This window comes from Microbacterium alcoholitolerans, assembly GCF_050408615.1.
Lineage (GTDB): Bacteria > Actinomycetota > Actinomycetes > Actinomycetales > Microbacteriaceae > Microbacterium.
Genome location: NZ_JBNTKD010000001.1, coordinates 2705355 through 2758593, shown reverse-complemented (window position 1 = coordinate 2758593; position 53239 = coordinate 2705355). Strand labels below are relative to the sequence as shown.

General features: G+C 67.4%; 68 protein-coding genes (2 of these 68 only partly in view). 6 read left to right on the top strand and 62 right to left on the bottom strand.

All coding sequences use genetic code 11. From position 1 onward, the window contains the following. Positions 1–1757, bottom strand: partial view of a polysaccharide lyase 8 family protein gene (locus ACQUSX_RS13350; protein ID WP_428907394.1) — the 5' portion only. Its footprint begins 652 nt before the window's first position; only the first 1757 of its 2409 coding nucleotides appear in the window; its start codon is at positions 1755–1757; its stop codon lies off the left edge, out of view. A gap of 103 nt (positions 1758–1860) precedes the next feature. On the opposite strand from ACQUSX_RS13350, the gene ACQUSX_RS13345 reads away from it, so the two are divergent. After that, on the top strand, positions 1861–3081 hold the full coding sequence (locus ACQUSX_RS13345; RefSeq protein ID WP_428907393.1) for a pyridoxal phosphate-dependent aminotransferase: 1221 nt from the start codon (positions 1861–1863) through the stop codon (positions 3079–3081). Positions 3082–3117: 36 nt separating this feature from the next. Here ACQUSX_RS13345 and ACQUSX_RS13340 read toward each other — a convergent pair whose 3' ends face one another. The 8 genes from ACQUSX_RS13340 to ACQUSX_RS13305 form a co-directional block, all read right to left on the bottom strand. Continuing rightward, on the bottom strand, positions 3118–3516 hold the full coding sequence (locus ACQUSX_RS13340; protein ID WP_428907392.1) for a VOC family protein: 399 nt from the start codon (positions 3514–3516) through the stop codon (positions 3118–3120). 34 nt (positions 3517–3550) lie between these two features. After that, entirely contained in the window at positions 3551–4687 is a 1137-nt protein-coding gene (locus ACQUSX_RS13335; RefSeq protein ID WP_428907391.1) for a UDP-N-acetylmuramate dehydrogenase, read from the bottom strand. A 16-nt stretch (positions 4688–4703) separates the two neighbouring features. Beyond that, positions 4704–5102 (bottom strand): MaoC/PaaZ C-terminal domain-containing protein, encoded by a 399-nt coding sequence (locus ACQUSX_RS13330; RefSeq protein ID WP_428907390.1) that lies wholly within the window; start codon positions 5100–5102, stop codon positions 4704–4706. Then, positions 5099–5557, bottom strand: a complete 459-nt coding sequence (locus ACQUSX_RS13325; RefSeq protein WP_428907389.1) for an FAS1-like dehydratase domain-containing protein — start codon at positions 5555–5557, stop codon at positions 5099–5101. The genes ACQUSX_RS13330 and ACQUSX_RS13325 overlap by 4 nt, the downstream gene beginning before the upstream one ends. 65 nt (positions 5558–5622) lie before the next feature. After that, entirely contained in the window at positions 5623–6420 is a 798-nt protein-coding gene (locus ACQUSX_RS13320) for a sulfite exporter TauE/SafE family protein (RefSeq protein ID WP_428907388.1), read from the bottom strand. A 64-nt stretch (positions 6421–6484) separates the two neighbouring features. After that, complete coding sequence (locus ACQUSX_RS13315) at positions 6485–8032, bottom strand: tripartite tricarboxylate transporter permease (protein WP_428907387.1); 1548 nt, start codon at positions 8030–8032, stop codon at positions 6485–6487. Beyond that, positions 8032–8499: a tripartite tricarboxylate transporter TctB family protein gene (locus ACQUSX_RS13310; protein WP_428907386.1), complete on the bottom strand. Its 468-nt coding sequence runs from the start codon at positions 8497–8499 to the stop codon at positions 8032–8034. Before ACQUSX_RS13310 ends, ACQUSX_RS13315 begins: the two co-directional genes overlap by 1 nt. Positions 8500–8578: 79 nt before the next feature. Beyond that, entirely contained in the window at positions 8579–9592 is a 1014-nt protein-coding gene (locus ACQUSX_RS13305) for a Bug family tripartite tricarboxylate transporter substrate binding protein (protein ID WP_428907385.1), read from the bottom strand. Positions 9593–9750: 158 nt separating this feature from the next. On the opposite strand from ACQUSX_RS13305, the gene ACQUSX_RS13300 reads away from it, so the two are divergent. Then, on the top strand, positions 9751–11040 hold the full coding sequence (locus ACQUSX_RS13300) for a PAS domain-containing protein (RefSeq protein ID WP_428907384.1): 1290 nt from the start codon (positions 9751–9753) through the stop codon (positions 11038–11040). A 72-nt stretch (positions 11041–11112) separates the two neighbouring features. Here the strand turns inward: ACQUSX_RS13300 and rplQ are convergent, their stop codons facing one another. From rplQ to ACQUSX_RS13075, 45 genes are all read right to left on the bottom strand, one after another. Then, the gene (gene rplQ, locus ACQUSX_RS13295) at positions 11113–11649 is read right to left on the bottom strand and encodes a 50S ribosomal protein L17 (protein ID WP_428907383.1); all 537 of its coding nucleotides are present in this window, start codon (positions 11647–11649) and stop codon (positions 11113–11115) included. Between the two features lie 35 nt (positions 11650–11684). Continuing rightward, complete coding sequence (locus ACQUSX_RS13290; RefSeq protein ID WP_428907382.1) at positions 11685–12674, bottom strand: DNA-directed RNA polymerase subunit alpha; 990 nt, start codon at positions 12672–12674, stop codon at positions 11685–11687. A gap of 113 nt (positions 12675–12787) precedes the next feature. Beyond that, the gene (gene rpsK / locus ACQUSX_RS13285; protein WP_071644012.1) at positions 12788–13186 is read right to left on the bottom strand and encodes a 30S ribosomal protein S11; all 399 of its coding nucleotides are present in this window, start codon (positions 13184–13186) and stop codon (positions 12788–12790) included. A gap of 30 nt (positions 13187–13216) precedes the next feature. Beyond that, positions 13217–13591, bottom strand: coding sequence for a 30S ribosomal protein S13 (rpsM, locus tag ACQUSX_RS13280; protein WP_428907381.1), 375 nt, complete (start codon positions 13589–13591; stop codon positions 13217–13219). A 183-nt stretch (positions 13592–13774) separates the two neighbouring features. Continuing rightward, positions 13775–13891 carry a 50S ribosomal protein L36 gene (gene rpmJ / locus ACQUSX_RS13275; RefSeq protein ID WP_071644008.1) on the bottom strand — a complete coding sequence of 39 codons (117 nt, stop codon included), beginning with the start codon at positions 13889–13891 and terminating at the stop codon, positions 13775–13777. A 94-nt stretch (positions 13892–13985) separates the two neighbouring features. Continuing rightward, positions 13986–14207, bottom strand: coding sequence for a translation initiation factor IF-1 (infA, locus tag ACQUSX_RS13270; RefSeq protein ID WP_017201569.1), 222 nt, complete (start codon positions 14205–14207; stop codon positions 13986–13988). A gap of 156 nt (positions 14208–14363) precedes the next feature. Then, positions 14364–15023: a DsbA family protein gene (locus ACQUSX_RS13265; RefSeq protein WP_428907380.1), complete on the bottom strand. Its 660-nt coding sequence runs from the start codon at positions 15021–15023 to the stop codon at positions 14364–14366. A gap of 112 nt (positions 15024–15135) precedes the next feature. Next, entirely contained in the window at positions 15136–15966 is an 831-nt protein-coding gene (gene map / locus ACQUSX_RS13260) for a type I methionyl aminopeptidase (protein WP_428907379.1), read from the bottom strand. Positions 15967–15977: 11 nt separating this feature from the next. Further along, complete coding sequence (locus ACQUSX_RS13255) at positions 15978–16577, bottom strand: adenylate kinase (protein WP_428907378.1); 600 nt, start codon at positions 16575–16577, stop codon at positions 15978–15980. Then, a complete protein-coding gene (secY, locus tag ACQUSX_RS13250) occupies positions 16574–17896 on the bottom strand; it encodes a preprotein translocase subunit SecY (RefSeq protein ID WP_428907377.1) in 1323 nt (440 codons plus the stop codon). The genes ACQUSX_RS13255 and secY overlap by 4 nt, the downstream gene beginning before the upstream one ends. A 113-nt stretch (positions 17897–18009) precedes the next feature. After that, positions 18010–18624: a 50S ribosomal protein L15 gene (rplO, locus tag ACQUSX_RS13245; protein WP_428907376.1), complete on the bottom strand. Its 615-nt coding sequence runs from the start codon at positions 18622–18624 to the stop codon at positions 18010–18012. Further along, positions 18624–18809 carry a 50S ribosomal protein L30 gene (gene rpmD, locus ACQUSX_RS13240; RefSeq protein WP_018171461.1) on the bottom strand — a complete coding sequence of 62 codons (186 nt, stop codon included), beginning with the start codon at positions 18807–18809 and terminating at the stop codon, positions 18624–18626. Before rpmD ends, rplO begins: the two co-directional genes overlap by 1 nt. Beyond that, a complete protein-coding gene (gene rpsE, locus ACQUSX_RS13235; protein WP_428907375.1) occupies positions 18809–19498 on the bottom strand; it encodes a 30S ribosomal protein S5 in 690 nt (229 codons plus the stop codon). Before rpsE ends, rpmD begins: the two co-directional genes overlap by 1 nt. Then, positions 19495–19854, bottom strand: a complete 360-nt coding sequence (gene rplR / locus ACQUSX_RS13230) for a 50S ribosomal protein L18 (protein WP_241927888.1) — start codon at positions 19852–19854, stop codon at positions 19495–19497. Before rplR ends, rpsE begins: the two co-directional genes overlap by 4 nt. Before the next feature lie 2 nt (positions 19855–19856). Continuing rightward, positions 19857–20393: a 50S ribosomal protein L6 gene (gene rplF, locus ACQUSX_RS13225; protein ID WP_428907374.1), complete on the bottom strand. Its 537-nt coding sequence runs from the start codon at positions 20391–20393 to the stop codon at positions 19857–19859. 6 nt (positions 20394–20399) lie between these two features. Then, a complete protein-coding gene (gene rpsH / locus ACQUSX_RS13220) occupies positions 20400–20798 on the bottom strand; it encodes a 30S ribosomal protein S8 (RefSeq protein WP_428907373.1) in 399 nt (132 codons plus the stop codon). 145 nt (positions 20799–20943) lie between these two features. Next, complete coding sequence (gene rplE, locus ACQUSX_RS13215) at positions 20944–21534, bottom strand: 50S ribosomal protein L5 (RefSeq protein ID WP_428907372.1); 591 nt, start codon at positions 21532–21534, stop codon at positions 20944–20946. Next, on the bottom strand, positions 21534–21893 hold the full coding sequence (gene rplX, locus ACQUSX_RS13210; RefSeq protein WP_428907371.1) for a 50S ribosomal protein L24: 360 nt from the start codon (positions 21891–21893) through the stop codon (positions 21534–21536). The genes rplE and rplX overlap by 1 nt, the downstream gene beginning before the upstream one ends. A 2-nt stretch (positions 21894–21895) precedes the next feature. Further along, positions 21896–22264: a 50S ribosomal protein L14 gene (gene rplN / locus ACQUSX_RS13205; RefSeq protein WP_147037970.1), complete on the bottom strand. Its 369-nt coding sequence runs from the start codon at positions 22262–22264 to the stop codon at positions 21896–21898. Further along, positions 22261–22566 (bottom strand): 30S ribosomal protein S17, encoded by a 306-nt coding sequence (gene rpsQ, locus ACQUSX_RS13200; RefSeq protein ID WP_428907370.1) that lies wholly within the window; start codon positions 22564–22566, stop codon positions 22261–22263. The genes rplN and rpsQ overlap by 4 nt, the downstream gene beginning before the upstream one ends. Next, complete coding sequence (gene rpmC / locus ACQUSX_RS13195) at positions 22566–22880, bottom strand: 50S ribosomal protein L29 (RefSeq protein ID WP_428907369.1); 315 nt, start codon at positions 22878–22880, stop codon at positions 22566–22568. Before rpmC ends, rpsQ begins: the two co-directional genes overlap by 1 nt. Next, complete coding sequence (rplP, locus tag ACQUSX_RS13190) at positions 22880–23299, bottom strand: 50S ribosomal protein L16 (protein ID WP_428907368.1); 420 nt, start codon at positions 23297–23299, stop codon at positions 22880–22882. Before rplP ends, rpmC begins: the two co-directional genes overlap by 1 nt. Then, on the bottom strand, positions 23299–24045 hold the full coding sequence (gene rpsC / locus ACQUSX_RS13185) for a 30S ribosomal protein S3 (protein WP_428907367.1): 747 nt from the start codon (positions 24043–24045) through the stop codon (positions 23299–23301). The genes rplP and rpsC overlap by 1 nt, the downstream gene beginning before the upstream one ends. After that, positions 24045–24446, bottom strand: a complete 402-nt coding sequence (rplV, locus tag ACQUSX_RS13180; protein ID WP_428907366.1) for a 50S ribosomal protein L22 — start codon at positions 24444–24446, stop codon at positions 24045–24047. Before rplV ends, rpsC begins: the two co-directional genes overlap by 1 nt. A gap of 25 nt (positions 24447–24471) precedes the next feature. Beyond that, positions 24472–24753: a 30S ribosomal protein S19 gene (gene rpsS, locus ACQUSX_RS13175; RefSeq protein WP_197220002.1), complete on the bottom strand. Its 282-nt coding sequence runs from the start codon at positions 24751–24753 to the stop codon at positions 24472–24474. 12 nt (positions 24754–24765) lie between these two features. Further along, positions 24766–25605 (bottom strand): 50S ribosomal protein L2, encoded by an 840-nt coding sequence (gene rplB / locus ACQUSX_RS13170; protein ID WP_428907365.1) that lies wholly within the window; start codon positions 25603–25605, stop codon positions 24766–24768. 20 nt (positions 25606–25625) lie between these two features. Next, a complete protein-coding gene (rplW, locus tag ACQUSX_RS13165) occupies positions 25626–25946 on the bottom strand; it encodes a 50S ribosomal protein L23 (RefSeq protein WP_241927876.1) in 321 nt (106 codons plus the stop codon). Next, positions 25943–26605, bottom strand: coding sequence for a 50S ribosomal protein L4 (gene rplD, locus ACQUSX_RS13160; protein ID WP_428907364.1), 663 nt, complete (start codon positions 26603–26605; stop codon positions 25943–25945). The genes rplW and rplD overlap by 4 nt, the downstream gene beginning before the upstream one ends. A 4-nt stretch (positions 26606–26609) precedes the next feature. Continuing rightward, a complete protein-coding gene (gene rplC, locus ACQUSX_RS13155) occupies positions 26610–27269 on the bottom strand; it encodes a 50S ribosomal protein L3 (RefSeq protein ID WP_428907363.1) in 660 nt (219 codons plus the stop codon). A gap of 11 nt (positions 27270–27280) precedes the next feature. Next, entirely contained in the window at positions 27281–27589 is a 309-nt protein-coding gene (gene rpsJ, locus ACQUSX_RS13150; protein ID WP_017201594.1) for a 30S ribosomal protein S10, read from the bottom strand. Between the two features lie 408 nt (positions 27590–27997). Further along, a complete protein-coding gene (locus ACQUSX_RS13145) occupies positions 27998–28210 on the bottom strand; it encodes a hypothetical protein (RefSeq protein ID WP_428907362.1) in 213 nt (70 codons plus the stop codon). A gap of 105 nt (positions 28211–28315) precedes the next feature. Beyond that, positions 28316–29509 carry an elongation factor Tu gene (gene tuf, locus ACQUSX_RS13140; RefSeq protein WP_428907361.1) on the bottom strand — a complete coding sequence of 398 codons (1194 nt, stop codon included), beginning with the start codon at positions 29507–29509 and terminating at the stop codon, positions 28316–28318. Positions 29510–29671: 162 nt separating this feature from the next. Next, on the bottom strand, positions 29672–31786 hold the full coding sequence (gene fusA / locus ACQUSX_RS13135; RefSeq protein ID WP_428907360.1) for an elongation factor G: 2115 nt from the start codon (positions 31784–31786) through the stop codon (positions 29672–29674). Positions 31787–31863: 77 nt separating this feature from the next. Further along, positions 31864–32334, bottom strand: a complete 471-nt coding sequence (rpsG, locus tag ACQUSX_RS13130) for a 30S ribosomal protein S7 (protein WP_050722490.1) — start codon at positions 32332–32334, stop codon at positions 31864–31866. 5 nt (positions 32335–32339) lie between these two features. Further along, positions 32340–32708 carry a 30S ribosomal protein S12 gene (gene rpsL, locus ACQUSX_RS13125; RefSeq protein ID WP_241927871.1) on the bottom strand — a complete coding sequence of 123 codons (369 nt, stop codon included), beginning with the start codon at positions 32706–32708 and terminating at the stop codon, positions 32340–32342. Between the two features lie 208 nt (positions 32709–32916). Beyond that, a complete protein-coding gene (locus ACQUSX_RS13120; RefSeq protein ID WP_428907359.1) occupies positions 32917–33564 on the bottom strand; it encodes a spermidine/putrescine ABC transporter substrate-binding protein in 648 nt (215 codons plus the stop codon). 61 nt (positions 33565–33625) lie between these two features. Then, on the bottom strand, positions 33626–34117 hold the full coding sequence (locus tag ACQUSX_RS13115; RefSeq protein ID WP_428907358.1) for a DUF6121 family protein: 492 nt from the start codon (positions 34115–34117) through the stop codon (positions 33626–33628). A gap of 4 nt (positions 34118–34121) precedes the next feature. Beyond that, positions 34122–35165: an ABC transporter gene (locus ACQUSX_RS13110; protein WP_428907357.1), complete on the bottom strand. Its 1044-nt coding sequence runs from the start codon at positions 35163–35165 to the stop codon at positions 34122–34124. A gap of 77 nt (positions 35166–35242) precedes the next feature. Continuing rightward, a complete protein-coding gene (locus ACQUSX_RS13105; RefSeq protein ID WP_428907356.1) occupies positions 35243–35398 on the bottom strand; it encodes a hypothetical protein in 156 nt (51 codons plus the stop codon). Positions 35399–35559: 161 nt separating this feature from the next. Beyond that, entirely contained in the window at positions 35560–36345 is a 786-nt protein-coding gene (locus ACQUSX_RS13100) for a hypothetical protein (protein ID WP_428907355.1), read from the bottom strand. Positions 36346–36349: 4 nt separating this feature from the next. Further along, complete coding sequence (locus tag ACQUSX_RS13095) at positions 36350–38242, bottom strand: glycoside hydrolase family 13 protein (protein ID WP_428907354.1); 1893 nt, start codon at positions 38240–38242, stop codon at positions 36350–36352. A 137-nt stretch (positions 38243–38379) separates the two neighbouring features. After that, positions 38380–39879, bottom strand: a complete 1500-nt coding sequence (locus ACQUSX_RS13090) for an alpha-amylase (RefSeq protein WP_428907353.1) — start codon at positions 39877–39879, stop codon at positions 38380–38382. A 36-nt stretch (positions 39880–39915) separates the two neighbouring features. Then, entirely contained in the window at positions 39916–40857 is a 942-nt protein-coding gene (locus ACQUSX_RS13085; protein ID WP_428907352.1) for a sugar ABC transporter permease, read from the bottom strand. Between the two features lies 1 nt (position 40858). Beyond that, positions 40859–42472: an ABC transporter permease subunit gene (locus tag ACQUSX_RS13080; RefSeq protein WP_428907351.1), complete on the bottom strand. Its 1614-nt coding sequence runs from the start codon at positions 42470–42472 to the stop codon at positions 40859–40861. A gap of 86 nt (positions 42473–42558) precedes the next feature. Continuing rightward, positions 42559–43812, bottom strand: coding sequence for a sugar ABC transporter substrate-binding protein (locus ACQUSX_RS13075; protein WP_428929975.1), 1254 nt, complete (start codon positions 43810–43812; stop codon positions 42559–42561). Positions 43813–43986: 174 nt separating this feature from the next. Between ACQUSX_RS13075 and ACQUSX_RS13070 the strand changes: the two genes are divergently transcribed. Further along, complete coding sequence (locus ACQUSX_RS13070; protein ID WP_428907350.1) at positions 43987–44475, top strand: YajQ family cyclic di-GMP-binding protein; 489 nt, start codon at positions 43987–43989, stop codon at positions 44473–44475. Between the two features lie 12 nt (positions 44476–44487). Here ACQUSX_RS13070 and ACQUSX_RS13065 read toward each other — a convergent pair whose 3' ends face one another. Continuing rightward, positions 44488–45306 (bottom strand): tryptophan-rich sensory protein, encoded by an 819-nt coding sequence (locus ACQUSX_RS13065; RefSeq protein WP_428907349.1) that lies wholly within the window; start codon positions 45304–45306, stop codon positions 44488–44490. Positions 45307–45437: 131 nt separating this feature from the next. Between ACQUSX_RS13065 and ACQUSX_RS13060 the strand changes: the two genes are divergently transcribed. Continuing rightward, positions 45438–45866: a pyrimidine dimer DNA glycosylase/endonuclease V gene (locus ACQUSX_RS13060; RefSeq protein ID WP_428907348.1), complete on the top strand. Its 429-nt coding sequence runs from the start codon at positions 45438–45440 to the stop codon at positions 45864–45866. Positions 45867–45872: 6 nt separating this feature from the next. Here the strand turns inward: ACQUSX_RS13060 and ACQUSX_RS13055 are convergent, their stop codons facing one another. From ACQUSX_RS13055 to idi, 6 genes are read right to left on the bottom strand one after another with little or no spacing between them, the layout of a single operon-like run. Next, positions 45873–47084 carry a prenyltransferase gene (locus ACQUSX_RS13055; protein WP_428907347.1) on the bottom strand — a complete coding sequence of 404 codons (1212 nt, stop codon included), beginning with the start codon at positions 47082–47084 and terminating at the stop codon, positions 45873–45875. After that, positions 47081–47449: a lycopene cyclase domain-containing protein gene (locus ACQUSX_RS13050; RefSeq protein ID WP_428907346.1), complete on the bottom strand. Its 369-nt coding sequence runs from the start codon at positions 47447–47449 to the stop codon at positions 47081–47083. The genes ACQUSX_RS13055 and ACQUSX_RS13050 overlap by 4 nt, the downstream gene beginning before the upstream one ends. Further along, positions 47446–49056 carry a phytoene desaturase family protein gene (crtI, locus tag ACQUSX_RS13045; RefSeq protein ID WP_428907345.1) on the bottom strand — a complete coding sequence of 537 codons (1611 nt, stop codon included), beginning with the start codon at positions 49054–49056 and terminating at the stop codon, positions 47446–47448. Before crtI ends, ACQUSX_RS13050 begins: the two co-directional genes overlap by 4 nt. Then, positions 49053–49952 carry a phytoene/squalene synthase family protein gene (locus ACQUSX_RS13040; protein WP_428907344.1) on the bottom strand — a complete coding sequence of 300 codons (900 nt, stop codon included), beginning with the start codon at positions 49950–49952 and terminating at the stop codon, positions 49053–49055. The genes crtI and ACQUSX_RS13040 overlap by 4 nt, the downstream gene beginning before the upstream one ends. Beyond that, complete coding sequence (locus ACQUSX_RS13035) at positions 49949–51085, bottom strand: polyprenyl synthetase family protein (protein WP_428907343.1); 1137 nt, start codon at positions 51083–51085, stop codon at positions 49949–49951. Before ACQUSX_RS13035 ends, ACQUSX_RS13040 begins: the two co-directional genes overlap by 4 nt. Further along, complete coding sequence (gene idi / locus ACQUSX_RS13030) at positions 51085–51612, bottom strand: isopentenyl-diphosphate Delta-isomerase (protein ID WP_428907342.1); 528 nt, start codon at positions 51610–51612, stop codon at positions 51085–51087. Before idi ends, ACQUSX_RS13035 begins: the two co-directional genes overlap by 1 nt. A 76-nt stretch (positions 51613–51688) precedes the next feature. Between idi and ACQUSX_RS13025 the strand changes: the two genes are divergently transcribed. Both ACQUSX_RS13025 and ACQUSX_RS13020 read left to right on the top strand, forming a co-directional pair. Next, entirely contained in the window at positions 51689–52279 is a 591-nt protein-coding gene (locus ACQUSX_RS13025) for a MarR family winged helix-turn-helix transcriptional regulator (protein WP_428907341.1), read from the top strand. A 105-nt stretch (positions 52280–52384) separates the two neighbouring features. Further along, positions 52385–53095, top strand: coding sequence for a GntR family transcriptional regulator (locus tag ACQUSX_RS13020; protein WP_428907340.1), 711 nt, complete (start codon positions 52385–52387; stop codon positions 53093–53095). On the opposite strand, the gene ACQUSX_RS13015 is transcribed toward ACQUSX_RS13020, so the two are convergent. Continuing rightward, positions 53080–53239, bottom strand: the end of a protein-coding gene (locus ACQUSX_RS13015) for an alpha/beta hydrolase (protein WP_428907339.1). It continues 857 nt past the right edge of the window; only the last 160 of its 1017 coding nucleotides appear in the window; its start codon lies beyond the right edge, outside the window; the stop codon is at positions 53080–53082. The two genes, ACQUSX_RS13020 and ACQUSX_RS13015, sit on opposite strands and share 16 nt — an antisense overlap.

Genomic DNA, 53239 nt, shown 5'->3' with positions numbered 1-53239 from the left:
ACCGTGAGCACGCGCTCAGACTCGCCGAGGTTGCGGTGCTCTATGACTGTGCGCACCTCGCCTCCGCTGTGCGAGGCGATGTCGCTGCCCAGTGCGACGACGAGGTCATCCTGGAAGAACCACGCCTTGCGGCCGACGAGACCTGTCGCTCCAGGAGCGATCAGGTGCATCGCGGTCACGGCGAACTCACCCAGCGTGGCGCCGCCCGTCCACTCGTTCGCCGGGGTGGTCTCGCCCCACTGCCCTTCGGGATTGTCCGGCAGCGGTGTGAGGTCGACGGTGGTCCCCGCCGGCGCTTCGAGATCGGAGGTCGCCCAGAAGTGGTCGTCGAAATGGCGGTCGTCGTCGGCGAGATAGAGGTATGTCATGCCCTGGCTCGTCTTCACTCCGCGCATGTTCTCGGCGCCGGTGCCCTCGTGCCAGGCGATCCGGTTCGAGCACATCGCCACGCACATCGCCCAGGAGGCATCCGATGATCGGTAGACGAGCCGGTCCATGGCCGGGAAGAACCGCGGCCCGACGACATCCGGCTGCGGCGCGATGTCCGAGGCGAGCAGGTCCGCCACCAGCGCACGGCGACCGATGTTCGCCGATTCGGCGATGTCCGCGAACTCGTTCGAGTCGATCCACTGCCGGCACAGTCCGCGCCAGCGTGCGGCCGTCTCCGGCGGCGCTGCCTGCGCCAGGCGCAGCGTGTACTCGATGAGCTCGTCCCCGTTGTCCTTGCTGCGCAGCTCATAGCGCGCCACGGCGCGACCGCGCACGGCGTCCATCATCTGGCCGTTGAACATGAACGGGGCGAACGATCCCTCGACGACGCCGGTGAAGTTGCTCCGTGTCGGGTCGACGACGTCGAAGTCCGACTCCGCCAGCAGGGCGAACAGCTTCGACAGGCCGCCGAGCAGCACGAGGCCGTAGGTGCCGGTGTACCCGATCGTGGAGTGCTGCACGAAGGATCCGTCGGCGAAGAAGCCGTTGCCCTCGGTGATGTACTGCCACGTCGGGCTGAGAGCGTCGACCGCCGCCCGCAGCAGCTCCGCATCCGGCTGCACGATGGCGCGCACGATGACGCCCTGGCAGATGTCCACGCGATTCGCTCCGTTAGACTCCTGCACGCCTTCCGGATGCAGTTGCAGTCGTGGGTCGCGCTCAGGGAGGAAGTGATCGATCGCCGCGCAGTAGCGGTCGATCGCCTGCTGGTCGAGTTCGTCATGGACCAGGGCCATGACGTTGGCCAACGGCCGCGGAGCGCCGATGTTCCATGACCACCAGTTGCCCCACCACGTCGTGTCCGGGTTGTAGATCCGCTCGTACAGGTGTGCGAGCCCCTCCCGCACTGCATCGAGCACGACCGGCGACCTCTGGTGCGCGGATCCGGGCGTCGCCCAGGCCGTCGCCAGCTTCTCGAGATGGACGTAGTTCATCCGCATCTGGTTGGAGCGCAGCAGGTCGGTGGCGCCGACCGCCCAGTCGGCGCTCGTGAAGTAGCGGGTGTCGGTCGGGGCGATCTGTCCCAGCAGAGCGGTCACGCCCTTGTCGAGGGTGGCGATGGCGTCAGCGAACCGCTCCGGCGACGCGCTGATCGTGGACGCACTGGTCAACGCGTCCACCCATCGGGCGCGCAGCGCATCGGTGCCGACTCCGTCCGGCACGCGAAGCGGTGCCGCCACGGCTCCGTGAGGCACCATCATCGGGATCAGGGATGCGGCGAGCGCCGCCCCTCCGAGGTGCAGAAATCCGCGTCTGGTCGTGTGCATTCGAACTCCTTCGGTCGCGCCGGCCGTGGCCGGTCATCGGCGACCTTACGAGTCGTGCGGAAAAGGATTCAATGAGGAGATGGCCACGGGTACGATCGGAGGCGTGACCGAACGCGCGCCTCTCTCCCGCAAACCCGCTCTCTCGAACAAGCTGAGCGCCATCGCCGAGTCCGCCACGCTGAAGGTGGATGCCAAGGCCAAGGCGCTCAAGGCCGAGGGCAAGCCCGTGATCTCTTACGCCGCCGGCGAGCCGGACTTCGCGACGCCGCAGTTCGTCGTGGATGCCGCAGTCGAGGCCATGTCGGATCCGGCGAACTTCCGCTACACGCCGGCGGCCGGCCTGCCCGCGCTGCGCGAGGCGATCGCCGCGAAGACGCTGCGCGACTCGGGTCTCGAGGTCTCCCCCAGCCAGGTGATCGTCACAAACGGCGGCAAGCAGTCCGTGTACCAGGCGTTCCAGGCCGTGGTGAATCCCGGCGATGAGGTGCTGCTGCCCGCCCCGTACTGGACCACCTACCCGGAGGCGATCCGGCTCGCCGACGGCGTGCCGGTGGAGGTCTTCGCCGGAGCCGACCAGGAGTACAAGGTCACTGTCGAGCAGCTCGAGGCCGCTCGCACCGACCGCACCACCGTCCTGGTGTTCGTCTCGCCGTCGAACCCGACCGGTTCGGTGTACAGCCCGGAAGAGACGAAGGCGATCGCGGAGTGGGCCGTCGAGCACGGCATCTGGATCATCAGCGACGAGATCTACCAGAACCTGACGTATGACGGCGTGAAGGCGACCTCGATCGTGCAGGCGGTTCCCGAGGCCGCGGCGCAGACGATCCTCGTCAACGGCGTCGCCAAGACGTACGCGATGACCGGGTGGCGCGTGGGCTGGATGGTGGGGCCTGCGGATGCCATCAAGGTCGCCGCCAACCTGCAGTCGCACCTCTCCAGCAACGTGAACAATGTCGCGCAGCGCGGTGCGATCGCAGCGCTGAACGGTCCGCAGACCGAGGCCGAGAAGATGCGCGAGGCGTTCGATCGCCGGCGCCGCCTGATCGTGGCGGAGCTGTCGAAGATCGATGGGATGGTCGTGCCCAACCCGCACGGCGCGTTCTACGTCTACCCCGACGTGCAGGGCCTGCTGGGCCGCACGTGGGGCGGCGCTACGCCGACGACCTCGCTGGAGCTGGCAGACCTCATCCTCGAGCAGGCCGAGGTCGCAGTCGTGCCCGGCGAGGCGTTCGGCCCGTCCGGCTACCTGCGCCTGTCGTACGCCCTGGGAGATGACCAGCTGCTCGAGGGCGTCCAGCGCCTGCAGCGCCTGTTCGCGTCCTGACGCGCGCCGCGGGCCGTCCCCGGCGGCCCGCGCGCCTCAGCCCTGGTGGCCGATCAGCCAGCGGACGCCGTAGCGATCGGTGAGCGTGCCGTCGTGATCGCCCCAGGGTCGCTGCTGCAGCGGGTCGATCACATGGCCGCCTTCTGCGAGCGCGTCGAACCACACGGCGAGCGTCTCGGGTTCGGCGGTGCCGAGCAGTGAGAAGAACATGCCCTCCATCTCGACGGTGGCGTCGCCGAATCCGGCATCCGCTCCCGCGAGCTCGACAGGACCTTCCACCAGCATCCCGTGCGCGATCGCCTCGCCGGGACCGTCGGTGCGCCCGGCTGCGGCGTAGTCGAACAGCTGCAGGGTGCCGCCGAAGATCGATCGGTAGTGCTCCAGCGCTTCGGCCGCGTTGCCCGGGAACAGCAGGTAGGGAATCAGTCCGCTCATGCGCCGAGTGTACGCCCGCGGGCGTCGTCGGATGCTACAGGTCGACGCCCACCAGCACAGGCTCGGGCTGCAGCAGCAGACCGTACTCGGCGTGCACGCGGCTCTGGATGAACCGGGCCAGCTCGCCCAGCTCGGCCGCGGTCGCCCCTCCCCTGTTGGTGATCGCGAGGGCGTGCTTCGTCGAGACGCCGGCACGCGAGCGCGGCAGGCGGAATCCCTTGCGGATGCCCGAGTTCTCGATCAGCCACGCGGCGCTGACCTTGATCATGCTCTCCGGACGCTCGGGGCGCGGCGTCAGGCCGTAGTACGAGTCCAGCGGGATCACGGTGACCGAGTCCAGGTCGGGCTCGACCGGCCATCGGGGGCACTCCGGCGGCAGCGCGCGGGCGATGTGCTCGGGCACGATCGCGTTCTGGAAGAACGATCCGGCGCTGCGCGTGTCGGGGTCGTCCGCGTTCAGCAGCATGCCCTTCACCGCCCTCGTCTCGAGGATCCGTGCGCGCACCCATTCCAGCGACACCGGCTCGTAGTCCGCGAGCCCGAGCGCACGACGCAGCTGCTCGCCGCGGACAACGCGACCGGCGGATCCGGTGACGGCGAGGTCGAGAGTCACCGACAGGATCACGGCGCGGCGACCGTGCGCCTCGCCGTAGTGATGCTTCAGCACCGACGTCCGAAAACCGAGTCCGAGCTCGGCGGCGGGAACCACGACCGCAGCATCCTCATGCTCGTCGATGAGTTCGACCTCGACGAGCGTCTCCTGGATCTCTTGACCGTACGCGCCCACGTTCTGCACGGGAGCGGCGCCGACTGTGCCGGGGATGCCGCTCATCGCCTCGATGCCCGCATAGCCGCGCTCGACGGCGTAGGCGACCAGGTCATCCCACGAATGTCCTGCCTGCACGCGCAAGCGGACGCGTCCCTCGTGCGGAGAGGGAAGCTCCTCTATACCGGTGCTGAGGATCCGGACCACGGCGCCGTCGAACGACTCGTCCCCGATGAACAGGTTGGAGCCGCCGCCGAGCACGAACCACTCCTCGCCGCTGGCCCAGACTTCTCGCAGAGCCTCGATCAGCTCCGCTGTGGTCGAGGCATCCAGCATCCGTCGCGGGGCGGCGCCGGTGCGCAGGGTGGTCAGCTCACGCAGAGCGATGGGTTCGACCTCGGTCATCGGCTCGGATGCCATCTCAGAGCGCGACCCGAAGCTGCGCCTTCACCAGCACAGTCGTCTCGGCGGCCTTCACCGTCAGGTCGATGCGCGCGGAGGTCTCATCGACCGCGCCGACCTTGGCGAGCACGTGCACATCGGCGCCGGCCTGCGGGTCTACGACCACGGGCTTGGTGAAGCGCACGCCGTAGTCGATCAATCGCGCATCGGCGGGCAGCGCGGTGACGACGACGGACGATGCGATGCCCATCGTCAGCATCCCGTGCGCGAGCACGCCGGGCAGCCCGACGGACGCCGCGACGTCGTCGCGGTAGTGGATCGGGTTGAAGTCGCCGGATGCGCCTGCGTAGCGCACCAGTGATTCCCGCGTCAGGTGGATCGTGCGTTCGGCGATCACATCGCCGACTGAGAAGCTCATGCGTCGCCCTCACTGTCGGATCCGACGAGCAGAACGCTCGTGGCGGTGACGACGTGCTCCCCCGCGTCATCGGTGATGGTCGCCTCGCTGGTGATCATCGCGTTCCCGCCGAGTGAGCGGATGCCCGTGACGGCCAGCCTGGCCGTGAGCTCGTCACCGGCAACGATCGGGCGCGTGTAGGCGAAGCGCTGCTCGGCGTGGATGGTGCGTGCGAGCACGATCCCGGAGTCCGGTTCGGCAAGAAGCTGCTGCAGAGTGAGATCCTGCACGACCATCGCGAAAGTCGGCGGAGCGACCACGTCCGCGAAACCGGCCGCGCGGGCCGCCTCGACGTCGGTGTGCTGCGGGGCGTCGGCGAAGACGGCGCGCGCGAACTCGCGCACCTTCTCACGTCCGACCAGGTACGGGGCCGTCGGCGCGAACTCGCGGCCGACCAGTTCGTTGTTCACGGGCACCCCTCGATCCTACCGAGCGCGACTGTGACCGACGTGCTTGCGGCTGTGACCGACGTGCTTGCGACTCAGCGCCGTCTGCCGCGGATCGCCTTGATCGTCATCTGCACGGCGATGAACAGCAGGTAGCCGGCGAAGAGCATGTTGCCGACGAACGGATCGACCAGCGTGGCGAGCCAGGCGCCGAGCGCCGTCGTCGTGCACGCCGACAGTCCGATGATGCCGGCGGCGACGAGGTCGACGTTGCGGTGACGCAGATTGCCGATCGTCCCGGACAACGCGGTGGGGATCATCATCAGCAGCGAGGTGCCCTTTGCCACCAGGTCGCTGGTGCCGAACACGAGCATCAGCACGGGCACCACGATCACTCCGCCGCCTACGCCGATGAGACCGGCGATGATCCCGGTGACCAGCCCGACCCCGACCAGGCCGATGCCGTTCCCCCAGTTGAGGATGAGCTCGGCATCACGCGACGGGATCACCACGAACAGGCTGACGATGACGATGACCAGGAAGCCGACGAAGCCCCAGCGCAGCGCCGACTGCGAGACCTTGGGCAGCAGTCGCGTCCCGATCTGCGCGCCGATCACCGCTCCGCCGGCCAGGATCAGTGCGGGGATCCAGGCGACGGCGCCGGAGAGGGCGTACGAGATCACGCCGACGCTCGCGGTGGGCACGATCGCCGCCAGCGAGGTGCCTGCACCGAGGCGCTGGTTGTAGTGCAGCATCAGCACGAGCAGCGGCAGGATGACCGTCCCGCCGCCGACACCGAACAGGCCCGAGAGCAGACCGGCCGACAGTCCGATGAAGATGAAGGTGAAGTATGCGCGAGGCTCACGGGTGATGGCCTGATCCTCTGATGTCACACAGATCAGACTATCGCCGCGAGCCCCGCGCATTTCACCGCGAGACCGCGCGCCCTCGGGGGCCTCAGACCTCCTGATCGGATTTGATGGGCACCGCGATCGACTCGGTGAGCTGCTGTTCGTAGCGGCGCTGCCGTCGGCGCAGCCAGAGCCCGCCGGCGACGAGCAGTGCGAGCACGGCGTACGCGGACGCCGCGAACGGCTGCATGACCAGCGTCGACAGGTCGCCCTGGCTCAGCTGCAGCGCCTTGCGCAGGTACTCCTCGCCCATCGGCCCGAGGATCATGCCGACGACCAGGGGCGCCACGGGATACCCGTACCGGCGCATGAAGCAGCCCAGCACGCCGATGATGACCAGCATGAGGATGTCGATCACCGCGAAGTTCAGCGCGTACGCGCCGAAGGCGGCGAAGGTCAGGATGCCGGCGTACAGGTACGGTCGCGGGATCTGCAGCAGCTTCACCCACATCCCCACCAGTGGCAGATTCAGCACGATGAGGATGACATTGCCCAGGTACAGGCTCGCCACCAGCGCCCAGACCAGTGCGGGCTGCATCTCGAACAGCAGCGGTCCGGGCTGCAGGCCGTACGCCTGGAAGGCGACGAGGATGATCGCCGCGGTCGCGGTGGTCGGCAGGCCCAGGGTCAGCAGCGGCACCAGCACGCCGGCGGCCGCGGCGTTGTTGGCCGATTCGGGACCCGCGACGCCCTCGATTGCGCCCCGTCCGAACTCCTGCTTGTGCGTGGACAGCTTGCGCTCGGTGGCGTATGAGAGGAAGGTGGCGACGTCCGCGCCGCCGGCGGGGATCGTGCCGATCGGGAAGCCGATCGCAGTGCCCCGAAGCCACGGCTTCCACGAGCGCTTCCAGTCCTGCCTGGTCATCCAGCTGCGCCAGCCGCCGCTGACGGGGATCACGTCGACGGCACCGTGGCGCAGGCGCGCGGCGATGTACAGCGACTCGCCCACTGCGAACAGCCCCACCGCGACCAGCACGATGTCCACGCCGTCCGAGAGCGCGAGCACGCCCATCGTGTAGCGCTGCTGCCCCGAGAGCACGTCCGTGCCGACCAAGCCGAGGAAAAGGCCTACGCCCAGCGAGAGCATCCCGCGCGGGACCGAGCTGCCGATGAGCGCACCGACGGTGATGAACGCGATCATGATGAGCGCGAAGTAGTCGGCGGGTCCCAGTCCCACGGCGAACTGCGCCAGCACCGGAGCGAGCAGCGTCAGCCCTGCGGTGGCGATCGTCCCGGCGATGAACGACCCGATCGCGGCGGTCGCGAGGGCGGCTGCGCCGCGACCCATCTTCGCCATCTTGTTGCCCTCGATCGCGGTGACGATCGACGCCGATTCACCGGGGGTGTTCAGCAGGATGCTGGTGGTGGATCCTCCGTACATGCCGCCGTAGTAGATGCCGGCGAATGTGATCAGGGCCGCCGTGGGATCGAGCGTGTAGGTCAGCGGAAGCAGCAGGGCGACCGTCATGGCGGGTCCGATGCCGGGAAGCACGCCGACGGCCGTGCCGATCAGCACGCCGATGAAGGCGAACACCAGGTACTGCGGCTGCAGCGCGGTCGCGAAGCCTTCCAGAAGCAGGGTCCAGGAATCCATCAGATGATCCCTCCCAGCCAGCCGAGGGCAGGGCCGAGCGGCAGCGACAGCCCGAGCAGCTCGCCGAAGACGATCTGCACGATGATGCCGATCACGAGCCCGACGACGAACCCGAGCCACCAGCGCGCAGCTCCCAGCGCCCAGACGACGATCCCGAACAGCAGCGCCGCGGCCGGCGCCCAGCCGATGATGTCGATGAGCAGCAGATGCGCGATCAGCCCGCCGACGATCTTGGCGAGTGTGAGCCAGTCGGTGCGGGCGTTCGGATCGATGTCCTCGCCCTCCTCGACTTCGGCGCGCTGTCCGCGCAGCACGCCGATGAGCACTGCGATGGCGGAGGCGAGCAGGATGACGGCGACGAAGATCGGGAACACCGTCGGTCCGACTTGAACGCCGACGGGAATGTGGATGCTGAAGACGCCGATCACGGCGTAGACGCCGAGTGCGAGCATGAGCAGGGCGAACACGAGTTCTCCGATGGGAACCCGGCGGGAGGGCCGAGTCCTCTCAGCCCTCCCGCTCGCCCCGATGATCGGGGCGGTCATGTCAGATCAGCCCGATGTTCTTCAGCGTGCCGGTGACGTCGGAGATGTTCTCCTCGACGAAGGCGTCGAGCTCGTCACCGGTGAGGAAGGCGTCCGCCCACCCCTTCGTCTCGAGCTCGCTCTGCCACGCGTCCGTGTCGTGCAGCTCCGTCACGATGCGCTCGAGCTCGGCGCGCTCGGCGTCGGAGATCCCGCCGGGTGCGATCACACCGCGCCAGTTGGTCAGCACGACGTCGTAGCCGGCATCGGTGATCGTAGGCACATCGGGCAGCTGCTCGGACGGCTCTGCGCTCGAGACCGCGAGGGCCCGCATGGTGCCCTTCTCGATGTGCTGCTGGAACTCGCCGACGCCCGAGATCCCTGCGGCGACCTTCCCGCCGATGATCAGCGACACGGCTTCGCCACCACCTGCATTGGGCGTGTAGTTCAGCTTCTCCGGGATCTCCGAGCCTTCCAGCCCGGCGGCCTCGAGCAGCAGGCCGGCGAGGATGTGGTCGGCGCCTCCCGCTGACCCGCCGGTCACCGTGATCTCCTGCCCCTTGTCGACGATGTCCTCGACGAGATCCTCCAGATCCTGGTACTCCGATTCGGCAGGAACCACCACGACGAGCGGCTCGTCGGTGAGGCGGGCGATCGGCGTGGTGTCCTCGAGGCGCACCTCTGATCCGTTCGTCTCGATCGCGCCCACCATGACCAGGCCGTTGACCATGAGCGTCGCGGGATCCTTGACGTTCGCGAGCTGGGCGAGTCCGATCGTGCCACCTGCGCCGCCGACGTTCGTGACGGCCGCCGTCCCCACGATCTTCTCGTCGGTGAGCACCTTCGAGACGGCGCGACCCGTCTGATCCCACCCGCCGCCGGGGTCGGCGGGGACGATGATCGAGACGTTCGCGAACGCGGCGGTCGCGTCGCCGTCATCGGCGGGTGCTGCGTCGCCACCGGCTGACGAGCAGCCGGCCAGCGCCAACGCCGCGATGGCGGCGGCGGCCACGAGGGCCGTGCGTGTCTTGTTCATGTGCTCCTCCTTGAGCGATGTCGGGATGCTGGCAACCGTATGCACCGCGAAGCACCGCCTTCTGCTTCCGAAACCATTGGTCGGGGTTACGAAACTATTGGTCGCGGATACCGTGGCCGCCCGCTCGCTCGGCTCGGGCGCAGGAGGGAGAATGAGGTGTGGCCTCGAGGATGATGCGCGCGTCGCTGAAGACGCAGGACGGCGGGATGACGCTGCGTGTTCAGCTGATCCTGCTGCAGGCGCTGATCGTCGCGATCGTCACCCTGATCGCCGGCGTGACTGCAGGCGTGATCCAGGCCCACACCGTGCGGGACGCGTACGAGGATCGGATGCTGGCCGTGGCGCAGTCCATCGCATCGATGCCCGCGATCACGCGTGCGTTCGACGACGCCGATCCTTCGGCGACCATCCAGCCGCTCGCCGAGGCGATCCGCAAAGCCTCGGATCTCACCTACGTCGTGGTCGCGAATCATGAGGGCATCCGCTACTCGCATCCGAATCCGGAGCGCATCGGCGAGCACGTCTCGACCGACCCGTCGATCCCCCTGTCGGGTGAGATCTTCATGGGAACCGAGACCGGCACCCTGGGCCCGTCCTGGCGGGTGAAGGTGCCGATCTTCCACGGCCCCGATGTCGTCGGCACCGTCTCGGTCGGGATCCTCGAGTCACAGGGCGACGGCGAGTTCGTGGGCAACCTGTTCTGGATCATCGGCGCGATGCTCGCCGCGGTGATCCTGGGCGTGTTCGGCTCGGCGTGGGTCACCGCGGTGATCCGCCGCCGCATCCATCGGCTGGAGCCGCACGAGATCACAGCGCTGGTGCGCAACCAGGAGACCACCATGCACGGGCTGAGCGAAGGCGTCATCACCGTCGATGCTCGGGGTGAGATCACGCTCGTCAATGACGCCGCGGCCCGCCTGCTCGGCGCGGACGGCGCGGCCCTGCTCGGCGCAGCGGCTGCGGAGGTCCTCGGCGACGAGCTGATGGCCGTTCTGCGCGACGGAGAGGATGCCGGCCGGCCGGTGATCGTCGGAGACAAGGTGCTGGTCGCGCGCAGCACCGGAGCGGGGATCGACGCGGAAGCCGTCGAGGCGACGCTGCTGCTGCGCGATCACACCGAGTTGCATGATGTCGTGCGACGCGTCGAGGCTGCGGATGCCATCATCGCCTTCCGCAAGCGCGACGGGCTGCCGAAGGGCATGAGCGCCGAGACGCTGTCGCGAGTGGTCTCGGCGCTGGCCGACGCACCCGATGCCTCCGCGAGCGAGATCGGCGCCGTCCTGTCGATCTCGCGCGTGAGCGCGCGACGATATCTGGAGCACCTGGCCAGCACCGGCCAGGCGATCCGCACTCTCGACTACACCACGAAGGGCCGCCCGGGCAGCCGATACCGCCTGAACGACCCGGTGGGGGCGACGACCGGCCCGGTGGCGGTGAATCCGCGCTGAGCGGCCGCCCCGAACGACGAAGCAGCCCGCCACCCCTGAGGGGTGACGGGCTGCGTTCTGAAGCGCTGTCGCTTACTTGCCGTCCTCAGCCGGAGCGATCTCCTCAGCGGGAGCCTCCTCGACGGGAGCCTCCGCAGCGGCGGTCTCCTCAGCGGGAGCCTCCTCAGCGGGAGCCTCCTCAGCCTTCTCAGCCTTCGCTGCGGGCTTCTCGGCCTTGGGCGCCGCGGCCTTCTTCTTCTTCGGCGAGACGGGCTCGAGAACGAGCTCGATCACGGCCATGGGGGCGTTGTCGCCCTTGCGGTTGCCGACCTTCGTGATGCGGGTGTAGCCACCCTCGCGCTCGGCGACGAGCGGTGCGATCTCGTTGAACAGGACGTGCAGGGCGTCCTTGTTCGAGCGCAGGACCGTGAGCGCCCGGCGACGCGCGTGCAGGTCGCCGCGCTTGCCGAGCGTGATGAGACGCTCTGCGAGCGGACGCAGGCGCTTCGCCTTGGTCTCGGTCGTCTTGATCGACTTGTTGGTGAAGAGCGCGGCCGCGAGGTTCGCGAGAAGAAGGCGCTCGTGTGCGGGGCCGCCTCCGAGGCGGGGACCCTTGGTGGGCTTGGGCATAATCGTCTAGCTCCTGATCAGGAAGAGGTCGGGTTTCAGAAGGATTCGTCTTCGCCTGCGCTGTAGAAGTGGGCGCCGTCGAAACCGGGCACCGAATCCTTCAGCGACAGACCGAGCGAGACGAGCTTGTCGCGCACCTCGTCGACCGACTTCTGTCCGAAATTGCGGATGTTCATCAGCTGCGTCTCGGAAAGGGCGACCAGCTCCGAAACGGTGTTGATCCCCTCGCGCTTGAGGCAGTTGTACGAGCGCACCGACAGATCGAGGTCCTCGATCGGCATGGAGAGCTCGCTGGAGAGCACAGCCTCGACCGGCGCGGGGCCGATCTCGATGCCCTCGGCCTCGACGTTCAGCTCGCGGGCGAGGCCGAACAGTTCGGTGAGGGTCTTGGCGGCGGACGCGACGGCGTCGCGCGGGCTGATCGCCGACTTGGTCTCGACATCGAGGACGAGCTTGTCGAAGTCGGTGCGCTCACCGGCACGGGTGGCGTCGACGCGGTAGCTGACCTTGAGGACCGGTGAGTAGATCGAGTCGACCGGGATCTGACCGGCCTCTGCGTACTCGTTGCGGTTCTGCGATGCCGATACGTAGCCGCGGCCGCGCTCGATGGTGAGCTCGAGCTCGAAGCGTGCGGTGTCGTTGAGCGTCGCGATGACGAGCTCGGGGTTGTGCACCTCGACACCCGCCGGCGCGGAGATGTCTGCAGCGGTGACCTCGCCGGCGCCCGTCTTGCGCAGGTACGCCGTGATGGGCTCATCGCGCTCGCTGGAGACGACCAGCTGCTTGATGTTGAGGATGATCTCGGTGACGTCTTCCTTCACACCGGGGATGGTGCTGAACTCGTGCAGCACGCCGTCGATGCGAATGGTGGTGACCGAGGCGCCGGGGATCGACGAGAGCAGGCTGCGACGCAGCGCGTTGCCGATCGTGTAACCGAAACCGGGCTCGAGCGGCTCGACGACGAACCGGCTGCGGTTCTCGGAGATCTTTTCCTCGGTGAGAGTGGGACGCTGTGCAATCAGCACTGTGTGTTCCTTTCGATCACATGCCCGCTATATGACATGTGTGGATGAGGTCTTGAGTTTTGGAGGGCAAGGATGCCGCTCCTCCATTGGATGAGCGGCATCCTTGCGCGAGATCAGACGCGACGGCGCTTCGGCGGACGGCAGCCGTTGTGTGCCTGCGGCGTGACGTCCTGGATCGAGCCGACCTCGAGGCCGGCGGCCTGGAGCGAGCGGATCGCGGTCTCGCGGCCCGAGCCCGGGCCCTTGACGAAGACGTCGACCTTCTTCACGCCGTGCTCTGCGGCCTGGCGGGCAGCGGACTCCGCTGCCATGCCTGCGGCGTACGGCGTCGACTTGCGCGAGCCCTTGAAGCCCACGCCACCCGACGATGCCCAGCTGATGACAGCGCCGGACGGGTCGGTGATCGAGACGATCGTGTTGTTGAACGTCGACTTGATGTGGGCCTGGCCCAGCGCGATGTTCTTCTTTTCCTTGCGGCGCGGCTTGCGCGCGGCGGCCTTGGGTGCAGCCATGAAAGTTTTCTCCTATTCCCTGGCCGCCGCTTAGCGGGCCTTCTTCTTGCCGGCGACGGTGCGCTTCGGGCCCTTGCGGGTGCGGGCGTTGGTCTTGGTGCGCTGACCGCGCACCGGAAGGCCGCGACGGTGGCGGAGGCCCTCGTAGGAGCCGATCTCGACCTTGCGGCGGATGTCGGCGGCGACCTCGCGGCGGAGGTCACCCTCCACCTTGTAGTTGCCTTCGATGTGGTCGCGCAGCGCGATGAGCTGGTCGTCGCTGAGGTCCTTGACGCGGATCGACTCGTCGATCTCGGTCGCCTTGAGGATCTCGACGGAGCGGGTACGGCCGATGCCGTAGATGTAGGTGAGGGCGATCACCACGCGCTTGTCGCGCGGGATGTCAACGCCGGCAAGACGTGCCATGCGGTTCTCCTGGAGTGTTGTGGAGGTGTGGAGCAGCATCCGGTCCCGGGCCTCCGCCCCGAGGTGTCCGCCTCGACGGGATCAGTGGACCCCGCCTCAGCATCCGATGCTGCCTTCAGATGACCGGCCGTTGAGCGAGCGCAGCGCGCGGCTCGACCGGAGTATTCAGTTGTGTGGCCCGACTCAGCCCTGGCGCTGCTTGTGACGCGGGTTCGACTTGCAGATGACCATGACGCGACCGTGACGACGGATCACGCGGCAGTGGTCGCAGATGGGCTTGACGCTGGGGTTGACCTTCATGATGCTTCCTGTTCGCTGTCTTCGTGCTCTCCCGTGTCGGGCCCTTCGACAAGCTCAGGGACCCACCACGCGACAGCCGTTACTTCTCGACCGATCAGCGGTAGCGGTAGACGATGCGCCCGCGTGTGAGGTCGTAGGGGCTGAGCTCCACGACCACGCGGTCCTCGGGGATGATGCGGATGTAGTTCTGCCGCATCTTTCCGGAGATCGTTGCCAGGACCTTGTGTCCGTTGCTGAGCTCGACGCGGAACATCGCGTTGGGCAGAGCCTCGGAGATCACGCCCTCGATCTCGATGACACCGTCTTTCTTAGCCATAGCCTCGCTGACGCTTCTGCAGATCGGTCGATCTGCGGTGGGTGGGTGATGATTGCGGCACCGCCGTGTTCGGACACGCCAGAACAAGGCACATGGCACCAAAGATCTATGATAGACCCTCTGTCCGCGTGCGGCAAATGGAGCCGCAGGCATGGGTCAGGGCAGCACCTTCGGGAGCTCGGTGTTGATCTCGCTGACCTCCAGGCGCTTGCCGTTGATCTCGATGGTCGGGGTGCCCTTGATGTCGTGTGCGCTGGCCTGCGCGGCGCCGAACTTCGAGTACGTGCCATCGGCGATGCAGCTCGCGGCGTCATCCGCGCCGACCTCGGCGGCGATCTGCGTGAGCTGCTCGTCGGTGAGACCCGAGCCGCCTTCCTGCGGCTGGTTCGCGAACAGCGCGTTCATGAAGTCGAGTGCCTTCTCGGGCGCGCTCTCGGCGACGCAGTACATCGCGCCTGCGGCGCGCGAAGAGTAGTTCGTGCCCTGCGATAGGTGGTCGAGGATCGCGATCGGGTGCACCTCGAGCGTGATCTCGTCGTCGGCTGCGGCGGACTGCAGCTGCTCGCCGTATGCCTGCTCGAACGAGTTGCAGGCAGGGCACATGAAGTCGAGGTACGTGGAGACGACATCCTCGCCCTCGCCGAAGGTGATGGCTCCGGTCTCGGCGTTGACGATGTCACTGGTGGGCGCGGCACCCGGGTCGCTCGCCTGGTTGTTCATCCAGACGACGACTGCGCCGAGTGCGACGAGCACGACGACGACGGCGGCCGAGATGCCGATGGCGAACCAGTTGGTCTTGCCCTGTGCAGCAGCCATGGATTTCCGATCTGTGTACGGCTCGCCGTGGGCGAGTCCTGTTGCCTCGACACCCATTGTGCCCGGGCGTCGCTATGTCTGACGTGTGAAAGCGCGGCGCGGAGGCCCTCGATCAGGCGATGGGCGTCGGGGTGACGCCGAACGGCGCAAGCCCTGCCGCTCCGCCGTCTGGAGCAGTGAGGACCCAGATGCCGTTCTCATGGCGGGCGACGCTGTGCTCCCAGTGCGAGCCGTCGGAGCCGTCCACGGTCGACACGGTCCAGTCGTCGTCCTCGATGAACGTGGCCTCGCCGCCGGCGGTGACCATCGGCTCGATGGCGAGCGCGAGACCGGGGCGGATCTCGGCCCCGGCATCCGGCGTGCGGTAGTTGAACACGCTCGGAGCCTCGTGCATCTTGCGTCCGATGCCGTGCCCGACATACTCGCGAAGGATGCCGTATTCCCCGGGCTGCGCTTCGATGTACTCCTGGATGGCGGCGCCGATCTGCCCGATGTGGGTGGCGGATGCCATCGCGGCGATGCCCGCCCACATCGACCCCTCGGTCACCCTGGAGAGCTCCGTGCGCCGTTCCATGGTCTCGGGGCGCGCCGGGTCGGGCACGATGAAGGTCACGGCGCTGTCGCCGTTCCAGCCGCGGAACTGGGCGCCGCAGTCGACCGACACGATGTCGCCGGGCTGCAGCACGCGCTCACCGGGGATCCCGTGGACGACCTGCTCGTTCACCGAGATGCACGTGGTGTGGTGATATCCGCGCACGAGCTGGAAGTTGGACTCCGCATCATGCGCGGCGATGACCCGGGCGGCCTCGGCATCCAGCTCCGCCGTGGTGATGCCGGCGCGCACCAGCGCGCTGACGGCGTCGAGAGCCGAGGCGGTGATCAACCCCGGCTCGACCATCGAGCGCAGCTGCGCCGGAGTCTTGTAGATCGACTTGCGGAACATCGCCGATGAGGTCAGACGAGCTGGCCGATGCCGCGTGCGGCAAGGGCATCCGAGATGCGCGCGGCGATCTCGTCGAGCGAACCCACACCGTCGATGCGGTCGACGATGCCACGAGGCTCGTACACCGAGATGATCGGCGCCGTCTCGCTCTCGTAGATCGCCAGACGGTGCGCGATGGCCTCGTCGGTGTCGTCCGAGCGCCCCTGCTCGACTGCGCGCAGGCTCAGTCGGGCGATGCTCTCCTCTCGCGGGACGTCGAGCAGGATGACCGCATCGAGCGATGCTCCCTGCTCGCCGAGGTACGCGTCGAGATGCTCGACCTGCGCCGTGTTGCGCGGGTAGCCGTCGAGCAGGAAGCCGTTCGCGGCGTCATCCTGCGACAGCCGGTCGCGGACGATCTCGCTGGTCAGCTCGTCAGGCACGAGGTCACCGGCGTCGAGGATCGCAGTGACCTTCTGGCCGAGCTCGGTGCCCTGCTTGATGTTGGCGCGGAAGATGTCGCCGGTGGACACGACGGGGATGTTCAGCGCCTCGGCGATGCGAACCCCTTGGGTGCCCTTGCCGGAGCCCTGCGGTCCGACGATCAGCAGTCGTGCGGATGCGTTGGTCATCTCAGGAGCCCTTCGTAGTGGCGCTGCTGCAGCTGCGCGTCGATCTGCTTCACGGTCTCGAGTCCGACACCCACGATGATCAGGATCGAGGCGCCGCCGAACGGGAAGTTCTGGTTGGCCTGAACCGTGGCCAGCGCGATCAGCGGGATCAGCGCGACGACGCCGAGATAGAGCGAGCCGGGGAATGTGATGCGGGTGATCACATAATCGAGGTATTCGGCGGTCGGACGGCCTGCGCGGATGCCCGGGATGAAGCCGCCGTACTTCTTCATGTTGTCGGCGACCTCGACCGGGTTGAACGTGATCGCGACGTAGAAGTACGTGAAGCCGATGATCATCAGGAAGTAGACGAGCATGTACAGCGGCTGGTCACCGGTCGCGAGGTTCGTCAGGATCCACGTGACCCACGCGGCCGGCTCGCTGCCGTCCGTCGGAGTGTTGAACTGAGCGAGCAGCATCGGGACGTACAGCAGCGACGACGCGAAGATGATCGGGATCACACCGGCCATGTTCACCTTGATCGGGATGTACGTGTTCGTGCCGCCGTAGGTGCGGCGTCCGACCATGCGCTTGGCGTACTGCACCGGAACACGGCGCTGCGACTGCTCGACATACACGATCGCCGCCATCACCACCAGGCCGATCAGCAGCACGAGCAGGAAGACCTCGAAGCCCTTGGCCTCCCAGATGCTCCACATGGCTGCCGGGAACGTGGCGGCGATCGAGGTGAAGATCAGCAGAGACATGCCGTTGCCGATGCCGCGCTCGGTGACGAGCTCGGCGAACCACATGATCAGACCGGTGCCGGCCGTCATCGCCATGATGATGAGCAGCTGCGCCCACCAGACGTCGTTGGTCAGCAGGTTGTTGCAGGCTGCGACCTCGGTCGTGCCGAACAGCTGTCCGCTGCGTGCCACGGTGACCAGCGTGCTGGACTGCAGCAGCGCGAGCGCGATGGTGAGGTATCGCGTGTACTGCGTGAGCTTGCTCTGGCCCGCCTGACCCTCCTTGTGCAGGGTCTCGAAGTGCGGGATGACCACGCGCAGCAGCTGGGTGATGATCGTCGCGGTGATGTAGGGCATCACGCCGAGGGCGAAGATCGACAGCTGCAGCAGTGCGCCGCCGGAGAAGAGGTTCACGAGGCCGAGCAGGCCGTCGGTGCCCGCATTGGCCGCGAGGCACTGCTCGACATTCGGGAAGTTCACGAATGGGGCCGGCACGTTCGAACCGAGACGGTACAGAGCGATGATGCCGATGGTGAAAAGGATCTTCCGACGCAGATCGGGTGTGCGGAAGATTCGCGCGATGGCGCTAAACAAGGGCGTTCCTCCTGAAGGGATTGCCGGACATCGAAGGACGACCGAATGTCCAGAGTAACGCACAGGAGGGGCCGGAGAATCTCCGACCCCTCCGTGCGTTCACACCGGGTTGCTCAGTTGACCGAACCGCCGGCGGCGACGATCTTCTGCTCGGCGCTGCCCGAGACCTTGTCGACCGACACGGTGAGCTTGACCGAGATGTCGCCGTCGCCGAGGACCTTGACCTTCTCGTTCTTGCGCACGGCGCCCTTGGCGACCAGGTCGCTGACGGTGACGTCGCCACCCTTCGGGTACAGCTCGGCGAGCTTGGCCAGGTTCACGACCTGGTACTCGACGCGGAACGGGTTCTTGAACCCGCGCAGCTTCGGGGTGCGCATGTGCAGAGGCATCTGCCCACCCTCGAAGCCGACCCGAACGGTGTTGCGGGCCTTGGTGCCCTTGGTGCCGCGACCGGCGGTCTTGCCCTTCGAGCCCTCACCGCGACCGACACGGGTCTTCGCGGTGTTGGAGCCCGGGACCGGACGCAGGTGGTGGACCTTCAGCACGGACGGACGCGATGCCGGGGCATCCGCATCCTTGGCCGATGCCTTCTTGGCGGACGCCTTGGCCGGTGCAGCCTTGGCTGCGGCCGGCTTCGCGGCGGCTGCCGACTTCGTGGTCGCTGCCGGCTTCTTGGCAGCGGTCTTCTTCGGGGCCTTTTCAGCCTCGACGGCTTCGTTCTCAGCCATTAGTCGATCTCCTCAACCTTGACGAGGTGAGCGACGGTGCGGACGTAGCCGCGCGTCTGGGCGTCATCGGGACGGACGACCGAGTCGCCGATCCGCTTGAGGCCGAGCGAACGCAGCGTGTCGCGCTGGTTCTGCTTCTCACTCACCTTGGACTTGACCTGCGTGACCTTGAGGCGCGCAGCCATCAGGCACCTACCTTCTGCGCAGCGGCGGCGGCAGCGGCCTTCGCCTCGTTGCGGATGATGATCTCCGGCACGACTGCGTCGTAGTCGAGACCACGACGAGCGGCGACGGCGCGAGGCTCCTCGAGGCTCTGCAGAGCCTCGACGGTGGCGTGCACGATGTTGATCGTGTTCGACGAGCCGAGCGACTTCGACAGGACGTCGTGGATGCCGGCGCACTCGAGCACGGCGCGGACCGGGCCACCGGCGATGACACCGGTACCGGCAGCGGCCGGACGCAGCAGCACCACACCGGCAGCGGCCTCACCCTGCACGGGGTGCGGGATGGTCGAGCCGACGCGCGGAACGCGGAAGAAGTTGCGCTTGGCCTCCTCGACGCCCTTCGAGATCGCCAGAGGCACCTCGCGGGCCTTGCCGTAGCCGACGCCGACCAGACCGTTGCCGTCACCGACGACCACGAGAGCGGTGAAGCTGAAGCGACGACCACCCTTCACGACCTTCGAGACGCGGTTGATGGTGACGACGCGCTCCAGGAACTGGTTGTCGCCGCGGTCGCGCGAGTTGCGGTCGCGGCTCTGACCGCGGTCGCGGCCCCCACGACGGCCGTCACGCTGCTCGCGCTGCGGCTCGGCCTGAGCCGTAGCCTCGGCAGGAGCGGTTTCGGTCACTTCGTTCTCCTTGATGTCACTCACAGTGCCAGACCCCCTTCGCGGGCGCCGTCGGCGATGGCTGCGACACGACCTGCGTAGCGGTTGCCGCCACGGTCGAACACTGCCTCGGAAACGCCGGCGGCCTTCGCGCGCTCGGCGACGAGCTCGCCGACCTTGCGGGCCTTGGCGGTCTTGTCACCGTCGAAGGAGCGGAGGTCGGTCTCGAGCGTGGAAGCGGATGCCACGGTGTGGCCCTTCGCGTCGTCGACGAGCTGCACGAACACGTGGCGTGCAGAGCGGTTGACGACCAGGCGCGGACGCAGATCGGTGCCGACGATCTTCTTGCGAAGACGAGCGTGGCGACGAGCGCGGGCGGCGGACTTGGACTTGACAGCCATGGTTACTTACCAGCCTTTCCGGCCTTGCGACGCACGACCTCGCCGGCGTAGCGCACACCCTTGCCCTTGTACGGCTCGGGCTTGCGGATCTTGCGGATGTTCGCAGCTGCCTCGCCGACAGCCTGCTTGTCGATGCCACTGACGGTCACCTTGTTGGTGCCCTCGACCGTCAGGGTGATCCCTGCCGGCGGGTCGACCAGCACGGGGTGCGAGAAGCCCAGAGCGAACTCGATCGAGCTGCCCTTCTGCTGCACGCGGTAACCGGTGCCGACGACCTCGAGGCCCTTGGTGTAGCCCTGGGTGACGCCGATGATGTTGTTGTTGATGAGCGTGCGGGTCAGGCCGTGAAGCGACCGCGACTCGCGCTCGTCGTCCGGGCGGGTGACCAGAATCTGGTTCTCCTCGACCGAGACCTCGATGGGGCTGGCCAGAGCCAGGGTGAGCTCACCCTTGGGGCCCTTGACCGCAACCTCACGGCCGTCGACCGAAACGGTCACGCCCGCGGGGATGTCGATGGGAAGTCGTCCGATACGCGACATGTCAGATCACCACACGTAGGCGAGAACTTCTCCGCCCACGCCCTTCTGCTCAGCCTGACGGTCGGTGAGGAGACCGGAGGAGGTGGACAGGATGGCAACGCCGAGGCCTCCGAGGACCTTGGGCAGCTCGGTCGACTTCGCGTAGACGCGGAGACCGGGCTTCGACACGCGCTTGATGCCGGCGATGGAGCGCTCACGGTTCGGACCGTACTTGAGCGACAGGGTGAGGTCGCTGCCGACGCGAGCGTCTGCGACCTCGAAGCCGGCGATGTAACCCTCCTGCTTGAGGATCTCAGCGATGTTCGTCTTGAGCTTGCTCGACGGCATGGTCACGGAGTCGTGGTGCGCCGAGTTCGCGTTGCGCAGACGGGTCAGCATGTCTGCGACCGGGTCTGTCATTGTCATTGTGAATTTCCTTCGTTCATGAGGTTCCGGCTGCCGTTACACGACAGACGGCCTGCTATGAGACCTGCCCTGGTGGGCACGCAATCTTCAATTGTACGGGGCCCGGGGAGGGGCGCTGTACAGCTCCCCTCCCCGCGCCGCCGGATCACGCTGCGGCGTCAGCAGCCTTGAACGGGAAGCCGAGCGCGCGCAGGAGTGCGCGACCCTCGTCATCCGTCTTGGCCGTGGTCACCACGGTGATGTCGAATCCGCGGACGCGGTCGATCTTGTCCTGATCGATCTCGTGGAACACGCTCTGCTCCTGGAGACCGAAGGTGTAGTTGCCGTTGCCGTCGAACTGGTCGCCGGACAGGCCGCGGAAGTCGCGGATGCGCGGCAGAGCCAGGTTGACGAGGCGGTCGACGAACTCCCACGCGCGGTCACCGCGGAGGGTGACGTGCGCGCCGATGGCCTGTCCCTCACGCAGCTTGAACTGCGCGATGGACTTGCGGGCCTTCGTCACGATCGGCTTCTGGCCGGTGATCTTGACGAGGTCCTCGACGGCGCCATCGATCACCTTGCTGTCGCGAGCTGCCTCGCCGACACCGGTGTTCACGACGACCTTGACCAGGCCGGGGATCTGCATGACGTTGGCGTAGCCGAACTGCTCCTGCAGAGCCTTCTTGATCTCGTTGTTGTACTTCGCCTTCAGGCGGGGCTGGGTCTTGCCAGCACCCGCGGCGTCAGCAGCTGCCATCAGAGGTCCTTACCTGACTGCTTCGCGTAGCGCACGCGGACCGTGCGCTTCACGCCGTCCTTGACCTGCTCCTCGACCCGGTGGCCGACGCGGGTCGGCTTCTTGGTCGAGGGGTCGACGACGGCGACGTTGGAGATGTGGATCGGTGCCTCGACGGTCTCGATGCCACCGGTCTTGGTGCCGCGCTGCGTCTGGCCCACACGGGTGTGGCGGGTGACGTAGTTCACGCCCTCCACGACGACGCGGTTCTGCTCGACAAGGATCTCGAGGACCTTGCCCTGCTTGCCGCGGTCGCCGCCCTTGTCCTGCTTGCGGCCGGTGATGACCTGAACCAGGTCACCCTTCTTGATGTTCGCCATGATCAGATGACCTCCGGGGCGAGCGAGACGATCTTCATGAACTTCTTGTCACGAAGCTCGCGACCGACCGGTCCGAAGATGCGGGTGCCGCGAGGCTCCCCGTCGTTCTTCAGGATGACGGCGGCGTTCTCGTCGAACTTGATGTATGAGCCGTCCGGGCGACGGACGGACTTCTTCGTGCGGACGATGACGGCCTTGACCACATCGCCCTTCTTGACGTTGCCGCCGGGGATCGCGTCCTTGACGGTCGCGACGATGGTGTCGCCCAGACCCGCGTAGCGGCGGCGTGAACCACCGAGGACACGGATCGTGAGCAGCTCCTTCGCGCCGGTGTTGTCGGCGACCTTGAGGCGGGACTCCTGCTGAATCACTTGGCCTTCTCCAGAATCTCAACCAGACGCCAGCGCTTGGTGGCGCTCAGCGGCCGGGTCTCGTTGATGAGGACCAGGTCGCCGATACCGGCGGTGTTGTTCTCGTCGTGCGCCTTGACCTTCTCGGTGCGGCGGATGACCTTGCCGTAGAGCGGGTGCTTCACGCGGTCTTCGACCTCGACGACGATGGTCTTGTCCATCTTGTCGCTGACGACGTATCCACGACGTGCCTTGCGGTAGCCGCGGGCGCCGGCGTCGCGCACGTCGTGCTCGGCGTGCTCTGCTGCCTTCTTCTCAGCCATTACTCGGCCTCCTCCTTGGGCGCGTCAGCCTCAGCGGCCTTCTTCGCCTTCGCCTTGGACGCCTTCTTCGCCGGAGCCTCGACCGGAGCGGGCGTCGCACGGATGCCCAGCTCGCGCTCGCGGATCACGGTGTAGAGGCGCGCGATGTCGCGCTTGACGGCGCGGATGCGGCCGTGGCTCTCCAGCTGGCCGGTGGCCGACTGGAAACGGAGGTTGAACAGCTCCTCCTTGGCCTTACGCAGCTCCTCGACGAGGCGCTGGTCTTCGAACGTGTCGAGCTCGGCGGGTGCGAGCTCCTTGGTGCCGATCGCCATTACGCGTCGCCCTCCTCGCGCTTGATGATGCGTGCCTTGAGCGGCAGCTTGTGAATGGCCCGGGTGAGGGCCTCGCGGGCGAGCTCCTCGTTCACGCCCGCGACCTCGAAGAGGACACGGCCCGGCTTGACGTTTGCGACCCACCACTCGGGGGAGCCCTTACCGGAACCCATGCGGGTCTCAGCAGGCTTCTTGGTGAGCGGACGGTCGGGGTAGATGTTGATCCACACCTTTCCACCGCGCTTGATGTGACGGGTCATGGCGATACGAGCGGACTCGATCTGACGGTTCGTCACGTAAGCGGGGGTCAGAGCCTGGATGCCGTAGTCCCCGAAGGAGACCTTGGTGCCGCCGGTCGCCTGACCCGAACGCTTCGGGTGGTGCTGCTTGCGGTACTTGACCTTGCGCGGGATGAGCATTATGCAGACGCTCCTTCTGCGACAGGTGCGTCGTTGCGCGGGGCACGACGACGGTCGCCACGGTCACGAGACGGCTTCTGGTTGGCCTGCTCGCGTGCGAGTTCCTTGTTGGTGAGGTCGCCCTTGTAGATCCAGACCTTCACGCCGATGCGGCCGAAGGTGGTCTTCGCCTCGTAGAAGCCGTAGTCGATGTTCGCGCGCAGCGTGTGCAGCGGCACACGACCCTCGCGGTAGAACTCCGAGCGGCTCATCTCAGCGCCGCCGAGGCGGCCGGAGACCTGGATGCGGATGCCCTTGGCGCCGGCGCGCTGAGCGCCCTGCAGACCCTTGCGCATCGCGCGACGGAACGCCACACGAGCAGAGAGCTGCTCGGCGATGCCCTGCGCGACGAGCTGAGCGTCGGCCTCGGGGTTCTTGACCTCGAGGATGTTCAGCTGGATCTGCTTGCCGGTGAGCTTCTCGAGGTCACCGCGGATGCGCTCGGCCTCGGCGCCGCGGCGGCCGATGACGATGCCGGGACGTGCCGTGTGGATGTCCACACGAACACGATCACGGGTGCGCTCGATCTCGATGTTCGAGACGCCCGCGCGGTCCAGCTGCGTCTGCAGGAGCTTGCGGATCTTGATGTCCTCGGCGACGTAGTCGGCGTAACGCTGGCCCGGCTTCGTCGAGTCCGAGAACCAACGCGACACGTGGTCCGTGGTGATGCCGAGGCGGAAGCCGTACGGGTTTACCTTCTGTCCCATTACTTGCTCGCCTTCTTCGTCTTGGCCTCCGGAGCGGCCGCCTCAGCGACCTCCGGGGTGGCCAGCACGACCGTGATGTGGCTCGTGCGCTTCTTGATCTGGAATGCGCGACCCTGGGCGCGGGGCTGGAAACGCTTGAGCGTCGTGCCCTCGTCGACGTACGCGTTCTTCACGTACAGGTCCTGCTCGTCCAGGTACTCGCCGTCACGGTCGGCCTTGACCGACGCGTTGGCGATGGCAGCGTGCACGAGCTTGTAGATCGGCTCGCTGGCACCCTGCGGTGCGAACTTCAGAATGGCCAGTGCTTCCTGCGCCTGCTTGCCCTTGATGAGCGCGACGACGCGACGAGCCTTCTGAGGGGTCACGCGGATGTGTCGCACGCGTGCGATGGACTCCACCATTTCTCTCCTCCTTATCGTCCCCGCGTCAGCGGCGACGGCCCTTCTTGTCGTCCTTCTCGTGGCCGCGGAAGGTGCGGGTGGGCGCGAATTCGCCCAGCTTGTGACCGACCATGGTCTCGGTCACGAACACAGGGATGTGCTTGCGACCGTCGTGCACCGCGATGGTGTGACCCAGCATCGCCGGGATGATCATCGAACGGCGCGACCAGGTCTTGATGACGTTCTTGGAACCGGCTTCGTTCTGGCCGACCACCTTGCGAAGCAGGTGCTCGTCGACGAAGGGGCCCTTCTTGAGACTGCGTGGCATCTTCCTCTACTCCTACTTGCGCTTCTTGCCGGCGTTGCGGCGGCGGACGATGTACTTGTCACTTTCCTTGTTGGCGTGACGGGTACGACCCTCAGCCTGGCCCCACGGGGACACCGGGTGACGTCCACCGGACGTCTTGCCCTCACCACCACCGTGCGGGTGGTCGACCGGGTTCATGGCGACACCGCGGACGGTCGGGCGGACGCCCTTCCAGCGCTTGCGGCCGGCCTTGCCCCAGTTGATGTTCGACTGCTCGGCGTTGCCGACCTCGCCGATGGTCGCGCGGCAGCGCGCATCGACGTTGCGGATCTCGCCCGAGGGCAGACGCAGCTGGGCGTAGGGACCGTCCTTCGCGACCAGACGCACCGAGGCGCCGGCCGAACGCGCCATCTTCGCTCCGCCGCCGGGGCGCAGCTCGATCGCGTGGATCACGGTACCGGTGGGGATGTTCTTCAGCGGCAGGTTGTTGCCCGGCTTGATGTCAGCCGAGGCACCCGACTCGACGACGTCGCCCTGCTTCAGCTTCGTCGGCGCGAGGATGTAGCGCTTCTCGCCGTCGAAGTAGTGCAGCAGCGCGATGCGCGCGGTGCGGTTGGGGTCGTACTCGATGTGAGCGACCTTGGCGTTGATGCCGTCCTTGTCGTTGCGACGGAAGTCGATGACGCGGTACTGACGCTTGTGTCCACCACCGATGTGGCGGGTGGTGATGCGGCCCTGGTTGTTGCGACCACCGGTCTTGGAGAGCGGGCGCAGCAGCGACTTCTCGGGCGTCGATCGAGTGATCTCGGCGAAGTCGGCCACCGACGAACCGCGGCGACCCGGGGTCGTGGGCTTGTACTTGCGAATAGCCATGTTGTGTCCTTATCCCCCGGTCAGCCGACTGCCGTGAAGATGTCGATGGAGCCCGACTTCAGCGAGACGATCGCGCGCTTGGTGTCCTTGCGCTTGCCGGTGCCGAAGCGGGTGCGACGGGCCTTGCCGACGCGGTTAATCGTGTTGACCGAAGCCACCTTGACACCGAAGATCTTCTCGATGGCGAGCTTGATCTCGGTCTTCGAGGCGCGCGGGTCGACGAGGAAGGTGTACTTGCCCTCGTCGATCAGGCCGTAGCTCTTCTCAGAGACGACCGGTCCCAGGATGATGTCGCGCGGGTCCTTGTTCAGGGCCGTTGCGAGCGGGTTCTGCTCGCTCATGCCGAGACCTCCTCGGTTGCGCCGGTCTTCGAGGCGATGAAGCCCTCGAGTGCGGCCTTGGTGAAGACGATGTCGTCGGAGACGATCACGTCGTAGGCGTTCAGCTGGTCGTAGCTGAGGAAGTGCACGTTCGCGAGGTTGCGGACGCTCTTCACGGTCAGCTCGTCATCGCGATCGATGACGACCAGCACGTTCTTCGACGGGGCCACAGCGGCGATGAGGCCGGCAGCGGTCTTGGTCGACGGGGTGCTGTCGGCGACGAACGCCTCGACTGCGTGCAGGCGCTCACCGCGGAAGCGGTCGCTCAGCGCGCCACGGAGGGCGGCGGCGATCATCTTCTTGGGGGTGCGCTGCGAGTAGTCGCGCGGCTTCGGGCCGTGGACGATGCCACCACCGGTCATGTGCGGAGCGCGGATCGAGCCCTGACGGGCGTTACCCGTGCCCTTCTGCTTGAAGGGCTTGCGGCCTGCACCAGAGACCTCACCGCGACGCTTGGTCGAGTGGGTGCCCTGGCGTGCGGCAGCGCGCTGCGCGACGACGACCTGGTGGATCAGCGGGACGTTGGTCTCGACGTCGAAGATCGCGGCGGGAAGCTCGATCGAGCCTGCCTTCTTGCCGTCGACCGAGAGGACGTCGAGTGCGAGAGTCGAGTCAGCCATTTGCTCAGGCACCCTTCACTGCGTTGCGGACGTACACGATACGGCCACGCGCGCCGGGGACGGCGCCCTTGACGAGCATGAGTCCCTTCTCGACGTCGATGGCGTGCACCGTGAGGTTGAGGACGGTCACGCGCTCGCCACCCATACGGCCGGCCATGCGCATGCCCTTGAAGACGCGGCTCGGGGTCGACGATGCGCCGATCGAGCCGGGCTTGCGGTGGTTGCGGTGCGCACCGTGCGAAGCCGACACGCCCTTGAAGTTGTGACGCTTCATGACACCGGCGGTGCCCTTGCCCTTGCTGGTGCCGACGACGTCGACCAGCTGACCTGCCTCGAACACGCCGTCGACCGTGAGCTCCTGGCCCAGCGAGTACTCGGCGGCATCCGCGGTGCGGATCTCGGTGACGTGGCGGCGCGGCGTGACGCCGGCAGCCTCGAAGTGAGCGGTCAGGGGCTTGTTGACCTTGCGGGGGTCGATCTGGCCGTAGGCGATCTGAACGGCGTTGTAGCCGTCCTTCTCGGGGGTGCGAACCTGCGTGACCACGTTCGGAGCCAGCTCGATGACGGTGACGGGAACGAGCTTGCCGTTCTCGTTCCAGACCTGGGTCATGCCGAGCTTCGTGCCGAGCATGCCCTTGGAAACCTTGGAGTTGATGTCAACCATTGCGAGACCCCTTACAGCTTGATCTCGATGTTGACGTCGGCCGGGAGGTCGAGACGCATCAGCGAGTCGACGGCCTTCGGCGTCGGGTCGACGATGTCGATCAGACGCTTGTGGGTGCGCATCTCGAAGTGCTCGCGGCTGTCCTTGTACTTGTGCGGCGACCGGATGACGCACACGACGTTCTTCTCGGTCGGAAGCGGCACGGGGCCGACGACGGTTGCGCCCGCACGGGTCACAGTGTCGACGATCTTTCGTGCCGACGTGTCGATGACCTCGTGGTCATACGACTTCAGGCGAATGCGGATCTTCTGTCCCGCCATTGTCTGCTCTCTCTCTATAGGCGTCTTACCGACCGGGACCGGATGGCCCTGGGGCATTGGACGCTCGATGGCGCTGTTCACGCCTCTGCATCACTGTTCTGATGTCAGCCCGACTCCCCGCGCACGCGCGATGAGCCCATGTAGAGGTGTCGGATTGTCTGTTCTGCTGCCCGCGGCCTAGAACCCTGCGCACGCCCCGGGGGGACTCGCCGTCTATGCACTGCCATGACAGTGATTCCGCGCATCACGAAGAGCGCAGAAATGTGGAACCTGACTATTCTGCCATGCCGGATTCATGTACTGCAAACCCGGGCGTGTCGCGCGTCGTTCCGCGGCTGGCGGACGACCGTCGAGGCAGCAGAAGGGCGGTGCACGACGTGGTGCACCGCCCTCGTATCGCGATCGGATCTACTCGTTGCCGACCTGCTTGTCGACGCCGTCGCGGATCTCATCGATCTTGTCCGCAGCGCCGGGAGCGATCTTCTTGGCGAAGTCCGCCACACCGTCGAGGACTTTGTCGCTGACGTCCTCGGCCTGCTCGCTCTTGACCGCTTCCGCGATCTTGTCCTTGTTCTCCTCGTAGAGGTCCTTGCCCTTGTTGACCATGTCGTCGAAGCCCATCAGCATCCTCCCCTGCTACGGGAGCAGCGGTTCTGCCCCTCCGCTCTCTTTTTACACGAAAGAGGGGCCGGACCAATGGCCCGACCCCTCTTCAGAAGCAGATGCTTACGACACGACCTTCGTGACCGTGCCGGCGCCGACGGTGCGGCCACCCTCACGGATTGCGAAGCCGAGGCCCTCCTCCATGGCGATCGGCTGGATCAGCTCGACCGACATGTCGGTGGTGTCGCCGGGCATGACCATCTCGGTGCCCTCGGGCAGCGAGATGACGCCGGTGACGTCGGTGGTGCGGAAGTAGAACTGCGGGCGGTAGTTCGTGTAGAACGGGTTGTGACGGCCACCCTCGTCCTTCGAGAGGATGTAGGCAGTGCCCTCGAAGTTGGTGTGCGGGGTGATCGAGCCCGGCTTCACGATGACCTGGCCGCGCTCGACGTCCTCGCGCTTGGTGCCGCGGAGCAGCAGACCACAGTTCTCGCCGGCCCATGCCTCGTCGAGCTGCTTGTGGAACATCTCGATACCGGTGACGGTCGTCTTCTGCGTCGGGCGCAGACCCACGATCTCGACCTCGGAGTTGATGGCCAGGGTGCCGCGCTCGGCGCGACCCGTGACGACCGTTCCACGACCGGTGATCGTGAAGACGTCCTCGACGGGCATCAGGAAGGGCTTGTCGCGGTCACGCTCGGGGTCCGGCACGCTGTCGTCGACGGCCTGCATGAGGTCGAGGATCGACTGGACCCACTTCTCTTCGCCGTTCAGGGCGCCGAGAGCCGAGACCTGGACGACCGGAGCGTCGTCGCCGGGGAAGCCCTGCGCCGAGAGGAGCTCGCGGACCTCGAGCTCGACGAGCTCCAGGATCTCCTCGTCGTCGACCATGTCGCTCTTGTTCAGTGCGACCAGCAGGTACGGCACGCCGACCTGCTTGGCGAGCAGGACGTGCTCGCGGGTCTGAGCCATCGGGCCGTCTGTGGCGGCGACCACGAGGATCGCGCCGTCCATCTGTGCAGCACCGGTGATCATGTTCTTGACGTAGTCGGCGTGGCCGGGTGCGTCAACGTGCGCGTAGTGGCGCTTCGGGGTCTCGTACTCGATGTGCGAGATGTTGATGGTGATACCGCGCTGACGCTCCTCGGGAGCCGAGTCGATCGTCGCGAAGTCACGCTGGACGTTCGTGTCGGACGGGTACTTGTCAGCAAGCACCTTCGAGATCGCGGCAGACAGGGTGGTCTTGCCGTGGTCGACGTGACCGATCGTTCCGATGTTGACGTGCGGCTTGGTCCGCTCGAACTTGGCCTTGGCCACTTGGTCCTCCTCAGGACGTTCGTGTAGAGAACACCGGATCACTGGATTGTGACCGGCTCCCTACGGATTTCGGTTTCTCAGTTTAGTAGAGAGTGAATGTGAAGTTGTGGGGTGCTCCCCCGGGCCCGTCGACGAACTCAGGGCCCGGGAGGAGTGAAGGACTTACTCGCCCTTGGTCTTCTGGATGATCTCGTCGGCGACGGCGCGCGGCACCTCAGAGTAGCTGTCGAACTCCATCGAGTAAACAGCACGGCCCGAGGTCTTCGAGCGCAGGTCGCCGATGTAGCCGAACATCTCGGACAGCGGCACCGACGCGCGCACGACCTTGACGCCCTGGGCGTCCTCCATCGACTGGATCTGGCCGCGACGCGAGTTCAGGTCGCCGATGACGTCGCCCATGTACTCCTCGGGAGTGCGCACCTCGACCGCCATGAGCGGCTCGAGCAGCACCGGGTTGGCGCGACGTGCGGCTTCCTTGAAGCCCATGGAGCCGGCGATCTTGAACGCCATCTCCGAGGAGTCGACGTCGTGAGCAGCACCGTCGACGATGGTCGCCTTGACGCCCACCATCGGGTAGCCGGCCAGGACACCGACGTTCATCGCGTCCTGGAAACCGGCGTCGATGGAGCCGATGTACTCGCGCGGGATACGACCACCGGTGACCGAGTTCACGAACTCGTAGGTCTTGTCGCCGTCGAGCTCGAGCGGCTCGATGTTGAACTGGATCTTCGCGAACTGACCCGATCCACCGGTCTGCTTCTTGTGCGTGTAGTCGTGCTTCTCGACGGTCTTCTTGATCGTCTCGCGGTACGCCACCTGCGGCTTGCCGACGTTGGCCTCGACCTTGAACTCGCGCTTCATGCGGTCCACGAGGATGTCGAGGTGCAGCTCGCCCATGCCCTTGATGGTCGTCTGACCGGTCTCGGGGTTGAGCTCGGTGCGGAACGTCGGGTCCTCTTCAGCGAGCTTCTGGATCGCGAGACCCAGCTTCTCCTGGTCGGCCTTCGTCTTCGGCTCGATCGCGACCTCGATCACGGGCTCCGGGAACGTCATCGACTCGAGGACGACGGGCGCTGCCGGGTCGGCGAGGGTGTCACCGGTGGTGGTGTCCTTCAGACCGATGACGGCGTAGATGTTGCCAGCCGTGAGCGAGTCGACCGGGTTCTCCTTGTTGGCGTGCATCTGGAAGATCTTTCCGATGCGCTCCTTCTTGCCCTTGGTCGAGTTGACGACCGCGGAACCGGAGTCCAGGTGGCCCGAGTACACGCGAACGTAGGTCAGACGACCGAAGAACGGGTGCACGGCGACCTTGAAGGCGAGTGCCGAGAAGGGGTCGTTGGCGTCGGGGTGACGCTCGATGATCTTCTCTTCATCCTTCGGGTCGTGGGCCTCGATGGCGCCCACGTCGAGCGGGTTCGGCAGGAAGTCGACGACGGCGTCCAGCATCGGCTGAACACCGCGGTTCTTGAACGCGGAGCCGCAGAGCACCGGGTAGATCTCGTTCGCGACGACGAGCTTGCGGATCGCGCCCTTGACCTCGGCCACGGTGAGCTCTTCGCCACCGAAGAACTTCTCCAGCAGCGCGTCGTCGGTCTCGGCGACCGTCTCGAGCAGCTGCTGACGGTACTCCTCGGCCTTCTCCTTGAGATCGGCCGGGATCTCCTGGACCTCGTACGAGGCACCCATGGTCACGTCACCCTTGGCGTCGCCGGGCCAGACGAGCGCGCGCATCTCGATGAGGTCGACGACGCCGACGAAGTCGCTCTCGGCGCCGATCGGCAGCTGGAGCACGAGCGGCTTCGCGCCGAGGCGGTTCACGATGGTGTCGACGGTGTAGTAGAAGTCGGCGCCCAGCTTGTCCATCTTGTTGACGAAGCAGATGCGGGGGACGTCGTACTTGTCGGCCTGACGCCACACGGTCTCGGACTGGGGCTCGACGCCCTCCTTGCCGTCGAAGACGGCGACGGCGCCATCGAGCACGCGCAGCGAGCGCTCCACCTCGACGGTGAAGTCGACGTGGCCGGGGGTGTCGATGATGTTGATCTGGTTCTTGTTCCAGAAGCAGGTCACGGCGGCAGACGTGATCGTGATGCCGCGCTCCTTCTCCTGCTCCATCCAGTCAGTGGTCGCGCCACCGTCGTGGGTCTCGCCGAGCTTGTGGTTGACACCCGTGTAGAACAGGATGCGCTCGGTCGTGGTGGTCTTGCCGGCATCGATGTGCGCCATGATGCCGATGTTGCGGACCTTGCTCAGGTCGGTGAGCACTTCTTGTGCCACGGGGGTTCCTCCGGGATGGTTCAGGAACGAACAGAGAGTGGGAGCGGATGCCGGGATCCCGGCATCCGCTCAGCCCTTTACCAGCGGTAGTGGGCGAAGGCGCGGTTCGACTCGGCCATCTTGTGGGTGTCTTCGCGGCGCTTGACCGCGGCCCCCAGGCCGTTCGACGCGTCGAGGATCTCGTTCTGCAGACGCTCGGTCATCGTCTTCTCACGACGACCCTTCGCGTAGCTGACCAGCCAGCGCAGTGCGAGGGTGTTCGCACGGTGCGGCTTGACCTCGACCGGAACCTGGTAGGTCGAGCCGCCGACGCGGCGGCTCTTGACCTCGAGAGTCGGGCGGACGTTGTCGAGCGCCTTCTTCAGCGTGGCGACGGCGTCCTGGCCGTTCTTCGCCTCGACGCCGCGGAGGGCGTTGTAGACGATCGACTCTGCGAGCGACTTCTTGCCGTCGACCAGGATCTTGTTGACCAGCTGGCTGACGATGGGGGCGCCGTATACCGGGTCGTTGACGACGGGGCGCTTCGGGGCGGGACCCTTGCGAGGCATCTAACTCAACCCTTCTTCGCGCCGTAGCGGGAGCGACCCTGCTTACGGTTCTTGACTGCCTGGGTGTCGAGTGCACCGCGGACGATCTTGTAGCGGACACCGGGAAGGTCCTTCACACGACCACCGCGCACGAGCACCAGCGAGTGCTCCTGCAGGTTGTGGCCCTCACCGGGGATGTAGGCGGTGACCTCGGTGCCGTTGCGGAGCTTCACACGAGCGACCTTGCGCATCGCCGAGTTCGGCTTCTTCGGGGTGGTGGTGTAGACGCGGGTGCACACCCCGGCCTGCTGCGGGTTCGACTTCAGAGCGGGCGCCTTGGTCTTGGTGACCTTGGGCGAACGTCCCTTGCGAACCAACTGCTGAATAGTTGGCACGTTCTCTCCTCATAGTGCTGCACGGTGACAGCGTGATGGGTTTCACATCATGACCCACCGGCACAGCGGAACCGCTGAGCTTCAATGTGGTGGGTATGCCGTGGGGGCGAACCGACGGTGTCGGCGCCCTGCGCGCACGCACAGTCATGCGCACACCCGATCAAGTGTAATCTGCCGTGCGGTCGGCGGTCAAATGAATCCCGATGTGCTACGGGGTGTCGGGATCGAAGGGCGAGTCCAGCGCCTCGCTGAGCTCCGCGAGCATCGCCTCGATCTGCGGCTCGACGTACTCCGAGATCGCCGCCTGCACTCTGAGGCGGTGCCGCAGCAGCATGCCGCAGATCTCGCGGCCGATCATGTTCGCGTACTCGTCGGCGAGACCGACCTCCTGACGCAGCGCGGCTTTGGCCTCATCCGTCAATGGGGGCAGCGGCGGCAGTTCGGCGGCAGCGGCGTCGGCCATGCCCGCGACGGTGAACAGGAACGGCGCACCGGGGACGGGGTCGGGGTCGAGTGGCATCCCCTCGTATTCGGGATCGAGCCCCTCCGCCGGGCGGTACGCGCGGGCGCGGTTGCGGTCGGCCTGATGATCGAGCTCGGCCTGCAGCATCGGCAGGTTGCGGGCGGTGTATTCGGCGACTGCGCTGTCGACGATCGACTTGATACGCGTCGAGAGACCGTGCTGCACGCCATGCGGCACGCCTGCGCCGATGCCGGCGGCCGAGAGGATGGGCGAGCCGAGGCAGCGCCGGCAGGGAGCCACCCGACCGCGGTGCGTTGCGGGCGCCCACCGCGGCACCCAGCGCAGCCAGGCCTCGACAGCCTGGTCCACCTGGGCATCCAGCGACCGTTCCACGAGTACAGCGTACGTGCGGCGCGGCGAGACGGGCGCTGTCAGGGCCGGGAAACCGGCATCCTCATTCCAGCTCTCGGCGCTCCCACGGCCACTTCGGCGTGCCGCCACGCGTCCGTCGCAGCGCGACGGCGATCCACGCAGCGACGAGCGCCGCCAGCAGCACCACGGGACTCGACCCTCGCACGACGAGCTGCGAGACCGCAGCGGTGGCGTGCGCGAATCCCGCGCCGCTCAGCAGCGCGCTGAGCCAGACGGCCGCAAGATGCGCGACGACGGTGACGATCGCGACGAGGACGACCGGTGAGAAGGACGGATGCTGTCGCGCCAGCACTGGGCGCAGCATCAGGGCGAAGACGGCGATGGCCACCGCCATGCCGATCAGCCCCGGCCACAGCGGCAGCTCCTCCACCGAGATGATGTCGGTGTCGGTGAAGTACGACAGCATCCCGAGACCGAGGATCGCGAACGCGGCGAAGCAGACGGCGCCGATCACGCCGGCGACGAGCACAGAGACCCCCTCCGGCGCGGAGCCGTGGGGGTCTCTGATGGTCATACTCTTACCGTAGCGCTGCCGGCCCGGCTTCGAGGGTGCGTTCGTATTCGGCCTGCGCCTCGGCGTTGAGCTCCTTCTTGCGTGCGCCGCTGCGTGCGACCCACGCGCCGAACCAGATGGTCAGCTCGCGGGCGAACACGAACGCGGCGATGGCGAGCGGTGCCAGCATCTGCTCGTTGACGAGTTCGGCGGCCTCGCTGGTCGTGATCCGCCAGAACGGCGCCTGGAACAGCTGGCCGAGGAGGTGTCCGCCGTAGGTGGCGAGGGCGACGAACAGCCCGAAGATCACCCAGTGGCCCCAGCGGCCGCGGTTGATGATGGCGCCGAGCAGCCAGAACGCGATGAAGAACACCGCGACCGGGACCCAGTACGACCACATCGACAGGGGTGCCAGCGCGGCCTCCCCGATGTTGGCGGTGGTGACAGTCCCCTCCGCCGCGCCGAAGCCGACGATCGCGCCAAGGTACAGGATCGCGAAGGCGATGGTCGCGACGAGTCCGATCGCACCTGCGGCTCCACGGTTGCCCAGCTCGCGCGGCGGCTCGGGCGCCTGCACGAAGATCGGCTGAGGAGCTGCGGGCGGCGGAGCGCTCGGCTCAGCCGGCACGACCCGCGTCTCCGCGGATGTCACGTCGGCGGCGCCGGCCGCGTACGCAGTGTCGGCCACGGTGGGGGCCCGGTCGGCGTCGGCCTTCGCATCCGCGGTGTACGTGTCGACCGGACCGGTGGCGGCGACGTAGTCATCGGCGGAGCTGACGGATGTCGCCGCGACCGGACCCGCCGTCGTGTCGGCGGCGCTGTCGTCTGATGGCCTGGCATCCGCTCCGTCGTCGTGCACGACGGGCTCGGGCGCGGCGAACGTGCCGGGGTGCTCGCGTTCGGCGGCGGCGAACGCCTCCATGTCAGGGTCGACGGGTTCCGCCGTGCTGTCGGGACCGGGCACGTCGGCACGGGCCGCGGCGGCGGCGTCGAGTCCCTCGTTGGCGCTGTCCACGACGCCGTCGACGTCATCGGACTGCTTGTTCTGGGGAACCTCGGGGTCACTCATGGTGTCGCCTCTCCTGGATAGATCCAGTGCGAGATTAGCGCCCGCGGGAACAGCGGCGACGCAGGCGTGCCGACGTGTCACGGGATCGTGCTGTCGAGCAGCCTCTCGAGCACGACGACGAACCCCGGCCCCGCCGGCATCGACAGCCACAGCAGGCATCCCACGATCCCGGCGCACAGGATGCCGACGACCCAGGTGATCGCCCGGTTGCGCCCTCCCACACGAGCTGACATGCCCATACCGTACGCCAAGCGATGCCCCGAGTGCGGCATCATCGCGTGGTGTTGCGGGCCGGCATGTGCTTCCGGTCGCACCCGCTGCACATTCCTGCATCTGCGCCATCGATCGACGGCGCAGATGCAGGAATGTGGCGCACACGCGGGCGCAGGGCGCCTCAGTCCCAGCCGAGGCGCTGCGCCACTGCCTGCGCGGCGCGGGTCGGGAACTCGGCCCACCCGGGCTGCAGCCTCAGCAGCAGCGCGTAGACCTCCCGTGCGGCCTCCTCCTCCGGACGCGCGACGGCGGCTGCGATGCGCTCGCCCCAGACGGGATGCTCGCGCTCGAAGCGGCGCACCGGATCGTTCACGTCTCGGAGTGCGGTGGACTCCCCCGGGGCGCGCCCGCGGATCGCGCGCACGAGGTGGTTCACCGCCCACTGGCGGATGAACGCCCCGCCGTTCAGGCGCTCGCCCCGCCGCACCCGACCGACCCCGATCAGCAGCTTCACGAGCACCAGGCGCGCGTCGTTCTGCGGATCGAACCCGTCTGCTGCCCGCGCACGCGCCTGCGCGCTCCGGACGAGCGTCGCCGCCGTGCCCGCAGCGTCGTCGACGACCACCGTCGCCTCGGCTGCGACCGCACCGGCCAGCTCCGCAGCATCCGACATCGCGAATTCGAAGACGTGACCGTCGTCGTACACGGCGACGAAACCGATCTCTCCCTCACGGGCGGTCAGCACGATGCGGTCCTGGTCGGGCAGCCAGGAGAGGTCGGGGCGCAGCCGGGCGCCCCTCCCCTCGGCCGTCATCGCGAAGAAGTCATGATCCGACCACTCGTCGCGGCGCAGCCGCGCGTCATCCGACGTGGAGCCGAGCAGAACCAGGCCGATCAGGTCCTCGTGCGAGCGCACTCCGTCGGCCAGGCCGCGGCTGAGCAGCTCATAGCGCTCCGGCTGAGCCATGCGATCAGCCCTCGCTCGGCACCGCGACGCCCGGCAGGCTCCATGCCGCGAAGGCCGGACCCTCGGCCGCGAGCATGACGGCGCCGTCGGATGCCGCGGCGAGTGTCGCATCGCCGATCAGCATCTCCGCGGTCGCGGCCCCCGGCAGCGCGCCGGGGACGAGCTCGATGTCCGCTCCGCCGCGCGTGGCGAGCACAAGCACGCGCTCGTCAGCGCCCTCGCGCACGAACACGAGCGTCTCGTCGTCGACGTGCAGCCAGCGCATGCCGCCGGTGCCGAGCACGGGGTGTGCGCGGCGCAGCCCTACGAGGTCGCGGTACAGCGCAAGGCGCTCGGCGACACCGGCATCCGATTCCGAGCCCCACGGGATCGGCGTGCGGCTGGCCTCTCCGTCGGCGCCGGTGAGGCCGAACTCGTCTCCGGCGAACACCACCGGCACTCCGGGCAGCGTCATCGACAGGCCGACGGCGACCGGCACCGCTCCCGGCGCCGCGTTCGTCGCGAAGCGGCCCGTGTCGTGCGTGTCCAGCGGCTGCATGTTGCCCAGCCGCACTCGCCACGGGATGCCCGCAGTGAAGCGCACGACAGCGGATGCCAGATCGCGCGCCGTGTACCGCGGGATGCCCCCGATCGGCTGACCGAAGAACCACGGCTCGGTGCGCTCCTCGCCCTCGGCGGTGAGGTACGGCGTTCCGTCGGGCTCGCTCAGCCAGCCCCACAGCGGGCGGGTGAAGGAGGGGTAGGTCATGGCGCCGTGCCAGCCGTCGCCCTGCAGGTCGCTGATGGCGTCGTTGGTGGACTCGCCGAGCAGAATGGCGTCCGGGTTGATGCGCAGCATCGTCTCGCGGAACAGCCGGCGCACCTCGGCGTTCAGATCGATCTCGCCCAGGCGACCGGTCATGTTCGCCACGTCGACCCGCCAGCCGTCGATGGAGTACGGCGGCTTCAGCCACTTCGCGACGATAGAGTCCGCACCGGTGACGAACCGCTCGCGCAGCTGCTCGGATGACCAGTCGAACTTCGGCAGCGTCGGCGTGCCCAGCCAGGATTCGTACTGCGTGTTGCCGTCGTCGGTGAAGTAGTAGTAGTCCTCGGTTTCGGCGCCGGGGTTGCCGAGCGCCGCCTGGAACCACTCGTGGCGGTCTCCGGAGTGGTTGCTGGTGAGGTCGCCGATGACGCGGATGCCGCGGGCGTGGGCCTCTTCGATGAGCCGGATGTAGGCCTCATCGCCGCCGAGCAGCGGGTCGACCGCGTCGAAACTCGAGGCGTCGTAGCGGTGGTTGGACGCGGCGGGGAAGACCGGCGTCAGGTAGAGCAGGTTCACGCCGAGCTCGACCAGGTGATCGAGGTGCTCGATGATGCCGGGGATGTCTCCGCCGTAGAACTGCTGCGATCGTCCTGGCATCACCGGATCCACCGGGTCGTCCCACTTCGCCGGGATCGCCCAGTCGGGAGTCGGGTGGCTGTCGGCCTGGGCTGAGCGCGCGAACCGGTCGGGGAACACCTGGTACATCACCGACTCGTGCAGCCAGGCGGGAGGTGCGGGGTTCGCGACCAGCGCGAAGTCCTCGGCGTCGAGGGTCTCACCTCGGTGCAGGCCGCTCTGGTTCAGCCACAGGGCCGTGCCGTCCTCGTGCACGAGCACGAAGCGGTAGCCGTGGCGGGGATTGCGGACCGTGACGGGGGCCTGCCACCAGTCCCATCCGTCCGCAGAGCCGACGAGCGCCGCCTCGGTCCACTCCGGCTCGTGGTCGGGGTTGGAGCGCGTGCGCACCGCGCGCAGCGGGCCGTACCCGGCGGGCACGCGCAGGCGCACGGTGACGACTTCGCCGAGGACCGGCGCGTCATTTGAGACGTGCAGCGGCGAGCCGTCGTGGTGAGGAAGAAGAGCGGACATGTCATGGCCTTTCAGACAGCGGCGGTTCACCCGCCGGATTCGACGTGGTTGCACAGCGCGCGGCCATGACAGAGCCCTTTGGTTTTTCTTCGGTTGAGGAGCTTGTGTTCAGTTGTGGATTCTGGCACGAACGGCGCTCAGCGCCTGGAATCGAGGTGGATCGCGGCGGCGGTGCGTCCTGGCAGCTCGAACACGGCCTCGCCGGCGTCGATGGTGAAGGCCGCGCCCTGGCATCCGCCATCGGTGAGAGCCGCGCGACCTCCCGAGACGACGTCGCAGTACTCCCCGTCCCGCAGCCCGGTCGGGATCGTCACCGTCTCGGCGGCGTGCCCGGCGTTGACCGCGACGATGCCGCGGGCATCGCGCTCGAAGGCGTACGCGTCGCCCTGCTCGACGCCCGGCAGACGCGGGGCCTCGCCGACGGCCTCGCGGAACGCGAGCATGCCGCCGATCGCCGGCCAGCTCTGGACGCACGTGCGCTCGCCGTCCTCGGCGGGCACGGTCGCGTTCTCGACGACGGGCGCGCAGGATGCCGGGAGCGCGCGGCCCTCAGCATCCGCCGGCGCTCCGGCATCGCGATCCGAGAACGTGTAGCCGGAGTACACGACGGGGGTGCCATAATCGTCGCCCAGCAGCAGGACGTTGGCGAGCAGGTACAGCTCCGGCATCTTGGCCGTCACCTTCGCCTCGCCGCGCTCGGTGTCGTGGTTGTCGACGAACACGATCGCAGCGTCGGATGCCACGTGCAGGGGTCGCGGATCGGCGAGCTCCGGGTCGGTCCACACGCCCGAGCGCAGCGGCTGGACGAGATCGCGAGCGTAACTGAACTCGAACACCTCGCCGAAGGCGGTGTACTCCTCGGGCTCGATCGGCTCGCCGGCCCCGCGGATCACCTCGCTGAGGATGCGCGTGCCCTCGGGGAGCACGGCGACGATCGCCGCGACGTCATCGGCCGGCATGTGCTTGGCCGCGTCGATGCGGAACCCGGCGACGCCGAGCGAGAGCAGGTCTTCGAGGTAGGCGACGATCTGCCCCTGCACGTGCGGGGACGCGGTGTCGAGGTCGGCGAGGTTCACCAGCTCGCAGGTCTGCACCTGCTCGCGCGATGAATAGTCCTGGATGTCGTCGTCGGTGAGTCCGCAGTGGTGGAAGTCCTCGGGCCCGTAGAGCCCCGGGTAGGAGTAGTGCTCGTAGGCGCTTCCCGCCGTGCCCGTGCCGGGCTGATCCTGCCCGGTCATGTGGTTGATCACCGCGTCGGCGATGACGTCGACGCCGGCGGCGCGGCAGCGCTGCACCATGTCGGCGAACTCCGCCCGCGTGCCCAGCCGCGACTCGATCTGATGACTCACCGGCTGGTACGAGGTCCACCATTGAGCGCCCTGGATGTGCTCGTTCGGCGGCGAGGTGAGCACCCATGAGAACCCTGCCGGGCCGAGGGTCTGCTCGCACTCGGCGGCGACGGACGTCCACGGCAGCTGGAAGAGCTGGATGCCCGCACCGGGGGCCTCGCCGAGCGCGGCCGGCTGCTCCGCAGCATCCGACGTGGCATCCGACCCGCCCTCCCGCGGACCCGCAGGGGCGCACCCGGCCAGCAGCAGCGCGGCCGTCGCGACGGCCGCGGCGAGGCTCGCGGCCACTCGGCGACGGTCTCGCGCCCGCTTCGCCGGCATCCGCTACTTCACGCTTCCTGCGGTCAGACCGCCGACGATGTACTTCTGCAGGGCGAGGAACAGCGCAACCGGCAGGATGGCGGCCAGCACCGCGCCGGCGGCGAAGACACTCCAGTTCTTCGAGAACTCGTCCGAGACGAACTTGTACAGTCCCACGGCGAGGGTCTGCTTGTCGGGGTCGATCAGGATGACGCTCGCCAGCACGAACTCGCTGCTCGTGCCGATGAAGCTCAGCAGTCCGACCACCGCGAGGATCGGCGCGACCAGACGCAGGATGATCGTGAAGAAGATGCGGGCGTGACCGGCGCCGTCGATCTTCGCGGCCTCATCGATGGATGCCGGGACGGTGTTGAAGAACCCGTACATCAGGTAGGTGTTCGCCCCCAGCGCACCGCCGAGGTAGACCATGATCAGACCGATCTGCGTGTTCAGGCCGATCGCGGGGAAGATGTCGCTGATGGTCACCATGATCAGGAAGATGGCGACCATCGCGAGCATCTGCGGGAACATCTGCACGACCAGCAGTGCGGTCAGGCTGAACCGACGGCCCGTGAACCGCATGCGCGAGAACGAGTAGGCGGCGAGCGCGCCGAGCAGCACGGTGAACAGCGCGGTGATGAGGCCGATCACCAGCGTGTTCATGAACCAGGCGGCATACGGATGACGATCGCTGCCGAACAGCTCGACGTAGCTGTCGAGGCTGATCTGGCTGAACAGCGAGTTGGCCGTGAGCAGCGTGCCGCCGGGGTTCAGCGACGCGCTGAACACGTACAGCAGCGGGAACAGCGCGAACACCGTGGCGACGATGCCGACGAGGTGGCGCCAGCCCGTCTCACGGAAGTACTTGCGGAACGGGCGGCGGGGCTCGCGCGCTTCGCCGAGTGTGCCGGCGCCCGCCGTGACGATGGCCGAGGTGGTGGGTTCGGTGGTCTGCGAGGTGCTCATGTCAGTTCAGATCCTCCAGGGCCTTGGTGCGGCGGAACGCGATGACCGAGATGGTCGCCACCAGGATGAAGATGATGATCGAGAAGGCGCTCGCGAGTCCGTAGTCGGACGTCGAGCCCACGAACGCGACCTTGTAGACCATCGTGATGAGGATGTCGGTGGCGCCGACGTTCACCCCCGCGGTGACGTCGCGCGGACCGCCGCCGGTGAGCATGTAGATCAGGCTGAAATTGTTGAAGTTGAACGCGAACGACGAGATCAGCAGCGGCGCGACCGCGACGAACAGCAGCGGCAGCTTGATGCTGCGGAAGATCTGCCAGGCGTTCGCGCCGTCGACGCGCGCGGCCTCCTGCACATCATCCGGGATGGATTGCAGGGCGCCCGTGCAGATCAGGAACATGTACGGGAAGCCGAGCCACAGGTTCACCAGGATGATGCTGAACTTCGCCAGCCATTCATTGGTGAGCCAGGGTATGTCGGCGCCGCCGAAGAGCACGACGTTGAGGAAGCCGAACTCCTGGTTCATCATTCCCGCCCACACCAGCGCGGACAGGAATCCGGGGAAGGCGTACGGCAGGATCATCAGCACCCGGTAGTACCTCTTCGACTTCATGCGCGGGTCGTTGAACACGATCGCGAGGAAGAGACCGAGCGCGAAGCAGGTGAACACCGACAGGAATGCGAAGACGAACGTCCAGATGAGCACCGAGACGAAGGGCCCGCGGATGGACTCCTCGCTGAATGCGCGGGTGAAGTTGTCGAATCCGACGACGATCTGCCAGCCCGGTGTGAGCTCGGTCCCGTCGGCGGCGGTGAAGGCACCGGTGCCGATGTCCGAGTAGACGACTCCGCTGCGGGTGTCGGTCATGGTTCCGGCCGCTTCGTCGTACTCGAGCGCCGAGGTGTACACGTACGCGCGCGACCCGTCCGGGGTGCGCAGGGCCCCGTCGTTCGGGTCGTCGCTGAGTGGTACGGACATGTCGGCGATCTGCGACTGGTTCGCGACGATGTCGCCGAAGGTGAGTGCGCTGTAGCCGTCGAGGCCGACGGCCTTGTCACCGTCCATCTTGGCACCCTCGACCTGCTCCAGTGGCCGGTCGGTGCCGCCGACGGCGACATCGCCGTCAGGTGCTGTCACCAGGAAGGAGAATTCTCCGAGTTGCTCGAGCACGGTCAGCTCGTACGCGGGAGAGTCCGGCACGCGCTCCTGTGCGGAGAGCATCAGCGCATTGACCGCACTGTCCTTGTCGCTGTTGTGTCCGGTGCCGTAGTTGGTGAAGGCCACGTAGCCCGTGTAGAGCGCGGCGAACACCTGGAAGACGAACAGGAAGACCAGACCCGGCATGAGGTACTTGGCCGGAAGCCTGCCGCGACTGAAGTAGATCCACACGGCGAGCGCGGCCACCGCAACCACGATGACGGCCGCCACCCACTGGCCGGTGCGCGAGAGCACGAGGCCCGCGTACAGAGCCAGTGCCAGGATCAGGCCGAGCAGCACCACCTTGAGCAGCAGCAGCGCCCACCCGCCGCCGGCGGCTTCGGCGATGCGCGCTGCGCGGCGCTGGCGGGCGGTGGGCGGCGCGGCTTCGGTGTCGTGATCGTCCGTGATCGTCATCGGCTTTCCTCAGCGATGTCAGGGGGGGTCGAGCGGGCGGGACGGGCGGGACGGCAGCTGTGAGAATGCCGTCCCGCCCGTTCAGTTCACTTGCTGATCGCGCCCTGGATGTCGGTCGTCATCTTGTCCCACAGGGCGACCGGGTCGCCTCCGGAGCCGTTGATGATAGCCGCCTCGGTGACGCCCCAGTACTGCCAGACAGCGCCCATCTCGGGGATGCTCGGCATCGGCACGACGCTGGCGCCGACCTCGCCGAAGCCCGCGGTGAGCGGGTCGCCCTCGACGGCTGCATCGAAAGCGCTCGTCCGGGCGGGCGCGCGCCCGCCGACCTCGTAGAGGGCGGTCTGCACGTCCTCGGAGCCGATGTAGTTCAGCAGGAACTCGTTGGCGGCGAGCTTGTTCTCGCTCTCCGCGCTGAGGAAGAAGCCCTGCACGCCGGCGAACGGCTGTGCGTCCTGGCCGCCGGCGGACGGGATCGGGTCGACGGCGACGTTGAGGCCCGCGTCGACGGCCGCGGGTGCGTTCCACGGGCCGGTGAGGAAGAAGGGCGACTTGCCTGCGAGGAAGTTCTCCTTCGCGAGGTCACCGGTGATGTTGGTGTTCAGCACGCCGGCCTTGCCCTGCTCGCCGAGCCACGTGGCGAAGCTCTGGCCGCCCTCGTTGCCGATCTGCAGGTCTTCGGCGTTGTAGCTGCCGTCGTCGTTCTGGCCGAAGACAGGGGCGCCGAAGGAGGTCTGGAACGGGTACAGGTGGTACGGGTCGGATGCCTCGGGGTCGAGCCCGACGAGGAACGAGTACTCGGTGCCGGCGGCCTTGCCCTTCGCGATCATGTCGTCGAAGTCGGTCGGCGCCTCGGCGACGAGATCGGTGTTGCGCAGCAGGCCGATGTTCTCGATCGCGTAGGGGACGCCGTACACCTGACCGTCATAGCTGAACGCGTCGAGGGTTACCTGCTCGAACTCGCCGGCGCGGTCGCCGAGCTCGACGGGTGCTGCCACGCCGTTGGAGACGAGGATGCCGAGCCAGTCATGTGCGCCGACGACCACGTCGGGGCCCTTGCCCGTCGGGGCCTGCTGCACGAACTGGTCGCGGATCTCGCCGAACTCCTTCTGCACGAGCGACACCTTCACGCCGGTGTCAGCGGTGAAGTCCTTCGCTGCGTCTTCGAGGACGTCGGCTCGATCGGCGTCGACCCAGACCGTGATCTGCCCGGAGAAGTCGGACTTGCTGTCGGAATCGCCGTCGCCCTCCGGTGCGCTGGATGCGCAGCCTGCCAGGACGATCGCCGACGTCGCGGCGATGGCGCCGAACGCGAGGATGTTCCTCATGTTCACCTTCATTGGTGTGCCTCTCTCGATGCGGGAGCCTGCGAACCTGCAAGCGCTTACAGTATGCCTGGCGCGACGGTCGATTCGCAACGGGCGCAGGCACTGATATCAACCTGTGATCGTGTCGTCGCCCGGGCCGAATCATGAAAGCGCTTCCAAATCAGTGGACCTGGCTACACTGCCTGTATGGCTGACAGCTCTTTTGACATCGTCTCGAACGTCGACCACCAGGAGGCCGAGAACGCCCTGAACCAGGCCCGCAAGGAAATCGAGCAGCGCTACGACTTCAAGGGCACCGACGCCTCTGTCGCGTGGAGCGGCGAGCAGATCCTCATCAAGGCGAATTCCGAGGAGCGCGCCAAGGCTGTGCTGGACGTGTTCCAGTCGAAGCTGATCAAGCGCGGCATCTCGCTGAAGAGCCTGGACTCCGGCGAGCCCTTCGCCAGCGGCAAGGAGTACCGCATCGTGTCGTCCCTCAAGGACGGGATCTCCAGCGAGAACGCGAAGAAGATCAACAAGATCATCCGCGACGAGGGCCCCAAGGGCGTGAAGAGCCAGATCCAGGGCGATGAGCTGCGGGTGCAGTCGAAGAGCCGCGACGACCTGCAGTCGGTGATCGCTCTCCTCAAGGGGAGCGACCTCGACATCGACCTGCAGTTCATCAACTACCGCTGACGCGGCTCCTCGTCAGGAGCGGTGCGAGCTGAACAGGCGAGCGCCGATCGTGACGATGAGCACCACGGCTGCCGCGGCGAATGCGGCGACAGCCGCGGGAACCGACACGAGGTCTCCGGTGAGACGCTCGACGCCGACCCACGCGAGACCCCAGCAGATGGCTGCACTCGGCGCGAAGCGTCCCCGGTCCCACAGCGCCAGCAGCGCTCCGATGAGGCCGGCGACGACGAGCACCGCGACCGCCCAGACATCGACGGCGCCGACGGACTCCCGCGGCAGGCTCCGCGCGAGCACGGCAGCGACGTTGGCGGCCGTCGCCACCACGATCCAGCCGAGATACAGCCCGATCGTGCCGTCGGTCACGATCGTGTCGATGACGCCCGCGGGACCCGTGCGGCGAATCGCGATGAACGCGACGATGAGCACGGCCAGCAGCAGAGCCATGATCACCAGCGTCAGCCACAGCACCCCCGCCTGCACCGCGAGAAGCCACGCCGCATTCGGCAGCATCGATGCGGCGACCCACCCGCCGATACGGCGATGACGGTCGGCGACCGCCTGCTTCGGAAGCCACTGCCAGATCGCATACGCGATGAGACCTGCGTAGATGACGCTCCAGATGGCGAACGCGGGACCACCCGGCGCAATCGGCGTCGCATCGGCGGCGAACGCCCCGCCCGAGGCCTCGGGCATCGACTCGCCGCCCAGCGCCCCAGAGCCGATGAAGGCGCCCACGACCGCGACGACGGCGCTGACCGATACCGCGATCTGCCGGAGGCGATCGGTGCCGGTCGGCCGCGGAGTGCGAATCGCTCCCTCGGGGTGTGCCATGCTGTGCGATGAATCCGCCATGCTCAGTCCCGCCATTTCCGTCCGGTCACAGCGCGCCGGCTGCAGCGCCGTGGGGGTACGAGCCTACCCGCGCGCTCCCACACGACACGAGCATCATGAGAGGAACCAGGATGAGACTCTGGTCGCTGCACCCGCGGCACCTCGACCGCATCGGGCTCGTGGCCTGCTGGCGCGAGTCGCTGCTCGCCCAAGCGGTGCTGTCCGGTCAGACGAAGGGCTACACGCACCACCCGCAGCTGCAGCGCTTCCGCGGCGCGGCCGAGCCGCTCGACGCGATGAGCGCCTATCTCACCGGGATCGCCGATGAGGCGACCGAGCGCGGCTACCGCTTCTCGGTAGACAAGATCCAGCGGCCGGGCGCCGCTCCCGCCCCGCTGTCCGTCACGCATGGCCAGCTCCAGTTCGAGTGGGAGCACCTTGGCGCCAAGCTGGCGCAGCGAAGTCCCGCCGACGCCGAGCGCTGGCGGTGCGACTCAGCCTCTCCCCATCCGCTGTTCGTCGCGACGGAGGGTGGCATCGAGTCGTGGGAGCGACCGTGACCGCCCTCATGGTCCGAGACTCCAGGCGAGGATGAGGATCATGGTGATGACGAAGCCCGACGCGTAGTTGAGCCAGATGAACCGGCGCCAGGAGATGTTGGTCTTCGTCGCATTCGCGTCGGTGACGTTCCACCAGCGTGCGCAGTTGACCATGTAGGGCACGGCGACGATCGCAGCGAGCGGACCGGGCCATGGCGTGAAGAGCATCACCAGGCCTGCGACGGCCCACACGACGATGGCGAGACGGACCGTGCGTCGTGCGCCGAGGACGGTGGCGATCGAGCCGATGCCGGCCTCGCGGTCGGGCTCGATGTCCTGCACGGCGCCGAAGGCGTGCGCGGCCATCCCCCACAGGAAGAACGCCACGAGCAGGAGGGTCAGGCCCGCAGTCGGGGTCGCTCCGGCGAGCGCGAGTCCGACGATCGCCGGCGAGACGAAGTGCGTGCTGGAGGTGACGGAGTCGATCACCGGCCGCTCTTTGAAGCGCAGCCCAGGTGCCGAGTAGGCGACCACGGCGAAGGCGCTGACGGCGATGCTGAACCAGGCGACGGGGCCGCCGGCCAGCATGAGCACGATCAGGAACGGGATGTTCGTGATCGCTGCCAGCCACAGCATCGGCCGGTGAAGCGGCGGCGCGAGCAGCGCGCCCTCGATGCCGCCCTTGCGCGGGTTGCGGATGTCGGAGGCGTAGTCGAAGACGTCGTTGATGCCGTACATGGCCAGGTTGTACGGGACCAGGAAGTAGATGGCGCCGACGATCAGGACCCAGTCGATCTCGCGGGTGGTCAGCAGCATCGCCGCGGCGAAGGGGAACGCCGTGTTGATCCAGCTCACCGGACGCGACGCGACCAGAGCCTGTCGCAGCAGGCCGTCCTTGCCGAGCAGGCGATACTCGCGCCGCGATCGGGCGAGCACGAGCCACAGGCCGGGCAGCAGCGCCGCGCATGCGATCGGATAGGCGAAGTCCTCGACCGGCGCGAGGCCGATCGTCACCCCGAGGGTGTGCGCGGGGTCGTAGTGGAAAAGCTCTGCGGCGATCATCAGACTGTCGAAGACGGCGGTGAGCGCCACCAGCGCGAGTGCCGTGAGGCTCACCGCTCGCCAGTGCGAGCCTGCTCCCCCGGTCTCCCCGGCGCGAGCGGTGCTGACGCGCGCGAGGATGGCGCCGGCGCCGATGGCGACGGCGAGGAACGCGACGGACAGCCAGACATACGTCATGATTCGCCCCCCGTGCCACGTCGCGCGGACGTGCGGCGGTCTTCGTTCGCACGGCGGTGCTCGAGGATGCGACGCGCGCCCGTGTAGAGCACCATCGTGCACAGCACCAGGAAGACCAGGAACACCGGCTCCTCGATCGGCAGCTCCGGGGCGAGCAGGATGCCGGATGCGATCACGCCCTCTCCGCGCAGGAAGATCCCGAGTCCGATCCCGGCGATGTCCCAGACGAGGAGGAAGACGACGCCGACGGCGGTGACCGCGATCGCGGCGACGGCGTCGCGCCAGAAGAACAGCCGGAAGCGGGCATCGATGAGCAGCATGCAGGCGATCGCGACGAGGAGTGATGCGAGATAGATGAGATTCATCGGACGCTGCCCACTCCGGCGCGCGCCGTTGTGGGCCCCGGACTGTGGTCGCCGCGAATCCGCTTGAGGACGAGCTCCGCGCTGATCAGGCACATCGGCACGCCGACCCCTGGGGCGGTGGTCGCGCCGGCGTAGTACAGCCCCGCGACGTTCTTCGAGGCGTTCTGCGCCCGGAACATCGCGCTCTGCCTCAGCGTGTGCGCAGGTCCCAGCATCCCGCCGCGCCACGCGTGATAGTCGCGGGCGAAGTCGGTCGGTCCGATGGTGTGACGCACGACGATGCGATCGCGCAGGTCGTCGGATGCCGTCCACTGTGCGAGCTGATCGATAGCGGCGTCGGCGATCCGCTCGATGAGCGGATCGCCTGACCCGTCCGGGCCGCCCTCGCCGATGTCCTCGCCGGGCGGAATGGGCACGAGGATGAACAGGTTCTCGTGTCCGGCCGGGGCGACATCCGGATCCGTCGCGCTCGGCTTGCAGACATAGACGGATGCCGGGTCGGGAATGGCCGGATCGGCGCCGAATATCGCATCGAAGTTCTGCGCCCAGTCGCGAGTGAACAGCAGGGTGTGGTGCGGCAGATTGGGCAGCCCGCCCCGCACACCCAGCATGACCAGCACGGCGCCCGGCCCGCTGACGCGCCGCCGCCACCAGGCTTCGGGGTAGCTGCGGCTCGGCTCGTCGAGCAGGCGCGTCTCGGTGTGGTGCAGATCAGCCGCCGAGACCACGACGTCGGCGGGGCTGTCATGCCACTCGCCGCCGGAGTCCTGCCAGCGCACGGCCTCGACCGTGCGGCGCGGACCGCCGCGACGCCGCGACCCGGTGTCGCGCGTCGTGATCTGCTGCACCTCGGCGCCGGTGCGGACGACCGCGCCCGCATCGATCGCGAGCGCCTCGATGCGCTGCACCAGCTCCCAGAACCCGCCCATGGGGTACTGCACGCCCTCGTCGAGGTCCAGAGCGCTCATGAGGTGATACATCGCGGGGGCTGCCGAAGGGCTCGTGCCGAGGAAGACGGCCGGGTACCCCAGGATCTGGCGGAGGATCGGATGCTGGAATCGCCGCGCGACGAACGAGTCGAGCTTTCCGGTCAGCAGGCCGGCGAGCCGCGGCAGTGCGCCGAGCACGTCGCGGCCCAGAAGGGAGCGCAGATCCGTGAAGGGGTTGTAGAGGAAGTACCGCTCGGCCATCTCGGTCGCATGGTTCGCTGAGGCGAGGTACTTCTCGAGCCGCTTCGCCGCGCCCGGCTCCAGCCGCTCGAACGTGTCGCGGACGCGAGCGCCGCCACGCGGGACGGTCACCGGCTCGGGCCGCGACAGGTTGGCGAACGGCTCACCGAAGACGCGGTATGCGGGGCTCAGGTCGCGGAGGTCGAGCTGCTCGGCGCTGCTGGTTCCGAGTAACTCGAAGAAGTGGTCGAAGACACGAGGCATCAGGTACCACGATGGTCCGGTGTCGAAGCGGAAGCCGTCGCGCTCAAGGCTGCCTGCGCGGCCTCCGACGCGGTCGAGCCGCTCCAGGAGCTCGACCTCGTGGCCCTCGCGTGCGAGCAGGGCGGCGGTGGCCAGCCCGGCGACTCCGCCGCCGATGACGACTGTGCGGGTCATGCGCGCGGCTCCGTCCAGGTCGTGAGAACCGCACGAGTGACCAGCCGCGCCTTCACGGCGTCGGGCACGCGGATGCGGGTGCGGTACAGCTCATCGACGGTTGTCGCCGCGATCCGGTCGTTGAGCGCGGAGAAGAGCGCGTGCGCGCTGCGGACGGCGGCACGGGCATCCTTCGGCAGCAGCGGGATCGTCTCTGCTGCAGCATCCAGCTGGACGCGGATCGTGCGCACCCACGTCTCACGGTCCTCGTCGCTCAGCCGCTCGGCCGTGCCGAGATAGCTGCGGCCCAGCCGCACAGTGTCGTCGCGGAGGTCCCGCAGGAAGTTCACGTTCTGAAACGCCGCTCCCAGCATCCGAGCGCCCTCATCGAGGCGGCCGGTCGTCGCCTCATCGAGCCGCTGATCGCGCTGGAAGACGCGCAGGCACATCAGGCCGACGACCTCTGCTGATCCGTACACGTAGTCATCGTGCGCCTGCGCGTCGAAGGCGGCGAGCCGGGTCGGCGTCGCGGCACGGGATTCGAGATCGGTGCGCATCGAGGCGAAGAACGGCTCGATGAGCGACTCGTCTATCCGCGACGTCCTGGCGGTCCGTGCGAAGGCGTGGATGATGAGGTCGCCGCTGCATCCGAGTTCGAGGGCTCGGCGGGTCTCGGCGATCATCCTGTCCAGGGCGTCGCGCTGCTGTTCGATCGCGAGTCCGGCCTCGTCGGTCACGCCGTCGACAAGTTCGTCGGCGACGCGCACCAGGGCGTAGATGTTGCGGACATGCTGCCGATGGCGCGCGCCGAGCAGGCGGGTGGCGAGCCCGAACGACGTGGAGTAGGCGCCGATCACCTCATTGGCCGCACGCTCTGCAGCCATCGTGTACTGCGCCAAAGCGGGGCCGTCGCTCATGACCGCCGCCCCTCGAGACGGGCGATGAGGTCGAGCAGCACCCTTCGTGCGGCCGGCGGGATGCCCGCGGCAGTGTCGCCGATGATCGAGCGACACGCGCCGAGCTCGTCATCGATGAGTTCCTCGACGAATCTCCTGGCGCCGCAGTCGGCGAGGAGGACTCGCATCTCGACGCCTTCGCCCTCGGTCAGGTCGGATCGCCCGAATGACGACTCGAGGACAGGCCAGGCGCTGGTGCCGCGCGCGTAGGCGATGATCGCCGTCTGCTTGCCCTCGCGCAGGTCGGAGAACGGGTCCTTGCCGTGCTGTCGCGGGTCGCCGAAGGTGGAGAGCAGATCGTCCTGCAGCTGGAACGCCAGGCCGAGGTGGCGACCCGCGGCTGAGAGCGCGGCATCGGCATCGGCGCTCGCACCGGCGAGCGCGACAGCAGCTCGCAGCGGCAGCTCGAAGGTGTAGGCCGCGGTCTTGCAGCGCGACATGTCGAGGATCGTCATGAGGTCCGGTGCGACGACACCCGCGCTCAGTCCGACATCCAGCTCCTCGCCGGCGACGGATTCGCTGATGGTGTGATCCAGCAGGTCGAGGAGCCGGATGCGGGTCGCGTCTGGCAGCCGCGCCCGAGCGAACAACTGGTGGACGCCGGCGAGCAGGAGATCGCCCATCAGGATCGCGCCGGTTCGCGCCCAGTGCAGATCCGAGCCGTCGGGCGACGGTGCATCCGCCGGGCGCTCGGCGAGCAGGGCGCCGACGAGATTGGAACGTCCTCTGCGCGTGAGATCGCCGTCGATCACGTCGTCGTGCATCAGAAACGCATGATGCAGCAGCTCAACGGCCACCGCGATCTCGATCATCGCGCCCGTCGTGCTCTCAGCGGCGGTCTCACCGCTCGCTTCGCGGGCGCCGTCGGCAGGCCGCAGCGCGTGGAACGTGTCGATCAGGAGCTGAGGGCGCACGAGCTTTCCACCGCGCATGCTCTGCTCGGCGAGCGTCCACAGCCGGACGAAGCTCGGACCGTAGGACGCGGCGGAAGCGGCTCGCGAGCGGAAGAACAGCCTGAGCTGCTCCTGCACGCGCCCGTCTTGCCCCCGACCGCGCGGTGCGGCGGTGACCGCCTCCATGGCTGCGACGCTCATCACTCGAGCATCCCCTTCTCGAGCAGGAGCGGCAACTGCAGCTGCAGCCACGGGCTGAACACGAAGGGCGTGCGTCCCAGAGCTCCTGCGAGCGCATCCGGCGACACCCACGACCACTCCGCGACTTCGCGCGCTTCCGGCTGCGGAGGTCCCGATAGCCGCGCGACGTAGACCGGGCAGATCTCGTTCTCGACGATTCCGCTCGCATCCGTGGCCCGGTAGCGAAAGTCGGGCAGGGCCGCGCGGATGTCCGTGATGCCGACTCCGAGCTCTTCCCGGGCACGCCGCGAGATGGCATCCGTCATCGACTCCTCGGGGGCCGGATGCCCGCACACGCTGTTGGTCCACACACCGGGCCAGGTGCGCTTCGAGAGCGCGCGTCTGGTCAGGAGCACGTCGCCGGTCGGACCGAGCAGATAGCAGGAGAAAGCCAGATGAAGCGGGGTCTCACGGGTGTGCACGTCGCGTTTGTCGATGACGCCTATCCGTCGCCCGTCTGGGTCGAGCAGCACGACCTGCTGTTCCATTGCACCCTCGCCTTCCCTATAGCTAGCCAAGTGAGTAAGTAGCCTAGCATGCTGATTAGCGGACTAACATGTTGTCATGCCTACTCCGACGGAGGGCGGCGCTCCGGCCTTTTCGAACATGTACGACGTCGACGCGAGCGACCCTCGCAGCGAACTGATCGATCGGTCTTCGATGACCCGTGAGGACGTCGCACAGATCGGTGAGCTCATGGCCGCTCTGAGCGGCCTTCGGGAGGCGGAGAAGCGCCTGTCCGACGCGTCGGCGCAGTACATGAAGCTCAACCAGACCGACATGAGGGCGCTGCACTTCCTGATCGTCGCCGCCAACACCGGCAGGACGGTCACTCCGGGCGCGCTCGCTGCCCACCTGCAGATCTCCACGGCGTCGACGACGAAGCTGCTGGATCGATTGGAGCGGGCCGACCACATCACCCGCAGCCCGCACCCCACAGACCGCCGGGCACTGGCGATCTCCATTACACCGGAGACCCACGAGGCAGCGGTGAACACCGTGGGCCGGCAGCAGGCGAAGCGCTTTCACGCCGCCGCACGCTTGAGCGCCGAAGAGCGCAGCACCGTGATCCGGTTCCTGATCGACATGACGCAGGAGATCACTCTCACGGACGAGCCGTGGGCACAACCACCCGCCGACTCAAGCAGTCCTTGAGATCCCAGGGGGTGACGCGGGTAGACTACCGATATACAGCTGTATGGGGCAGCGCGACTGTATGGGGCAGTCGGGGGCGCGGTTTGCGCGCATTGGGGAGTGAGCATGGTCGACGTCGAACCGCAAGAGGCGCAGCAGGCAGAGCGCGCGCAGCACACGGAGGCGCAGCAGACAGACACGCAGCAGACCGAGCACGCGCAGCCGGTCATAACGCGCAAGCAGCTGCTGGCCGAAGGCCTTTTCCGTCTCATCGGCGAGCGAATCGTCAACGGCGAACTCGCCCCCGGCGCCCGCATCCGTGACGGCGAACTCGCGCTCGAACTCGCTGTCTCGCGCACCCCGGTGCGCGAGGCGCTGCAGCGGCTGGAGCGCATCGGGCTCGTGACGATGTACCCCAGCCGGTACACCGAGGTCACTCCGATCACGCCGGAATCCGTCGCCGTAGCGCACACCTTCGCCGGTCTGCAGGCCGGGATCATCGTCCGCCTCTCCTGCCCGCGACTGACACCGCAGGACCTCACTGACGTGTCAGCGCTCATCGCGGTGATCGCGGACTCGGTGCACGACTCCGTCGCCTGTTCGAAGGCGCGCGGCGCGACCATCGGCTTCCTGGCAGCGCGCAGCGGCAACGCCCTGCAGCAGGCTCTCGTCGATGAGGCGAGCCTGGCTCTCGCCCGCGCGCTGAGAACGTTCGAGATCACACCCGAACACGCCGCTCAGGTCGTCGCCGGCTGCGCCGATCTGACCTCCGCGCTCGAAATGGGCGATGCGGATGCCGCTGAGCAGGCCTGCCGCGCCATCTACGGGGTGCGCTGAACCCTTTTCACGCGCTGCTGAGCCGCCCAGCCGGCGACCCAGCCCTCGAGCCGCGCGTATGCGTCCTCGCGGGATTCGCGCCGCGAGAGGAACACGTCGTGCAGCGCGCCGTCGATCCGCTCGATCGTGACCGATGAGCCGATC

Excerpts from the sequence above, each read along its gene's own strand:
- idi (WP_428907342.1), bottom strand. The coding sequence starts at position 51,612 with ATGGAACAGCAGGTCGTGCTGCTCGACCCAGACGGGCGACGGATAGGC.
- ACQUSX_RS13055 (WP_428907347.1), bottom strand. The coding sequence starts at position 47,084 with ATGACGTATGTCTGGCTGTCCGTCGCGTTCCTCGCCGTCGCCATCGGC.
- rplB (WP_428907365.1), bottom strand. The coding sequence starts at position 25,605 with ATGGCTATTCGCAAGTACAAGCCCACGACCCCGGGTCGCCGCGGTTCG.
- ACQUSX_RS13340 (WP_428907392.1), bottom strand. The coding sequence starts at position 3,516 with ATGAGCGGACTGATTCCCTACCTGCTGTTCCCGGGCAACGCGGCCGAA.
- rpsK (WP_071644012.1), bottom strand. The coding sequence starts at position 13,186 with ATGGCTGCACCCAAGGCCGCCGCGCGCAAGCCGCGCCGCAAGGAAAAG.
- ACQUSX_RS13105 (WP_428907356.1), bottom strand. The coding sequence starts at position 35,398 with ATGTCAGCTCGTGTGGGAGGGCGCAACCGGGCGATCACCTGGGTCGTC.
- ACQUSX_RS13050 (WP_428907346.1), bottom strand. The coding sequence starts at position 47,449 with ATGAATCTCATCTATCTCGCATCACTCCTCGTCGCGATCGCCTGCATG.
- ACQUSX_RS13060 (WP_428907348.1), top strand. The coding sequence starts at position 45,438 with ATGAGACTCTGGTCGCTGCACCCGCGGCACCTCGACCGCATCGGGCTC.
- ACQUSX_RS13080 (WP_428907351.1), bottom strand. The coding sequence starts at position 42,472 with ATGACGATCACGGACGATCACGACACCGAAGCCGCGCCGCCCACCGCC.
- ACQUSX_RS13040 (WP_428907344.1), bottom strand. The coding sequence starts at position 49,952 with ATGAGCGACGGCCCCGCTTTGGCGCAGTACACGATGGCTGCAGAGCGT.
- rpsG (WP_050722490.1), bottom strand. The coding sequence starts at position 32,334 with ATGCCTCGCAAGGGTCCCGCCCCGAAGCGCCCCGTCGTCAACGACCCG.
- infA (WP_017201569.1), bottom strand. The coding sequence starts at position 14,207 with ATGGCTAAGAAAGACGGTGTCATCGAGATCGAGGGCGTGATCTCCGAG.
- rpmC (WP_428907369.1), bottom strand. The coding sequence starts at position 22,880 with ATGGCGATCGGCACCAAGGAGCTCGCACCCGCCGAGCTCGACACGTTC.
- ACQUSX_RS13255 (WP_428907378.1), bottom strand. The coding sequence starts at position 16,577 with ATGACCAACGCATCCGCACGACTGCTGATCGTCGGACCGCAGGGCTCC.
- rpmD (WP_018171461.1), bottom strand. The coding sequence starts at position 18,809 with ATGGCTGCGCGCCTCAAGGTCACGCAGGTCAAGTCCAAGGTGAGTGAG.
- ACQUSX_RS13330 (WP_428907390.1), bottom strand. The coding sequence starts at position 5,102 with ATGAGCTTCTCAGTCGGCGATGTGATCGCCGAACGCACGATCCACCTG.
- rpsJ (WP_017201594.1), bottom strand. The coding sequence starts at position 27,589 with ATGGCGGGACAGAAGATCCGCATTCGCCTGAAGTCGTATGACCACGAG.
- ACQUSX_RS13075 (WP_428929975.1), bottom strand. The coding sequence starts at position 43,812 with ATGAAGGTGAACATGAGGAACATCCTCGCGTTCGGCGCCATCGCCGCG.
- rplD (WP_428907364.1), bottom strand. The coding sequence starts at position 26,605 with ATGGCTGACTCGACTCTCGCACTCGACGTCCTCTCGGTCGACGGCAAG.
- rpsQ (WP_428907370.1), bottom strand. The coding sequence starts at position 22,566 with ATGGCTGAGAAGAAGGCAGCAGAGCACGCCGAGCACGACGTGCGCGAC.
- rplQ (WP_428907383.1), bottom strand. The coding sequence starts at position 11,649 with ATGCCCAAGCCCACCAAGGGTCCCCGCCTCGGAGGCGGCCCCGCACAC.
- ACQUSX_RS13335 (WP_428907391.1), bottom strand. The coding sequence starts at position 4,687 with ATGACCGAGGTCGAACCCATCGCTCTGCGTGAGCTGACCACCCTGCGC.
- rpsM (WP_428907381.1), bottom strand. The coding sequence starts at position 13,591 with ATGGCACGTCTTGCCGGCGTTGACATCCCGCGCGACAAGCGCGTGGTG.
- rpsS (WP_197220002.1), bottom strand. The coding sequence starts at position 24,753 with ATGCCACGCAGTCTCAAGAAGGGCCCCTTCGTCGACGAGCACCTGCTT.
- rplW (WP_241927876.1), bottom strand. The coding sequence starts at position 25,946 with ATGAGCGAGCAGAACCCGCTCGCAACGGCCCTGAACAAGGACCCGCGC.
- ACQUSX_RS13305 (WP_428907385.1), bottom strand. The coding sequence starts at position 9,592 with ATGAACAAGACACGCACGGCCCTCGTGGCCGCCGCCGCCATCGCGGCG.
- crtI (WP_428907345.1), bottom strand. The coding sequence starts at position 49,056 with ATGACCCGCACAGTCGTCATCGGCGGCGGAGTCGCCGGGCTGGCCACC.
- ACQUSX_RS13265 (WP_428907380.1), bottom strand. The coding sequence starts at position 15,023 with ATGGCTGCTGCACAGGGCAAGACCAACTGGTTCGCCATCGGCATCTCG.
- ACQUSX_RS13110 (WP_428907357.1), bottom strand. The coding sequence starts at position 35,165 with ATGAGTGACCCCGAGGTTCCCCAGAACAAGCAGTCCGATGACGTCGAC.
- map (WP_428907379.1), bottom strand. The coding sequence starts at position 15,966 with ATGTTCCGCAAGTCGATCTACAAGACTCCGGCGCAGCTGCGCTCGATG.
- rplF (WP_428907374.1), bottom strand. The coding sequence starts at position 20,393 with ATGTCGCGTATCGGACGACTTCCCATCGACATCCCCGCGGGCGTGACC.
- ACQUSX_RS13065 (WP_428907349.1), bottom strand. The coding sequence starts at position 45,306 with ATGGCACACCCCGAGGGAGCGATTCGCACTCCGCGGCCGACCGGCACC.
- rplV (WP_428907366.1), bottom strand. The coding sequence starts at position 24,446 with ATGGTGGAGTCCATCGCACGCGTGCGACACATCCGCGTGACCCCTCAG.
- ACQUSX_RS13085 (WP_428907352.1), bottom strand. The coding sequence starts at position 40,857 with ATGAGCACCTCGCAGACCACCGAACCCACCACCTCGGCCATCGTCACG.
- ACQUSX_RS13025 (WP_428907341.1), top strand. The coding sequence starts at position 51,689 with ATGCCTACTCCGACGGAGGGCGGCGCTCCGGCCTTTTCGAACATGTAC.
- rplX (WP_428907371.1), bottom strand. The coding sequence starts at position 21,893 with ATGGCGAACATCAAGAAGGGTGACCTGGTTCAGGTCATCACCGGCCGC.
- rplC (WP_428907363.1), bottom strand. The coding sequence starts at position 27,269 with ATGGTTGACATCAACTCCAAGGTTTCCAAGGGCATGCTCGGCACGAAG.
- ACQUSX_RS13145 (WP_428907362.1), bottom strand. The coding sequence starts at position 28,210 with ATGGGCTTCGACGACATGGTCAACAAGGGCAAGGACCTCTACGAGGAG.
- rplP (WP_428907368.1), bottom strand. The coding sequence starts at position 23,299 with ATGCTCATCCCGCGCAAGGTCAAGTACCGCAAGCAGCACCACCCGAAG.
- ACQUSX_RS13100 (WP_428907355.1), bottom strand. The coding sequence starts at position 36,345 with ATGGCTCAGCCGGAGCGCTATGAGCTGCTCAGCCGCGGCCTGGCCGAC.
- rpsC (WP_428907367.1), bottom strand. The coding sequence starts at position 24,045 with ATGGGACAGAAGGTAAACCCGTACGGCTTCCGCCTCGGCATCACCACG.
- ACQUSX_RS13115 (WP_428907358.1), bottom strand. The coding sequence starts at position 34,117 with ATGACCATCAGAGACCCCCACGGCTCCGCGCCGGAGGGGGTCTCTGTG.
- ACQUSX_RS13035 (WP_428907343.1), bottom strand. The coding sequence starts at position 51,085 with ATGAGCGTCGCAGCCATGGAGGCGGTCACCGCCGCACCGCGCGGTCGG.
- ACQUSX_RS13070 (WP_428907350.1), top strand. The coding sequence starts at position 43,987 with ATGGCTGACAGCTCTTTTGACATCGTCTCGAACGTCGACCACCAGGAG.
- rpsH (WP_428907373.1), bottom strand. The coding sequence starts at position 20,798 with ATGACAATGACAGACCCGGTCGCAGACATGCTGACCCGTCTGCGCAAC.
- ACQUSX_RS13095 (WP_428907354.1), bottom strand. The coding sequence starts at position 38,242 with ATGTCCGCTCTTCTTCCTCACCACGACGGCTCGCCGCTGCACGTCTCA.
- ACQUSX_RS13020 (WP_428907340.1), top strand. The coding sequence starts at position 52,385 with ATGGTCGACGTCGAACCGCAAGAGGCGCAGCAGGCAGAGCGCGCGCAG.
- rplO (WP_428907376.1), bottom strand. The coding sequence starts at position 18,624 with ATGGCTGAGAACGAAGCCGTCGAGGCTGAAAAGGCCCCGAAGAAGACC.
- rpmJ (WP_071644008.1), bottom strand. The coding sequence starts at position 13,891 with ATGAAGGTCAACCCCAGCGTCAAGCCCATCTGCGACCACTGCCGCGTG.
- ACQUSX_RS13315 (WP_428907387.1), bottom strand. The coding sequence starts at position 8,032 with ATGGATTCCTGGACCCTGCTTCTGGAAGGCTTCGCGACCGCGCTGCAG.
- rplR (WP_241927888.1), bottom strand. The coding sequence starts at position 19,854 with ATGGCTGTCAAGTCCAAGTCCGCCGCCCGCGCTCGTCGCCACGCTCGT.
- rplE (WP_428907372.1), bottom strand. The coding sequence starts at position 21,534 with ATGGCAGCTGCTGACGCCGCGGGTGCTGGCAAGACCCAGCCCCGCCTG.